49 protein-coding genes (1 of these 49 running past the window's edge) are annotated in these 57,671 nt (G+C 75.4%); 24 read left to right on the plus strand and 25 right to left on the minus strand.

Annotated elements, in window-relative coordinates:
* Together LG632_RS03040 and LG632_RS03045 are read left to right on the plus strand one after the other, a co-directional pair.
* Nucleotides 1–103 (plus strand): DUF6153 family protein (locus tag LG632_RS03040; protein WP_264201344.1); only part of this gene is annotated, 103 nt, incomplete at its 5' end.
* A 132-nt stretch (nt 104–235) separates the two neighbouring features.
* Nucleotides 236–883: a DUF305 domain-containing protein gene (locus tag LG632_RS03045; protein WP_226724867.1), complete on the plus strand. Its 648-nt coding sequence runs from the start codon at nt 236–238 to the stop codon at nt 881–883.
* 79 nt (nt 884–962) lie between these two features.
* Here LG632_RS03045 and LG632_RS03050 read toward each other — a convergent pair whose 3' ends face one another.
* From LG632_RS03050 to LG632_RS03070, 5 genes are all read right to left on the minus strand, one after another.
* Nucleotides 963–2,126, minus strand: a complete 1,164-nt coding sequence (locus LG632_RS03050; RefSeq protein WP_226724869.1) for a substrate-binding domain-containing protein — start codon at nt 2,124–2,126, stop codon at nt 963–965.
* 8 nt (nt 2,127–2,134) lie between these two features.
* Nucleotides 2,135–3,232 (minus strand): ABC transporter permease, encoded by a 1,098-nt coding sequence (locus LG632_RS03055; RefSeq protein ID WP_374203386.1) that lies wholly within the window; start codon nt 3,230–3,232, stop codon nt 2,135–2,137.
* Nucleotides 3,229–4,788, minus strand: coding sequence for a sugar ABC transporter ATP-binding protein (locus tag LG632_RS03060; RefSeq protein ID WP_226724873.1), 1,560 nt, complete (start codon nt 4,786–4,788; stop codon nt 3,229–3,231). Before LG632_RS03060 ends, LG632_RS03055 begins: the two co-directional genes overlap by 4 nt.
* A gap of 156 nt (nt 4,789–4,944) precedes the next feature.
* A complete protein-coding gene (locus LG632_RS03065; protein ID WP_226724994.1) occupies nt 4,945–7,752 on the minus strand; it encodes a SpoIIE family protein phosphatase in 2,808 nt (935 codons plus the stop codon).
* 150 nt (nt 7,753–7,902) lie between these two features.
* Complete coding sequence (locus tag LG632_RS03070; RefSeq protein WP_226724875.1) at nt 7,903–8,853, minus strand: cyclase family protein; 951 nt, start codon at nt 8,851–8,853, stop codon at nt 7,903–7,905.
* A 190-nt stretch (nt 8,854–9,043) separates the two neighbouring features.
* Between LG632_RS03070 and LG632_RS03075 the strand changes: the two genes are divergently transcribed.
* Entirely contained in the window at nt 9,044–10,201 is a 1,158-nt protein-coding gene (locus LG632_RS03075; protein ID WP_226724877.1) for a PP2C family protein-serine/threonine phosphatase, read from the plus strand.
* A gap of 21 nt (nt 10,202–10,222) precedes the next feature.
* On the opposite strand, the gene LG632_RS03080 is transcribed toward LG632_RS03075, so the two are convergent.
* The 4 genes from LG632_RS03080 to LG632_RS03095 are packed head-to-tail and all read right to left on the minus strand — an operon-like array spanning nt 10,223 to nt 15,056.
* Nucleotides 10,223–11,011: a class I SAM-dependent methyltransferase gene (locus LG632_RS03080; protein WP_374203387.1), complete on the minus strand. Its 789-nt coding sequence runs from the start codon at nt 11,009–11,011 to the stop codon at nt 10,223–10,225.
* An 8-nt stretch (nt 11,012–11,019) separates the two neighbouring features.
* Nucleotides 11,020–12,222 carry an aminotransferase class V-fold PLP-dependent enzyme gene (locus LG632_RS03085; RefSeq protein WP_226724881.1) on the minus strand — a complete coding sequence of 401 codons (1,203 nt, stop codon included), beginning with the start codon at nt 12,220–12,222 and terminating at the stop codon, nt 11,020–11,022.
* A complete protein-coding gene (locus LG632_RS03090) occupies nt 12,219–13,544 on the minus strand; it encodes a pyridoxal-phosphate dependent enzyme (protein ID WP_226724882.1) in 1,326 nt (441 codons plus the stop codon). Before LG632_RS03090 ends, LG632_RS03085 begins: the two co-directional genes overlap by 4 nt.
* A gap of 3 nt (nt 13,545–13,547) precedes the next feature.
* Nucleotides 13,548–15,056 (minus strand): type III PLP-dependent enzyme domain-containing protein, encoded by a 1,509-nt coding sequence (locus tag LG632_RS03095; RefSeq protein WP_226724883.1) that lies wholly within the window; start codon nt 15,054–15,056, stop codon nt 13,548–13,550.
* 268 nt (nt 15,057–15,324) lie between these two features.
* Here LG632_RS03095 and LG632_RS03100 point away from each other — a divergent pair, with 268 nt between their 5' ends.
* The 5 genes from LG632_RS03100 to LG632_RS03120 all read left to right on the plus strand — a co-directional run bounded on the left by LG632_RS03100 (nt 15,325) and on the right by LG632_RS03120 (nt 20,023).
* Complete coding sequence (locus tag LG632_RS03100) at nt 15,325–15,756, plus strand: VOC family protein (protein ID WP_226724885.1); 432 nt, start codon at nt 15,325–15,327, stop codon at nt 15,754–15,756.
* 105 nt (nt 15,757–15,861) lie between these two features.
* Entirely contained in the window at nt 15,862–17,127 is a 1,266-nt protein-coding gene (locus LG632_RS03105) for a Rossmann-fold NAD(P)-binding domain-containing protein (RefSeq protein ID WP_226724887.1), read from the plus strand.
* Nucleotides 17,128–17,155: 28 nt separating this feature from the next.
* Nucleotides 17,156–17,566, plus strand: coding sequence for a DnaJ family domain-containing protein (locus tag LG632_RS03110; RefSeq protein ID WP_226724889.1), 411 nt, complete (start codon nt 17,156–17,158; stop codon nt 17,564–17,566).
* 105 nt (nt 17,567–17,671) lie between these two features.
* Nucleotides 17,672–18,241: a PadR family transcriptional regulator gene (locus LG632_RS03115; RefSeq protein ID WP_226724891.1), complete on the plus strand. Its 570-nt coding sequence runs from the start codon at nt 17,672–17,674 to the stop codon at nt 18,239–18,241.
* Between the two features lie 57 nt (nt 18,242–18,298).
* Nucleotides 18,299–20,023 carry an acyl-CoA dehydrogenase family protein gene (locus tag LG632_RS03120; RefSeq protein ID WP_226724894.1) on the plus strand — a complete coding sequence of 575 codons (1,725 nt, stop codon included), beginning with the start codon at nt 18,299–18,301 and terminating at the stop codon, nt 20,021–20,023.
* On the opposite strand, the gene galK is transcribed toward LG632_RS03120, so the two are convergent.
* Together galK and galT are read right to left on the minus strand one after the other, a co-directional pair.
* Nucleotides 19,999–21,291 (minus strand): galactokinase, encoded by a 1,293-nt coding sequence (gene galK / locus LG632_RS03125; protein ID WP_226724896.1) that lies wholly within the window; start codon nt 21,289–21,291, stop codon nt 19,999–20,001. The genes LG632_RS03120 and galK overlap by 25 nt on opposite strands.
* On the minus strand, nt 21,288–22,316 hold the full coding sequence (gene galT, locus LG632_RS03130; RefSeq protein WP_226724898.1) for a galactose-1-phosphate uridylyltransferase: 1,029 nt from the start codon (nt 22,314–22,316) through the stop codon (nt 21,288–21,290). Before galT ends, galK begins: the two co-directional genes overlap by 4 nt.
* Nucleotides 22,317–22,561: 245 nt before the next feature.
* Between galT and LG632_RS03135 the strand changes: the two genes are divergently transcribed.
* Both LG632_RS03135 and LG632_RS03140 read left to right on the plus strand, forming a co-directional pair.
* Nucleotides 22,562–22,765, plus strand: coding sequence for a hypothetical protein (locus LG632_RS03135; protein WP_226724900.1), 204 nt, complete (start codon nt 22,562–22,564; stop codon nt 22,763–22,765).
* A complete protein-coding gene (locus LG632_RS03140) occupies nt 22,762–23,121 on the plus strand; it encodes a hypothetical protein (protein WP_226724903.1) in 360 nt (119 codons plus the stop codon). The genes LG632_RS03135 and LG632_RS03140 overlap by 4 nt, the downstream gene beginning before the upstream one ends.
* Nucleotides 23,122–23,222: 101 nt before the next feature.
* Here LG632_RS03140 and LG632_RS03145 read toward each other — a convergent pair whose 3' ends face one another.
* The 7 genes from LG632_RS03145 to LG632_RS03175 form a co-directional block, all read right to left on the minus strand.
* On the minus strand, nt 23,223–24,203 hold the full coding sequence (locus tag LG632_RS03145; protein ID WP_226724906.1) for a helix-turn-helix transcriptional regulator: 981 nt from the start codon (nt 24,201–24,203) through the stop codon (nt 23,223–23,225).
* Between the two features lie 106 nt (nt 24,204–24,309).
* Nucleotides 24,310–25,251, minus strand: a complete 942-nt coding sequence (locus tag LG632_RS03150; RefSeq protein WP_226724908.1) for a hydroxyacid dehydrogenase — start codon at nt 25,249–25,251, stop codon at nt 24,310–24,312.
* Complete coding sequence (locus LG632_RS03155) at nt 25,251–25,553, minus strand: phosphopantetheine-binding protein (RefSeq protein ID WP_226724910.1); 303 nt, start codon at nt 25,551–25,553, stop codon at nt 25,251–25,253. Before LG632_RS03155 ends, LG632_RS03150 begins: the two co-directional genes overlap by 1 nt.
* Before the next feature lie 155 nt (nt 25,554–25,708).
* Nucleotides 25,709–26,971 (minus strand): MFS transporter, encoded by a 1,263-nt coding sequence (locus LG632_RS03160; RefSeq protein ID WP_226724912.1) that lies wholly within the window; start codon nt 26,969–26,971, stop codon nt 25,709–25,711.
* Nucleotides 26,968–30,951 (minus strand): non-ribosomal peptide synthetase, encoded by a 3,984-nt coding sequence (locus LG632_RS03165; protein WP_226724914.1) that lies wholly within the window; start codon nt 30,949–30,951, stop codon nt 26,968–26,970. The genes LG632_RS03160 and LG632_RS03165 overlap by 4 nt, the downstream gene beginning before the upstream one ends.
* A 60-nt stretch (nt 30,952–31,011) precedes the next feature.
* Nucleotides 31,012–32,631: a class-II fumarase/aspartase family protein gene (locus LG632_RS03170; RefSeq protein ID WP_226724917.1), complete on the minus strand. Its 1,620-nt coding sequence runs from the start codon at nt 32,629–32,631 to the stop codon at nt 31,012–31,014.
* Entirely contained in the window at nt 32,628–33,869 is a 1,242-nt protein-coding gene (locus LG632_RS03175) for a Glu/Leu/Phe/Val dehydrogenase dimerization domain-containing protein (RefSeq protein WP_226724919.1), read from the minus strand. The genes LG632_RS03170 and LG632_RS03175 overlap by 4 nt, the downstream gene beginning before the upstream one ends.
* Nucleotides 33,870–34,220: 351 nt before the next feature.
* Here LG632_RS03175 and proB point away from each other — a divergent pair, with 351 nt between their 5' ends.
* From proB to LG632_RS03200, 5 genes are all read left to right on the plus strand, one after another.
* The gene (proB, locus tag LG632_RS30450) at nt 34,221–35,486 is read left to right on the plus strand and encodes a glutamate 5-kinase (protein WP_226724997.1); all 1,266 of its coding nucleotides are present in this window, start codon (nt 34,221–34,223) and stop codon (nt 35,484–35,486) included.
* Nucleotides 35,476–37,077, plus strand: a complete 1,602-nt coding sequence (locus LG632_RS03185; RefSeq protein ID WP_226724921.1) for an AMP-binding protein — start codon at nt 35,476–35,478, stop codon at nt 37,075–37,077. Before proB ends, LG632_RS03185 begins: the two co-directional genes overlap by 11 nt.
* Nucleotides 37,074–41,945 (plus strand): non-ribosomal peptide synthetase, encoded by a 4,872-nt coding sequence (locus LG632_RS03190; protein ID WP_226724923.1) that lies wholly within the window; start codon nt 37,074–37,076, stop codon nt 41,943–41,945. Before LG632_RS03185 ends, LG632_RS03190 begins: the two co-directional genes overlap by 4 nt.
* 241 nt (nt 41,946–42,186) lie before the next feature.
* Complete coding sequence (locus tag LG632_RS03195; RefSeq protein WP_226724925.1) at nt 42,187–43,557, plus strand: MBL fold metallo-hydrolase; 1,371 nt, start codon at nt 42,187–42,189, stop codon at nt 43,555–43,557.
* Nucleotides 43,554–44,867 carry an MFS transporter gene (locus LG632_RS03200; RefSeq protein WP_226724927.1) on the plus strand — a complete coding sequence of 438 codons (1,314 nt, stop codon included), beginning with the start codon at nt 43,554–43,556 and terminating at the stop codon, nt 44,865–44,867. The genes LG632_RS03195 and LG632_RS03200 overlap by 4 nt, the downstream gene beginning before the upstream one ends.
* Nucleotides 44,868–44,969: 102 nt before the next feature.
* Here the strand turns inward: LG632_RS03200 and LG632_RS03205 are convergent, their stop codons facing one another.
* Nucleotides 44,970–45,329 (minus strand): zinc ribbon domain-containing protein YjdM, encoded by a 360-nt coding sequence (locus LG632_RS03205; protein ID WP_226724929.1) that lies wholly within the window; start codon nt 45,327–45,329, stop codon nt 44,970–44,972.
* Between the two features lie 208 nt (nt 45,330–45,537).
* Between LG632_RS03205 and LG632_RS03210 the strand changes: the two genes are divergently transcribed.
* The 5 genes from LG632_RS03210 to LG632_RS03230 all read left to right on the plus strand — a co-directional run bounded on the left by LG632_RS03210 (nt 45,538) and on the right by LG632_RS03230 (nt 48,910).
* On the plus strand, nt 45,538–45,879 hold the full coding sequence (locus LG632_RS03210) for an ArsR/SmtB family transcription factor (protein WP_226724931.1): 342 nt from the start codon (nt 45,538–45,540) through the stop codon (nt 45,877–45,879).
* 26 nt (nt 45,880–45,905) lie between these two features.
* Nucleotides 45,906–47,609, plus strand: a complete 1,704-nt coding sequence (locus LG632_RS03215) for a SulP family inorganic anion transporter (RefSeq protein WP_226724999.1) — start codon at nt 45,906–45,908, stop codon at nt 47,607–47,609.
* Entirely contained in the window at nt 47,606–48,028 is a 423-nt protein-coding gene (locus LG632_RS03220) for a pyridoxamine 5'-phosphate oxidase family protein (RefSeq protein ID WP_226724934.1), read from the plus strand. The genes LG632_RS03215 and LG632_RS03220 overlap by 4 nt, the downstream gene beginning before the upstream one ends.
* Nucleotides 48,025–48,450 carry an ATP-binding protein gene (locus LG632_RS03225; RefSeq protein WP_226724936.1) on the plus strand — a complete coding sequence of 142 codons (426 nt, stop codon included), beginning with the start codon at nt 48,025–48,027 and terminating at the stop codon, nt 48,448–48,450. The genes LG632_RS03220 and LG632_RS03225 overlap by 4 nt, the downstream gene beginning before the upstream one ends.
* 124 nt (nt 48,451–48,574) lie before the next feature.
* A complete protein-coding gene (locus LG632_RS03230; RefSeq protein ID WP_226724938.1) occupies nt 48,575–48,910 on the plus strand; it encodes an ArsR/SmtB family transcription factor in 336 nt (111 codons plus the stop codon).
* Nucleotides 48,911–49,306: 396 nt separating this feature from the next.
* On the opposite strand, the gene LG632_RS03235 is transcribed toward LG632_RS03230, so the two are convergent.
* The 4 genes from LG632_RS03235 to LG632_RS03250 all read right to left on the minus strand — a co-directional run bounded on the left by LG632_RS03235 (nt 49,307) and on the right by LG632_RS03250 (nt 53,407).
* Nucleotides 49,307–49,483 carry a hypothetical protein gene (locus LG632_RS03235; RefSeq protein ID WP_226724940.1) on the minus strand — a complete coding sequence of 59 codons (177 nt, stop codon included), beginning with the start codon at nt 49,481–49,483 and terminating at the stop codon, nt 49,307–49,309.
* 98 nt (nt 49,484–49,581) lie between these two features.
* Entirely contained in the window at nt 49,582–50,325 is a 744-nt protein-coding gene (locus tag LG632_RS03240; RefSeq protein WP_226724942.1) for a carbonic anhydrase, read from the minus strand.
* A 111-nt stretch (nt 50,326–50,436) separates the two neighbouring features.
* Nucleotides 50,437–51,960, minus strand: coding sequence for an acetaldehyde dehydrogenase ExaC (gene exaC / locus LG632_RS03245; protein ID WP_226724943.1), 1,524 nt, complete (start codon nt 51,958–51,960; stop codon nt 50,437–50,439).
* A gap of 151 nt (nt 51,961–52,111) precedes the next feature.
* Nucleotides 52,112–53,407, minus strand: a complete 1,296-nt coding sequence (locus LG632_RS03250) for a GAF domain-containing protein (RefSeq protein WP_226724945.1) — start codon at nt 53,405–53,407, stop codon at nt 52,112–52,114.
* A gap of 164 nt (nt 53,408–53,571) precedes the next feature.
* Between LG632_RS03250 and LG632_RS03255 the strand changes: the two genes are divergently transcribed.
* Both LG632_RS03255 and LG632_RS03260 read left to right on the plus strand, forming a co-directional pair.
* Nucleotides 53,572–53,754: a tail-anchor membrane protein gene (locus LG632_RS03255; RefSeq protein ID WP_226724948.1), complete on the plus strand. Its 183-nt coding sequence runs from the start codon at nt 53,572–53,574 to the stop codon at nt 53,752–53,754.
* 282 nt (nt 53,755–54,036) lie between these two features.
* Nucleotides 54,037–54,564, plus strand: coding sequence for an MOSC domain-containing protein (locus LG632_RS03260; RefSeq protein ID WP_226725001.1), 528 nt, complete (start codon nt 54,037–54,039; stop codon nt 54,562–54,564).
* 189 nt (nt 54,565–54,753) lie between these two features.
* Here LG632_RS03260 and LG632_RS03265 read toward each other — a convergent pair whose 3' ends face one another.
* Complete coding sequence (locus tag LG632_RS03265; protein WP_226724950.1) at nt 54,754–55,641, minus strand: hypothetical protein; 888 nt, start codon at nt 55,639–55,641, stop codon at nt 54,754–54,756.
* Between the two features lie 155 nt (nt 55,642–55,796).
* Between LG632_RS03265 and LG632_RS03270 the strand changes: the two genes are divergently transcribed.
* Nucleotides 55,797–56,705, plus strand: a complete 909-nt coding sequence (locus LG632_RS03270; RefSeq protein WP_226724952.1) for an oxygenase MpaB family protein — start codon at nt 55,797–55,799, stop codon at nt 56,703–56,705.
* Nucleotides 56,706–56,900: 195 nt separating this feature from the next.
* On the opposite strand, the gene LG632_RS03275 is transcribed toward LG632_RS03270, so the two are convergent.
* Nucleotides 56,901–57,503, minus strand: coding sequence for a class I SAM-dependent methyltransferase (locus LG632_RS03275; RefSeq protein WP_226724953.1), 603 nt, complete (start codon nt 57,501–57,503; stop codon nt 56,901–56,903).
* 163 nt (nt 57,504–57,666) lie between these two features.
* On the opposite strand from LG632_RS03275, the gene LG632_RS03280 reads away from it, so the two are divergent.
* A protein-coding gene (locus LG632_RS03280; RefSeq protein ID WP_226724954.1) for an MHYT domain-containing protein crosses the window boundary here: on the plus strand, nt 57,667–57,671 show its 5' end (the start). Its footprint extends 784 nt past the window's final position; the window shows 5 of its 789 coding nt (coding positions 1–5); its start codon is at nt 57,667–57,669; its stop codon lies beyond the right edge, outside the window.

Genomic DNA, 57,671 nt, shown 5'->3' on the forward strand with positions numbered 1-57,671 from the left:
CGGCGTCACCGCCGGGCCGGCGGCCGCCGGTGCCGTGGCGGTCGGGACCTCGGCGGGGCGCGCCCCGCCCGACCTGGCCGAACTCCAGCTCCTGCGGATATAGGACCGCCCGCGCGGTGCCCCCCGCCCCGGACGTGGGCGGTGGCGGGACCGTGCTCCGGGCCCTTCCCTTCATCCGTACCGAGCGCGGCCCCGCCTCCTCGCGCAGGCCGCGCGGTCAGGAGTTCCTCCCACCATGAGCACCAAGCGTTCCCTCGTCCGCCGTACCGCCCTCGTCGCCGCCACCGCAGCGGCCGCCCTGGTCCTCACGGCCTGCGGCAGCGGCGCCGACGCCGACAGGCCGGCGGGCCACGGGTCCCACAGCGCCACCACCCCGGCGCCGTCCGCGTCCGGGTCGGCTTCCTCCTCCGCCGCCCACAACGCGGCGGACACCGCCTTCGCGCAGGGGATGATCCCCCACCACCGGCAGGCGGTCGAGATGGCCGACCTGGCTCCGTCGCGCGCCGCCTCCTCCGAGGTCAAGGAGCTCGCCGCGGCCATCAAGAAGGCCCAGGACCCCGAGATCAAGACCCTCACCGGCTGGCTGACGGCCTGGGGCGCGCCCGTGCCCGCCGAGGGCGCCGCGGACCACTCCGCGCACGGCGCGGGCGGCGCCGGCATGATGACCGCGGCGGAGCTGGAGAAGCTCAAGGCCGCGACCGGCAAGGAGTTCGACACCGCCTTCATGGAGCTGATGATCAAGCACCACGAGGGCGCCGTGGCCATGGCGCGCACGGAGAAGGCCGAGGGCGCCCACGCGGACGCCAAGGCCATGGCGGAGGCGATCATCACCTCCCAGTCCGCCGAGATCGACCACATGAAGAAGCTCCTCGGCAAGAGCTGACCCCGGCACCGGCCCGGGACCGGCCCGGGACCGGCCCGGCCGGCGGACCCCTGCGGGTGCCCGCCGGCCGGGCCACCGGTCAGCCGCGCCAGATCCTCTCGTAGGCCTCCCGGTACCCGGGCGGGTCCCAGGAGGTGGCGCCGCCGCTGTTGCCCGCCGTCACCACGTGGACGGGCGCGACGTAGCCGCTCGGCCGCTCGCCGGCGAAGGCCCGGTTGAACTCGTCGACGATCTGCCAGCCCTGCTGCGCCAGCGGCTCCGGCACGGTGGCCGACTGGAACTGCCGGCTGTTGATCCGCTGGAAGGCCGACGGGTCGCCGTCGCCCGCGCCGATGTTGAACGGCGGCCCGGCGCCGGGCCGCCCCGCGGCGCGCAGGGCCGGGGCGGCGTCGGCGAAGTACAGGTCGTTGACGGCCACCGAGTCGGTCCATTCGTCCCCGAAGCGGGCCAGCAGGGAGGAGACCTCCTGGGGCGTGCGCCGCGTGGCGTCCCGGATGGGGATGTTCGCCGTCGCCAGCAGCCGTACGCCCGCGCAGCCGGCCAGTTCCTCCTTGATCAGCTCCGACTTCGTCCGGGCGAACGGGATCGAGTCGTCGGTGAGGACCACGACCCCGGCCCCGCCGCCGGACCGGGCGATGACCCAGTCGGCGCTGACCCGGGCCACGTCCGCCACCTCGGTGGTGATGTTGGTGAACAGCTTCGGCCGCGCGCTCGGCCCCGGCGAGCTGACCGCGTGCCAGCCGATCAGCGGGATCCCCGCCGCCTCGGCCCGGGCCAGCTGCTGCGACGTCGGCCGGGGGTCGAAGCCGCCGACGACGATGCCGTCGGGCCGGAGGGTGACCGCCTGGCTGAGGGCGGCCTGGATGCCGGCCGGGGTGCCCTCCCCGTCGATCACCCGCACGTCCCAGCCGATGCGCGCCGCCGCCTCCCGCACGCCCCGGGCGACCCCGGCGACCCCCGGATTGGTCATGGTCTGGGCGACGTAGACGAGGCTCTTGCCGTCGGCCGCCCGCGGCCCGGTCGTGGGACCGTTCCAGGCGGTGCCGGTGCGCTCGGCCCGCTGGACCGCCGCCTTCGCCTTCGCCAGGGCCTCCGGGCAGCCCCCGCCGGAGGCCGTGCCCGGGCCCGTACCGGTGGGGGAGCCGCCCGAGCAGCCGGTGCCGACGAGGACCGCCGCCGCCCACAGCAGGGCGACGGCGGCCCGGGCGGGGTGCGGCGGTCGGGACGGGTACGTCGGGTGCACGGTGCTCCTCACACGGTCTCGCGCGGGGACGGACGGAGGTCCTCCGCGGCCCGGGTCCGCAGCCTGCGGCGGGCAGCCCAGCCGGCCAGCCCGACCGCCATCAGCAGCGCGCACCCGTTGAACAGCGGCGTGGCCCAGAACTCGGCGCCGAGCTGGCCGATCCCCGCCAGGCCCACGGCCAGCAGGGCCACGGCCACCAGCGTGCCCAGGGCGTTCGCGCGGCCCGGCCTGACGGTGGTCGAGCCGAGCAGCGCCCCCACGAAGGCGGGCAGCAGGTACTCCAGGCCGACGCTGGGGTTGCCGATCTGCTGCTGGGCGGCGAGCAGCACCCCGGCGATCCCCACGATCAGACCCGACCCGGCGAAGGCGTACACGCACGAGCGGTGGGTGGGGATGCCGAGCAGCGTGGCGGCCCGCGGGTTGGACCCGATGACGTACAGGTGGCGCCCGAGCGGCAGCCGCTCCAGGACGACCCACAGGGCGACCACCACGGCGAGGACGTAGAACGCGGGCACCGGCAGCCCCAGGAACCGGGCGTCGTAGAGGGCGGTGAAGCCGGGCGGCAGGCCCTGCGGGCCGGGGACGATCCGGCTGCCGTCGGTGAGCAGGCCGGTGACCGCGTACATGATGCTGCCCGTGCCGAGGGTGGCGATGAAGGAGTCGATCCGGGCGAACTCGACGACCACGCCGTTCACCACCCCCGCCACCAGCCCGCCCGCCACGACCACCAGGGCCGCCGTCGGCCACGGCCAGCCCTCGACCACGATCAGGTGCATCACCGTCACGTGCGCGAGGCCCAGTCCGTAGCCGAGGGACAGATCGAACTTGCCGCTGGTGACCGGGATCGTCGCGCCGAGCGCGAGGAGTGCCGGGATCGACTGGTTGGACAGGACGGAGGAGACGTTGTCCAGGGTGGGGAAGGTCCGGGGCAGGACCAGGGAGAAGACGAGGAAGACCAGGACGGTCAGGGCCAGCAGTCCGTAGGTCCCCACGAGGTGCCCGTGCGACCGGTGCGGGGCGCGGGTCGCGGACCGCTTCCCACCGGACGGCGACGGGGACGGGGGCGAGGACGGTGGCGGAGGCCCCTGGGGCGGTGGCGGTGTCACCGGCTCTGCGGGCTTCCGGTGATCGCCGGCATGGCCGAGGCGGTGCGGGTCAGCGCGGCGACCGTCAGGGCCTCCCCCGCCAGTTCGGCCGCCACCCGCCCGCGCACGAACACCAGCGCCCGGTGGCACAGGTCGGCGACCTCCTCGAAGTCGGTGGACAGCAGCAGCACCGCCGGGCCGGCGGCCAGCGCCCGGTCCAGCAGCCGGTGGAGGGCGGCCTTGGCCCCCACGTCCACGCTCGCGGTCGGCTCCTCCAGGATCAGCAGCCGCGGCCGCCCCCGCAGCCGGCGCCCGAGGACGACCTTCTGCTGGTTGCCGCCGGACAGCGTCGCGATGGGCACCTCGCTGTCGCGCGGACGCACCGCGAAGCGCTCGATCAGGGCGGCGGCCTCGGCGCGTTCGCGCCGGGGACCGGTCCAGTACCAGGCCGGGGCCCCGGCCGCGCGCGGGTCGGCGAGGAAGTTCTCGCGCACCGTCAGCTCGGCGGCGCAGCCCTCCTCCTGACGGTCGCCCGGCACCAGGCCCACCCCCCGGCCGACGGCCTCGGCCACCGAACGCGGGTGGTACGGGCGCCCGTCCAGCAGCGCCCGCCCGCCCAGGCCCGGCAGGGCGCCGGCCAGCGCCCGGCCCAGCTGCTCGTGCCCGGCGCCGGTCAGGCCCACCAGCCCGACGATCTCGCCCGCGCGCACGTCCAGGCTGACCGGGGCGGTGCGTGCGGTGGTCACCGCGTCGAGGCTCAGCACGGGCGGACCGCTCGCGGGTACCGGCGCGGGGGCGCCCCGGCCGCGCCGGGCCAGGTGCGCGCCCGCGATGTCGTGGACCAGGCGGGCGGGGGCGTAGCCCGCCAGCGGGCCCTGGCTGACCAGGCGGCCGTCGCGCAGGACGACGAAGGAGTCCGCCACCCGGTAGACCTCGTCCAGCCGGTGGCTGACGTAGAGGATCCCGTGGCCCCGGTCGCGCAGCGCGTGCAGGACGTCGAAGAGGCGGGCGGCGTCGGCGGCCGGGAGGGTGGCGGTGGGCTCGTCCAGCACGAGCACCCTGGCCCGGCGGGCCAGAGCCCGGGCGATGGCCACGAGGGACCGTTCGGCGGGGGCGAGATCGGCGACCGGGGTCCGCGGGTCGAGGTGCCCGGCGACGAGGTCCAGGGCCTCGGCGCCGTGCTCCCGGGTCCGCCGCCACGAGATCAGGCCGTGGCGGCGCGGGTAACCGGTGCCCAGAGCGATGTTCTCGGCGACCGTCATCCACCCGACGAGTCCGAGGTCCTGGTGGATGAAGGACATCGCGCCGGAGGCGGCCTCGGAGCCGAGCGGGTGCCCGGCGACCGTCACCTCGCCGGCGTCGGCGGGGTGGACCCCGGCGAGCACCTTGATCAGGGTGGACTTCCCGGCCCCGTTGGGCCCGAGCAGGGCCAGGACGCTGCCGCCGGCGAGGTCGAAGCTGACGGAGTCCAGGGCGACCGTCCCGCCGAATCGTTTGGCCAGATCCCGGACGCGCACGAGCGGCTGCGCGCCCGGGCCGCCGGTCGGGCTCGTCGAAGGGGCGGAAGTGTCATGCACGGACGTCTCCGGGGCCGGCCGGGGAGGGGTACCCGCACGGAACGGGGGCGGTGCGACTGCTGCTGAGGATGCTACGGGAGCCGCACCAGCATTCAGCGATATTCCTGACATGTCGGCATGCTGGGGCGTCCGTTCCCGGCGGTGCGCCGGCGCGCCTCACGCCGCGTCCAGCGCGCACTCGGCCCAGATCACCTTGCCGCGCGGGGTGTAGCGGGTGCCCCAGGACTGGGCCAGTTGGGCGACGAGGAACAGCCCGCGCCCGCCCTCGTCCTCGCTGGCCGCCCGCCGCAGGTGCGGGGCGGTGCTGCTGCCGTCGGCCACCTCGCAGATCAGCGCGCGGTCGTGGATCAACCGCACCTGGATGGGCTCGCCGCCGTAGCGGACGGCGTTGGTGACCAGCTCGCTCAGCATCAGCTCGGCGGCGAAGGCGAGTTCGTCCAGCCCCCACTCGGCCAGTTGCCGGGTGACGGCGGCCCGGACGCCGGCCACCCGGGCCGGGTCGGCGGGCAGCTCCCAGGTGGCGATCCGCTCGGCGGGGTGGCCGTGGGTCCGGGCCACCAGCAGGGCGATGTCGTCGGAGGGGTGCGCGGGGGCCATCGCCTCGATGACCGCCTGGCAGGTGTCCTCGGGGGTCCGGCCGGCCCGGGCCAGCGCGTGCTGGAGCTCGTCGAGCGCCGCCTCGATGTCGCGCTCGCGGTCCTCGACCAGTCCGTCCGTGTACAGCACCAGGGTGCTGTCCTCGGGCAGCACGACCTCGGCCGTCTCGAACGGCAGCCCGCCCAGGCCCAGCGGTGGACCGGCCGGCAGGTCGAGCAGGCTGACCGAGCCGTCGGGCCGGACCAGCGCGGGCGGCGGGTGACCGGCCCGGGCCATGGTGCACTGCCGGGTCGTCGGGTCGTAGACCGCGTACAGGCAGGTGGCCCCGACGATCCCGGAGCTGCCCTCGGCGTCGCCGCTCTCCTCGCGGTCCAGCCGCACCAGCAGGTTGTCCAGGTGGGTGAGCAGCTCGTCCGGGGCGAGTTCCAGCTCGGCGAAGTTGCGGGCGGCCGTGCGCAGCCGGCCCATGGTGGCGGCGGCGAGCAGGCCGTGGCCGACGACGTCCCCGACGACCAGGGCGACCCGGGTGCCGGACAGCGGGATGACGTCGAACCAGTCGCCCCCGACCCCGGACTCGGCGGGCAGGTACCGGTGCGCGACCTCCACGGCCGCCAGCTCGGGCAGGCCGCGCGGGAGCAGGCTGCGCTGCAGCGACAGGGCGAGGGTGTGCTCGCGGGTGTACTGGCGGGCGTTGTCGATGCACAGCGCGGCCCGCGCGGCGAGCTCCTGCGCGAGCCGGCTGTCGTCCTCCCCGAACGGCTCGGGGTCCTCGGAGCGGTAGAACGTGGCGATGCCCAGCAGGACGCCCCGGGCGAGCAGCGGCACGCAGATCAGGGAGTGCACCTGGTGGGCCAGGATCCGGCGGGCGTGGTCGGGGCCCTGGGCGATCCAGCCGGTGGCCGAGGTGAGATCGGTCTCCAGCACCGCCTCGCCGCTGGTCAGGGAGCGCATGTGGGGGGTCTCGGGGCGCAGTTCCACGCGCTGTCCGACCGGGTAGAAGGGGCAGTCGTCGCGGATCCCGTGGACCACCGTGCGGTACAGGCCGGCCGTGGGGTCGGCGGCCTCCTCGCCGCGCAGCACCGCCTCCGGGAGGTCGATGGTGACGTAGTCGGCGACCCGGGGGACCGCCACCTCGGCCAGTTCCCAGGCGGTGCGGCTGACGTCCAGCGTGGTGCCGATCCGGCCGCTCGCCTCCGCCAGCAGCTCCAGGCGGCGGCGTGCCGCCACGGCGTACCGGCCGACCTCGGGCTCGCCCACGAGCACCAGCCCGCGTACGTCGCCGCGCCCGGACCCGCCGCCGGTGGGGGCGGAGCCCGCGGCGGGAGCGGGGGCGGTCGCAGGGGCGGAGGCGGTCGCAGGGGCGGGGGCCGGAGCGGCGGTGGGCTGGGCGGTGGTGGCCGGGCCGGTGGCGAGGGAGTGCGCCGGGGGTGCGGCGTCGCCGGTCAGCACGGCCTCCACGACCACGCCCGCCACCCCGGCCGGGCTGGTGACGGCATGGCTGAGCAGGGTGGCGCCCCGGCCGTGCGGGAGGACCACCTCCAGGGTGGACCGCTGGGGCGAGCCGATCAGTTCGGCGGCCTTCTCCTTGAGGATCGTCTCGTCGTGCGGGTCCAGCGGGCGCCCGGCCAGGAGGCCGCCCGCCAACTCGTCCAGGCCGACGGGCCCGGGCCGTCCGTTCACACCGGCCGGGCCCCCGGCCCGGGCCCGCCGCGCGGCGTCCAGATACGTGCGCAGCAGCGCGCGCTCGCGCGCCGAGCTCTGCTCCATCAGCCGCCGCTCGATGGCCTCGGCCGCCCGGCGGACCTGGACCGCGAGGGCCGGATCGTCGTCGTCGCGCGGGTAGCCGAAGCACAGCACGCCCAGGATCCGGCCGCTGAGCTGGTCGCGGACCGGGGTGGCGGCGCAGGCGTTGGCCTGGGAGCGCTCGGCGAAGTGCTCGGCGCCGTGGACCCGGATCAGCTGGCGCTCGGCCAGCGCCAGGCCGATGCCGTTGGTCCCGGCGACCCGTTCGGCGAAGACGAAGCCCGGCACGGTCTGGATGGGGGGCAGGCTCCGGGCGAGCGACGGCTCGCCGAAGCGGCGCTCCAGGACCGTGCCGTTCGCGTCGGCGAGGCAGATGTTCATCCGGCTGCCGGCGAACCGGTTCGCCAGCCGGTCGAGCACGGGCGTGGCCGCCCGGACGAGCCGGCTGTCCGGGTCGTACTCGTCGGTCCACGGGAGTTCGGACTGGTCGGGGGAGAGCCCGAGCAGCCGGCAGCGCTCCCACGAGTGCAGGATGGCGCCGCGTACGCCCTCCTCGACCGGCTCGCCCAGCAGGAACCGCTCGCGGGAACGGGCGGGGCCGAGCCGCTCTCCCCAGGGCCCCATCTGCATCACTTCCCCTTGCCCGGGCGCGTGGGCCGCGGGCCGCGGGCCGTGCCGGGATGGTGGTGAGCTGAATCAGTTCATTCGAGTATATTCCGGGCGATTCACCCTGTTGGGTGCGCGCGATCCCTACGAGCCACCGGCGCCGAGGGCTCACAGCACGGCGACCGGGACCACCGGCGAACCCGTACCGCCCGGCACGGCCAGGGGGGAGACGACGAGCAGGAACGCGTGGCGTCCCGCCTGCGCGCACGCCGCCGACAGCGCCTCCAGCTCCAGGTTGTCCAGCAGCGGCACGCCCAGGGCGGCGACGGCCAGGGCGTGCACGGGGGAGTGCACCCCCTCGACCGGCGAGGGCCGCACGTCGCTGTCCCCGTCCGCCCCCAGCAGGCTGATCCCGCGCTCGGCCAGCAGCGGCAGCGCGTCCAGGTGGAACCCGGCACTGGCGCGGTCCACGTCCCAGGGACCGAGCTCGGCGCGGCGCCGGAAGCGGCCCGTGCGCAGCAGCACCGCGCTGCCCTCCTCCACCTCGACCCCGAGGGCCCGCTCCGCCGCCCGTACGTCCGCGGCCCGCACCGCGTGCCCGGGCTCCAGCCAGTCGACGCCGAGGACGGCGGGCAGGTCCAGGAGCACCCCACGGGTGACCAGCGGGCCGAGGGCCGCCACCGCGCCGAACCGGGCGCCGCCGGCACCCGTGAGCTCCCCGGCGGCCCGGCCGTCGTAGAGCCGCCCGCGGTACGCGACGTGCGCCAGCGCGTCGAGATGGGTCACGCCCTTGCCGTGGTAGTCCGCGCCGAGGAAGTCCTTGTACGTCGCCGGCTCGGGCGGCTCCACGTCGCCGAGGTCGGTCATGTGGTGCAGGGCGGGCCGGGCGTTGTCGGGCGCCGGCCGGGTGTTCCAGGGCAGGCCGAGGGGGACGGTCGTCCCGGTGCGCACGAGTGCGGCGGCCCGCCGTACGTGCTCGGGGGTGACGCGGTTCCAGGCCCCCCGGTCGGCGGGGGTCCAGCGTCCCCAGGTGCGCAGCCGCTCGAAGAGCGCGTCGAACTCCTGGCGGGAGACGGCCGCCGGGCGCGCCGCCGGCTCCTGCGGGGGGTGCGGGGTCACGGCAAGCGCATGCCCCCGTGCGCCGGACGCCACGCGCGGTCCGCTCCGGATCCGCCCGTCCGGCGCCCGTCCGGCGCCCGTCCGGCGCCTGCCTCGCACGGGCGCGGCCGCCGCGGCCGTACCGGGTGCGACGGCCGCGGCCGACCCCCGGGGGCTGGCAGCCGGGCAGCGGGCAGGGCAGTCTGGTTCCATGCGGGCGTCCTCGCGCACGCCCTCCCGGCCCGGGGACGGCGGGCACCACCAGGTCCTGTTCGCGCTCGCGGAGGCCGTGCCCTTCGCGATCGCGTTGCTGGTGGTGGCCATCGAGCTCACGCCCGCGCACGTCGTCTACACCGGCCCGCTGCTGGTGGCCACGCCCGCGCTGGCCGCGCTGACCACCGGGCCGAGGGGCGTCGTCGCCGCCACCGTGCTGGCCGTGGCCGTCAGCATCGTCACCGCCACCTGGAACGCGGCCTGGGGCGGCCAGCAGGTGTGGACGAACCTGCTGGCCCTGTCCCTGGTGTCGCTGGCCAGCTTCGTGATGAGCCGGGCCGTGCGCACCCGCCGGGAGACCGAACTGCGCCAGGTCCGCCGGATCGCCGAGGCCGCCCAGGAGGTGCTGCTGCGCCCGGTGCCCTCGCGGCTGGGCCCGGTCCGCGCGGCCAGCATGTACCTGGCGGCGGAGAAGGGGGCGCAGATCGGCGGCGACCTGTACGAGGCGGTCCAGACCCGGTACGGGGTCCGCATGATCGTCGGGGACGTCCGCGGCAAGGGCCTGCCCGCCGTGCGCGCGGCGGCCGTCGTCCTCGGCGCCTTCCGGGAGGCCGTGCACTACGAGGCCGACCTCGCGGAGGTCGTCGTCCACTGCGGGGAGGCCCTGCGCCGGGACGCCGTCCTGGCGGGCGGGGCAGGCGGCGACGCCCTGCTGGAGGGCTTCGTCACGGCGGTCGTGGTGCAGGTCCCGGACGCGCACACGGTCGAGGTGGTCAACCGCGGCCACCCGGCTCCCCTGCTGCTGCGCGACGGCCGCGTGCAGGACCTCACGCCCGGGCACCCGCTGCCACCGCTGGGACTGGAGGAGTTCCTCGCCGGCCCCGCCGCCGCGCCCGACCGGTACGCGTTCGAGCCGGGGGACCGGCTCCTGCTGCACACCGACGGCGTCATCGAGGCCCGCGACCAGGACAAGGCGTTCTTCGAGCTGCCCGAAGCCATCGCGGCGATGGCCGACCGGCCCCGGGAGGAGTTCCTGGAGGGACTGCGCCGGCGGCTGCTGGCGCACACCGGGGGCCGGCTCGTGGACGACGTGGCCGTCATCGTCGCCGACCGCGTGGACCGCCACAACCGGCTCGGGGGCCACCCCCTCACCTGACGGCGCCGCCCGGGGGCGCGCTCAGCGCACGGCGACCAGCACCCGGCTGTTGCCGTGCTGCCAGACGGTGCCGACGTGCGCGAACCCCGCCTCGCGCAGCAGCGCCACATGGCCGGACACCGGCAGGTCCGCGTCCGCGCAGGGCGGGTGGCCGGGGCCGCCGGAACGGGCGAGGAAGGGTGCCAGCTCGGGGTCCTCGGCCGCGCCGGACCACCAGGACTCCCAGTCCTCGTGCAGCAGGCCCATGGTGCGCTCGGCGTGCCGGCGGGCCAGGTCCAGCGCGAGATCGGCGATCGCCGGGGAGTCGGGCCCGATGTGGTCGCCGTTGACGAACACGCCCCCCGGCCGCAGGACCCCGGCCAGGTCCCGGTACACCGCGCACAGCGCGTCCCGGCCCAGGTAGTGCAGGGCGGTGGTGGAGACGGCCGCGTCCACCGGCCGGTCCAGGCCCAGCGCGTCGACCCAGTCCGGCGCCCCGATCAGCGCGCGGACGAACCGCAGGTCCTCGTCGCCGTAGTGGGCCCGGCCCAGTTCCAGCAGCAGCGGATCGGCGTCCACGGCCAGCACCTCGGCCCCCGGCAGGCGGGCGGCCAGCCGCGCCGCCAGGGCGCCCGGCCCGCTGCCCAGGTCCAGGACCAGCTGACCGGGCCGGCCCCGGCCGGCGTGCTCGACCACGTCGGCGATCACCGTGCAGCGCTCCTCGCGGTCGACCGCGTACCGCTGCTGCTGGCACTCCCAGCGTTCCACCCAGCGCGCGGCCGTCGTGGCGCTCACGGCGGCGCGCACCGGACTCGAAGCCCCTGAACCCATAGTGAAAATCATTGCAGCTTGGCGAGCGCGGTCAGCAACCCCTGCATCTCTTCGGGTGTGTTGTAGACGTGCAGGCTGACCCGCACGGAGGAGTCCCGTACACTCCGCCCCGCCTGGCACTGGTCGTCCGCGCGCACCATGAACCCCTCGCTGAACAGGACGAACCCCAGGTCCTGCGCACTGATCCCGCGGTGGCGGAACGTGACGATGCTGCCGCGCCGCTGCACCGGGGAGTCCGCCGCCAGGCTCGTCGCGCACCCCAGCACCTCGTACGCCGGCATCCGGGCGAGCCCGTCCGTCAGCACGGCCGCCAGCGCCCGGGTCCAGCGGTGGATCCGCTCCACCCCCGCCGCGTCCAGCCAGTCGAGGGCGGCCGCCAGGCTCGCCACTCCCACCGTGTTCGGCGTGCCCTGCCAGCCGCCGGGCACGAAGGCCGGACCGCGCCGGCCCCGGGCCCACACGGCGCCGGTGCCCGGCAGCGCGAGCGCCTTGTGGCCGGAGAACACCAGCAGGTCCACGTCCAGCTCGGCCACCGACACGGGCTGGTGGCCCACGCTCTGGGCGGCGTCGAGGCAGATCACCACGTCGGGGCCGACCACCTCGCGGATCCGGTGCACGTTCATGTCGGCGCCGTAGACGTGGTGGACGTGCGTCGCCGCCACGAACCGGGTCCGCGGGCCGACGATCCGGGCCAGCGCCCCCGGGTCGTAGTCGCCGGAGCCCGCCTGGCACGGCAGCTCCCGCACGGTGATCCGCACGCCCTGCCGGGCGAGCAGGTCCCGGGCCTCCCACCACGGCAGCAGATTGGCCTGGTGGTCGCCGAACGGGACCACGATCTCGTCCCCGTCGGCCAGCAGGGCGGGCAGCCAGTCCCGGGCCACCGTCCGCAGGCCCTCCGAGGCGCCGCTGGTGAAGTGCACCGAGGACCGCTCCGGCCGCGGGTCGCCCAGGAACCGTTTGACCCGCTCCCGGGTGCCCTCCACCAGCGCGGTGGTCGCGTTCGCCCACGGGTACGAGCCCCGGCCCGCGTTGGCGTTGGTGGTGGTCAGGTAGGCCCGCACGGCGTCCAGCACCGCCCACGGCTTCTGCGCGGTCGCCGCGCTGTCCAGGTAGGCCGGCTCAAGGCGGTCGGCCACGATGGGGAACTGGGCGCGCAGCGGCCGCTGCCACGCGGCCAGGTCCCGCAGTTCCGCCCAGGGGTCGGTGGTCATCGGTCACGCACCAGCGGCGCGCCCGCGTCCCGCCAGGCGATGATCCCGCCCGCCAGGCTCCGTACGTCCGGATGGCCCATCCGGGTGAGCAGGGCCGCGTACCGCAGGGACTTCTCCCCGACCGGGCATGCCAGCAGCACCGGCCGGCTGGTGCTGAACGGCAGACCGCCCCGGACGAGTTCCTCGAAGAGCTCGTCCACGATGTTGACCGAACCGTCGATGTGCAGCGCGGCGTACGCGAAGGGACCGCGCAGGTCGACCACCAGCGGCTGACCCGTCTCGATCCACTTGCGGGCCTCGTCCACCTCCACGGTCCGCGCGGCCGCCAGCTCGTCCTCGCCCACGGTGGTCACGGCGTTGGGCGCGGCCGGCCGGCCCAGCAGCTCGGGCCGGCGCAGCCGCACGTACCCGAGATAGCTCTCCACCCGGTCGCAGACGATGAACACGGCCGTCCGGCGCTCCGTCAAGCTCGCGTCGACCTCGCGCAGGTGCCGTACGGCGCCGTAGTACGCCGCCCCGCCCGTGGGCCCGGACAGCAGGGCGCAGCGGCGCAGCAGGACCAGCATCCCGTCGAGGGCCTGGGCGGAGCTCACCACCTCGACCGTGTCGTACGCCGCCGGGTCGAACAGGCCCACCTCCTGCACCTCGTCGGCCGTCCGGATGCCGGGGACGAAGTCCGCCTTCGCGCCGACCAGGCCGATCAGCCGGACCGCCGGGTCGTGGGCGCGCAGGGCCCGGGCGACACCGGTGGACGAACCGGCGGTGCCGACGCAGGCGATGAAGTAGTCGGGTGCGCGCCCGTCCAGGTCGGCGATGATCTCCGGGCCGGTGCCCCGGGCGTGGGCGTCGGCGTTCAGCGGGTTGAAGTACTGGTCGGTGTGCAGGTGCGCGCCGCTGCCGGGGGCGCTCAGCCGCTGGTGGAAGACCGTCAGCGGATCGGAGGTGTCGGTCGGGTCCAGGCACTCGCTCTGCCCGGGCAGCTCCTCGATCTCGGCGCCCAGCAGCAGGAGCAGGTCCTTGATCTCGGGGACCCGCATCCGGTTGGTGACGCTCTTGAACGGCAGCCCGTGCAGGCCGGCGATCAGCGCCAGGGCCTTGGCGGTGTTCCCGCTGGACAGCTCGACCACCGTCTCGCCGCGCTCGGCCGCGCCGGTCAGCCGGTCGCGGACCATGTTCCAGGCCGCCCGGTCCTTGAGCGAGCCGAAGGGGTTGAGCATCTCCAGCTTCGCGTAGAGATCGATGTTCCGCAGCCCGTGCACCTGAGGATCGATGCGCACCAGTGGGGTGTTGCCGATGGCCTCGGTGATGCTGTCGTACCTCATGCTTCACGTTCCCCCGTCTGAAGTGACCGGCCAGTACTGCTCGTCGAGGCACCAGCGCCAGGTTCCGCCCTCCTCTCCGGCGGCGATCTTGCGGGCGACGGGCTGCCGTTGGGCCCGGGTGGCGGTGAAGTCCATGCAGTACCCGGCGGTGTTGGGGAAGGCCAGCAGATCGCCCGGTTGCGGCAGCCGGGGCAGCCAGACGATCCGGCGGGTGATCAGGTCGGCCTCCAGGCAGAGGTTGCCCATCAGGTACACGCCTACGGGACCGCGGTCCGGGCCGGGGTCGGCCCCGCGGCCGGGGCCGGGGTGCGGGCCGGTGCCCGCGCCGCGGGGCAGCAGCAGCGGATCGACCAGGACGCCGTGGTCCTCCAGCCCCACGTCACCGGCGTTCAGGGCGAGCCGGACCTGCGGCGGGCCCCCCGCCCCGTCGGCCCGGACCTCCAGCACCCGGCCCAGGGTCAGGCCGCACTGGTCCAGCAGGGCCCGGCCCGGCTCCGCGTACAGGTCGCACAGGCTCTCCAGCAGCAGCGTGCCCAGCGGGCGGCCGAGGGAGGGGGCGGGCCGCAGCAGCAGTTCGTCGAGGTACGCGGCGCCCGCGACCGGGCGGTGCGCGGGGTACAGGGCGAGCGCGCCCTTCAGGGTGCCGTGCTCCACGCGCAGCCCGTAGCCGTGCCCGCCCCACGTCAGCGGCTCCCGGCGGCCCAGCACGGCCTGGGTGAGGGCGCTCGTCCAGTGCTCCCACTGGGCGGCGTGGGCGAGGTAGCTGACGCCGAAGCCGCCTCCGACGTCGATCGCGCGCGGGGCGAAGCCCCGTAACCGCAGCTCCTCCACGGCCCGCAAGCAGCCCTCCAGGGCCACGGCCTTCTCGTCGGCGCTGGTGGTGTCCAGGTGGTAGCCGACGCCGACCGGCTCCAGGGCGTCCGGGTACCGGTCGAGCAGGTCCAGCAGCGGACCGAGCTCCTTGACGGAGGTGCCGAAGCGGCTGCGGCGGGAGAGGGTGCGGGGGCCGGTCGTGCCGAACTCCGACAGACGCAGGACCACCGGCAGCCGCGGCAGCCCGTACCGGCGCACCAGCCGGGCCGCAGCCTGGAGTTCGGCCGGGCCGTCGACGTTGACGGTGACCCCGCACCGGGCGGCCAGCCAGAGGAACGCCGGGTCCTTCGGCCCGGTCGCCATCACCCGGCCGGGTACGAAACCGGCGCCGAGGGCGTGCTGCAACTCGCCGAGGGAGGCCACGTCGATCCCGGCGCCGGTGGCGGCCAGGTGCCGGACCAGGGCGCTGGAGCCGGTGGCCTTGTGGGCGAGGTAGATCCGGCCGGAGAGGTGGTGGCGGCGCAGCACGGCGCCGAACTCCGCGAGGTTGTGCTCGACCTGCCCGGGCAGGACCACGTTCAGCGGGGAGCCCAGCGCGTCCACGAGCGCGTGCAGGGACGGCCCGGAACGCAGCAGGGCCGCGGGTCCCGCGGCGAGCCGGGGCTCCAGGTACAAGGGTGCGTCGATGGCATCGCTCATGTCCGGCCGTCCCTCCCCGAAGGAATGCGGACCCGACTCCGCGATCATTCGTACGGCTGTGCCCATCATCGCTCCCCCGCTGCCGGATCTCCAGGGGGCGTGGGGGCACGGGGGGCGTACGCGCCGTCACGGGCGGCGTGTCGGCGTTTCGGCGTGCGCGGCGTTGCGGCGGGTGCGGCGTTGCGGCGTGCGCGGCGGGGCCCGGGTGCGGGACGGTGGACGGGCCGGCCCGGCCCCCGGCCACCGGCCCGTCCCCGAGGAGGCCGTCATGAACTGGACGCTCGAAGTCGTCACGCTCCCCGTCACCGACGTGGACCGGGCGAAGGAGTTCTACGTCGACCGGGTCGGCTTCGGTGTCGACACCGACACCGAGATCGCCCCGGGCATGCGGGTCGTGCAGCTCACCCCGCCCGGATCCCGCTGCTCCGTGACGATGCTGTCCGGGATGCCGCCGAGCCCCGGCGCGAAGACGATGGCCCCCGGCACGCTCCACGGACTCCAGCTGTGCGTCACCGACATCGAGGCGGCCCGCGCCGAGCTGGTCGGCCGGGGCGTGGACGTCTCGCCGGTGCGGCACATGGGGGCCGGCGGCTGGGAGGACGGCAAAGGCGACACCTGGAACTCGTTCATGACCTTCGAGGACCCGGACGGCAACAGCTGGGTGGTCCAGGAGGCCCCCTCGGAGCTGTCGGAGCGCTGACGCCGAGCGCCGACCGCCCCGAACCGGCCAGTGGGCGAGGGGGGTTCGCGGCCCGGTCGGGCATGCTGGAAGACGGCGGTGGTGGTGCGGGGGAGAGGAGCGGGCGTGCGGGGCGGAGCGGTGGGGGTCGTCGGGGGGAGCATCGCCGGGTGCGCGTTCGCCTCGGCCGCCGTGCGGGGCGGGGCGGACGAGGTCGTGGTGCTGGAGCGGACGGCCGGCCGGCTGGCCGACCGGGGCGTCGGGCTGTGCATCCACGACGACCGCGCCGCCGAGCTCGCGGCGGTCGGGACGCTGCCCGACGGGATCGCCGCCCACCGGCTGACCCGGCGCCGCTGGGTCTGCCGGGACGGCGCGAGCCCGGCCGGGCGGCTGTTCTGGGAGCAGCCGTTCCCCTTCCACTCGTACCACTGGGGACTGCTCTGGCAGGGCCTGCGCGCGGCGACGCCCGCGGCGGTGCGCTACCGCCAGGGCGTGGCGGTCATGGCCGTCCGCGGGGACGGCGACGGCCGGGAGCCGGCCGAGGTGACCCTCGCGGACGGCAGCACCGACCGCTACGACCTGGTCGTTGGCGCCGACGGCTACCGGTCCGTCGTCCGCGAGGCGCTCAGCCCCGGCTCCCGCCCCCGCTACGCCGGTTACGTCTGCTGGCGCGGCAACTTCGACGCCCGGCTCCTGGACGGCCTCCCCGACGGCGGCGCCGGCCGCCCCGAGCAGGTCTGGCCCTCCGACGCCGTCACCACCGTCTGCTTCCCCGGCGGCAGCTGCGTCGTCTACCGCATCCCCGGCCCGGACGGCACCCGCGTGAACTGGGTGCTCTACGCCGCACCCCCGCACGGCGGCGGCCTGCGCTTCGACGACCCGACGAGCTTCCCGCCCGGCTCGCTCGGCCCGGAGCTCGCCGCCCGCCTCGCCGGGCTGCTCGCACGGGAGTTCCCGCCGTACTGGGCGCGGGTGCTCGGGCTCACGCCCCCCGAGGACACCTTCGTCCAGCCGATCTACGACCTGGAGGTCTCCCGTACCGCCGGCGGCCGGCTGCTGCTCGCGGGCGACGCCGCCACCGTGGTCCGCCCGCACAACACCGCCGGCGCCGCCAAGGCCCTGCAGGACGCCGGCGCCTTCGAGGCGGCCTGGCGCGGCGCCGGCTCCTGGGCCGGGCTGACGGCCGCCTACCGGGCCGCGCGCGGCCCCGTAGGCCGGGACATGGTCGCCCTGGCCCGCCGGCTCGGCCGGGCCCAGGTCGAGCGGACGCCCGACTGGGCCGCGCTGGACCCCCGCGCCGCCGCGTCCTGGTGGCAGGACCAGCTCGGGGGCGCCGCGGGCATCGGCGGCCAGGCGATGGGCCCCGGCGGCCGGCCGGCGGCCCGGCCCTGACCGGCGCCCGCCTCGGTAGCCTGGAGGCATGACCGAGCGCAAACCCCCGGGCGTCAGCTTCGAGTCATTCGTGGAGAAGCAGATCCGCGAGGCCGAGGAGCGCGGCGACTTCCGCAACCTGCCGGGCTTCGGCAAGCCCCTCCCCGACGACACCGCCCCCTACGACGACCTGTGGTGGGTCAGGGGCAAGCTGCACCGGGAGGGCGTCTCGGTCCTGCCGCCCGCGCTCGCGCTGCGCAAGGAGGCCGAGGACGCGGTCGAGGCGGTGGCGCACGCCCGGACCGAGGCCCGGGTCCGGGAGATCCTCGCCGAGGTCAACGAGAAGATCGCCGCCGCGCTCCGCCGCCCGCCCCCGGGCCCGCCGCTGAGGCTCGCGCCGTTCGACGTGGAGGCCAGGGTCCGGGCCTGGCGCGCCGCCCGCACCTCGCCGCCGGCGTGAGCGGACCGACCCGCCCGCGCGGTGCCGCCGCCACCCGGGTGAGCCGTGTCTCACCGGGGCGCGGGCGCTTGTCTATGCAACGAGTTGCATAGCAGGATCGGGGGCATGGCGCTCGACCACGCGATCCTCGTGTCCCTGCTGGAGCAGCCCGGCTCCGGCTACGAGCTGGCCCGGCGGTTCGAGCGGTCCATCGGCTACTTCTGGACCGCCACCCACCAGCAGATCTACCGGGTGCTGGCGCGCATGGAGCGCGACGGCCTGCTCGCCGTCCGCGCCGTGCCCCAGCAGGGCCGCCCGGACAAGAAGGAGTACTCCGTCGCCGCACCCGGCCGCGCCGCCCTCGCCCGGTGGCTGCACGAGCCGGTCGAGCCGGAGAGCCTGCGCCACGACCTGGCCGTCAAGATCCGCGGGGCGGCGTTCGACGACCCGGCCGCGCTGATCGGCGAGGTCGAGCGGCACCGCCAGGTGCACAGCGACCGCCTGGCCCACTACCTCGCCGGCGAACACCGCGACTTCACCGGCCCCGACGCCCCGGCCCCCCTCGACGCCGGTCAGGAGCTCCAGCACGCGGTGCTGCGCGGCGGCATCGCGTACGAGCGGATGACCGTCGCCTGGCTCGACGACGTCCTCGCCACCCTGCGCCGGATCGGCGGCCCGTCCGCACCGGACGCCTGACCGCCCCCTGCGCGGCACCCCTGCCCACCCCTCTACCTGCGAAAAGGCGGACCTCCCATGGCCGACCCCCTCCTGTTCAACCCGCACACCTACGACCCGGCGCACTTCGACGCGGAGACCCGCCGGCTGCTGCGCGCCACCGTCGACTGGTTCGAGGCGCGCGGCAAGCGCCGGCTGATCGAGGACTACCGCTCCCGCGCCTGGCTGGCCGACTTCCTCGCCTTCGCCGCCGAGGAGCGCCTGTTCGCCACCTTCCTCACCCCGGCCTCCGCCGCGCGCGAGAAGGACCAGCGCTGGGACACCGCCCGGATCGCCGCCCTCAACGAGATATTCGGCTTCTACGGCCTGGACTACTGGTACGCCTGGCAGGTGACGATCCTCGGCCTCGGCCCGGTCTGGCAGAGCGGCAACGCCGCCGCCCGCGAGCGCGCCGCCGAACTCCTGTCCCAGGGCGAGGTGTTCGCCTTCGGCCTGTCCGAGAAGACCCACGGCGCCGACATCTACTCCACCGACATGCTGCTGGAGCCCGACGGCGACGGCGGCTTCCGCGCCACCGGCTCCAAGTACTACATCGGCAACGGCAACGCGGCCGGTCTGGTCTCCGTCTTCGGCCGCCGCACCGACATGGAGGGCCCGGACGCGTACGTCTTCTTCGCCGCCGACAGCCGCCACCCGGACTACCACCTCGTCAAGAACGTCGTGGACTCCTCCAAGTACGTCAGCGAGTTCCGGCTGGAGAACTACCCGGTCGCCGCCGAGGACGTCCTGCACACCGGCCGCGCCGCCTTCGACGCCGCCCTGAACACCGTCAACGTCGGCAAGTTCAACCTGTGCACCGCGTCCATCGGCATCTGCGAGCACGCGATGTACGAGGCCGTCACCCACGCCCACAACCGCGTCCTCTACGGCCGCCCGGTCACGGCCTTCCCGCACGTGCGCCGGGAGCTGGCCGACGCCTACGTCCGGCTGGTCGGCATGAAGCTCTTCAGCGACCGCGCCGTGGACTACTTCCGCTCGGCCGGCCCCGACGACCGCCGCTACCTGCTCTTCAACCCGATGACGAAGATGAAGGTGACCACCGAGGGCGAGAAGGTCATCGACCTCATGTGGGACGTCATCGCCGCCAAGGGCTTCGAGAAGGACAACTACTTCGCCCAGGCGGCCGTCGAGATCCGCGGCCTGCCCAAGCTGGAGGGCACCGTCCACGTCAACCTGGCGCTGATCCTCAAGTTCATGCGCAACCACCTGCTGGAGCCGGTCGAGTACCCGGCCGTGCCCAGCCGGCTGGACGCGGCCGACGACGACTTCCTCTTCCGCCAGGGCCCGGCCCGCGGCCTCGGCTCGGTCCGCTTCCACGACTGGCGCCCCGCCTTCGACGCGTACGCCGCCGTGCCGAACGTGGCCCGGTTCCGTGAGCAGGCCGACGCCCTGTGCGCCTTCGTCACCACCATGGCGCCCGACGAGGCGCAGAGCCGCGACCTGGACTTCCTGCTCTCCGTCGGCCAGCTGTTCGCCCTCGTGGTGCACGCCCAGCTGATCCTGGAGCAGGCCCGCCTGACGGACCTCGACCAGGACGTCCTCGACGAGCTGTTCGCCGTCCTCGTCCGCGACTTCTCCGGGCACGCCGTCGAACTGCACGGCAAGGACTCCGCCACCGAGGACCAGCAGCGCTGGGCCCTCGGCGCGGTCCGCCGCCCGGTCGTCGACGAGGCGCGCTCGGCGCGGGTGTGGGCCCGCGTCGAGGCGCTGTCCGGTGCCTACGAGATGGCGCCCGGCAACTGATCCGAGGGGCCGGGCCGGGTTCCCCCGACGGGACCCGGCCCGGCTCGGTCCAGGCGGCCCGCACCCGCCGAGGGGACGGCCTCCAGCACGGCGGGCGCGGCGAAACCGGCCGCCGCGAACGCCTCCGCGACGGCCGCCGCCACCGCCGGGGCGGCCGCCGCCGGGACCAGGGCGATCACCGAGCCGCCGAAGCCGCCGCCCGTCATCCGGGCGCCCAGGGCGCCCGCGGCCACGGCCGTGTCCACCGCGAGGTCGGTCTCCGGGCACGAGACCCGGTAGTCGTCGCGCAGCGAGGCGTGCCCGGCGGTCAGCACCGGGCCCAGGGCCTCCGGTTCGCCCGCCGCGAGGCGGGCGACGGCCTGCTCCACCCGGGCGTTCTCGGTGACCACGTGCCGCACCAGCGGGACCAGCTCGGCCGGGAGCGCGGCCAGGGCGGCGGGGAGCTCCGGCTCCGTCAGGTCCCGCAGGGCCCCGAGCCCCAGCAGCTTCGCCGCGCGTTCGCAGCCCGCGCGCAGGGCGGCGTACGCCCCGTCGGCCAGGTCGTGCTGGACCCGGGTGTCGAGCACCAGCAGCCGCAGCCCGTGGCCGGTGAGGTCGAACGGGACCTGGCGGACCTCCAGGCTGCGGCTGTCGAGGTGCAGGGCGTGGCCCTCGGCGCTGCAGACCGAGGCCATCTGGTCCATGACGCCGCACGGCACCCCGGCGAAGGCGTTCTCCGCGTACTGGGCCACCCGCGCCAGCTCCGGCCGCTCCAGGCCCAGCCCGTACAGCTCGTCGTAGGCGACGGCCACCGCGCACTCCAGGGCCGCCGAGGACGAGAGGCCGGCCCCGGTGGGGACCGTGCTGTCCAGGTACAGGTCGGCGCCGCCGACCGGCAGCCCCCGCTCGCGCAGCGCCCACACCACGCCCGCCGGGTAGCGGGCCCAGCCGGGCACCGCACCCGGGGCGAGCTCCGCCACCCGCAGCTGGGTGGTCCGGCCGTCGCCCTGGGCGCTGTGCAGCCGCAGCAGGCCGTCGGCGCGGCGGCGGGCCGCCAGCACCGTGCGCTGCGGCAGGGCCATGGGCAGGGCGAAGCCGTCGTTGTAGTCGGTGTGCTCGCCGATCAGGTTGACCCGGCCCGGCGCGGCCCAGACGCCGTGGGGGGCCCGGCCGTGGATCCGTTCGAACTCCCGGCGGACGGCGGTGGTGTCGGGCGCCGCCGGCTGCCGGGGCGCGGGGTCCGAGTGGCGGGAGGGACGCGAGGGGTGCGAGGGGGCGGCCGGGGTCATCGGACCTCCCGCAGGCGCTGCGCGGCCGCCTCCGGGGCCACGTCGTTCATGAACGCGTCCATGCCGGACTCCGTCCCGGCCAGGTACTTGAGCTTGTCGGCGGTCCGCCGGACGGTGAACAGCTCCAGGTGCAGCGCCAGTTCCTCGCCGCCGGTCACCGGGGCCTGGTGCCAGGCGGAGATGTACGGGGTGGGGTCCGCCAGCCCGAAGAGCCGGTCGAAGCGGCGCACCAGCTCCAGGTAGAGGCCCGGGAACTCGGCCCGTTCCGCCTCGTCCAGCGCGGTCAGGTCCGGGACCCGGCGGTGCGGGTAGAGGTGCACCTCGTACGGCCAGCGGGCGGCGTACGGCACGAACGCGGTCCAGTGCTCCCCGGCCAGGACCACGCGCGCGGTGGCGGCGCGGGCCTCGGCGAGCAGGTCCTCGAAGAGGTTCCGGCCGGTCGCGGCGCGGTGCCCGGCCGCCGCCGCGAGGTGCTTGGCGGTGCGCGGGGTGACGGTGGAGAAGGCGTAGATCTGCCCGTGCGGGTGGGGCTGGGTCACGCCGATCTCGCTGCCGCGGTTCTCGAAGACGTAGACCTGCCGCACCCCGGGCCGGGCGGAGAGTTCCGCGGTGCGGTCGGTCCAGGCGTCCAGGACCAGCCGGGCCCGCTCCGGGCCGAGGTCGGCGAAGCCCGCGCCGTGCTCGGGGGTGAAGCACACGACCTCGCAGCGGCCGGCAGCGCCGGAGAGGGAGGGGAAACGGTTCTCGAAGACCGCCACCTCGTAGTCGGCCGCCGGGATCTCGGTCGGCCGGCCCGCCCGGGACGGGCACAGCGGGCAGTCGTCCGCGGGCGGGTGGTAGGTCCGGGTCTGCCGGTGGGCGGCGATCGTCACCCAGTCCCCGGTGGCCGGGTCGCGGCGCAGCTCGGGCAGGCTCTCGACGCGGTCGAGCGGCCGCTCGTCCTTGGCCTCGCGGTCCCGGCCGGGGGCGCTGTCGTAGTAGATGAGCTCGCGGCCGTCCGCGAGCTCGGTGACGGTCCGGTGCACGGCAGTCCTCGCCTGGGTGAGTCGTGGAGTTCGCTGGCCGCGGCCCAGGATACGGCCGTCGGGGCCGCGGCCCACCTGCCGGGCCGGGGCGGCACCTGCCGCGGACCACCTCCCCGCCGCCGGGGCGTGGCAGCAAACTGCACGGGCCGGGCAGCTAGCTGGCATCGGCAGCCATTGGTGCGCGCCCGTCCGGCTGGCAGATTTCTGTCTGTCACCGCAAGCGCCCACCACTTCGGAGGAAACCGATGAACGCCCAGCTCAGCGCCCGCGCCAAGGCCGCCGCCACGCTGTTCGGCCTGTGTACGGCAGCCGCCCTCGCGGTGGCCGGGGCCGAGCGGGCCGGCGTACAGGCCGACAACGGTTGGCAGAACGCCCCGGCCACCGTCGTCCTCGCCGACAACGGCTGGCAGTCCGCCACGCTGGACGAGACCGAGAACGGCTGGCAGTGACCGCCGGCCTGGATCACCGCGCGTCCGTGGAGGCCCGGCAGATCGAGCTGGTGGCGCGCGCGGGTTCGCCGGAGGCCGCCGAGGGCGCCCTGCTGAGCGCCGTACGCTGGTTGGCGCTGCTGCCGGCGCAGTGGCGGGCGGAGTTGCACGGGCTCGCCGACGACGGCCTGTCGATCGCGCTGCGCTTCTCGCGGGAGCGGGAGGTGCCGGTCGCCCGCGCGTGCGCGGACGCCCGGCGGGCGCTGGACGATCCGGCGCTGGACGGCTGGGAACTCGTGGCCTGCCGCGAGGTCGGCGCCGGGGGCGCCCGCGGCGACCATGTCCGCGACGGCGGCGCCCGCGACGACGGCGCGTGACCGCGCACGCGGCGCCGGTGAACGGAACAGGGCCTGACCCACTGGGTGACAGTGGTCAGGCCCTCTTTGTCGTGTGCGCGCGGTGCGGGAGCCGGATCCGGCTACATCCAGCCGCGCTCCTTGGCGAGGACGGCGGCCTGGAAGCGGTTCGACGCCCCGAGCCGGAGCAGCAGTTCGGCGACGTGCCGGCGGAAGGTGCGGATGGAGATGCCCATTTCCCGGGCGGCGATCTCGTCCTTGTCGAACAGGGTCAGCAGGGTCAGGACCTCGCGTTCGGTGTCGGTGATGCCGTCCGCGGTGTCCTGCGCGTCGCGGCCCGGGAGCGGTTCGGCCGAGGCCCACACCTTCTCGAACAGGGCGACCATGTTGGAGACGAGCCCGCTCTGCCGGACCAGCAGCGCCCCGCGGGCGCTGTCCGAGGGGTCCAGGGGCACCACGGCGGTGGCCCGGTCGTAGATGACCATGCGGTCCATGACCTTCTCCACCGTGCGGAACTCCGCCCCCAGTTCGGCCATTTCGTGCAGATAGGCGCGCGTGGCCGGATCCTCCAGGGCTGTGCGCAGGACCACCGTCCGCAGGGTGATCCCGCGCCTGATACATCGAAGGTCGAGCGGGCGGGCCGCCTCGATGAAGGCGGGGGTGAGGGGCCCGTCGGGCTGGAGGGCGAACATCTCCTTGCGGGCGAAGAAGGCCAGGTCGTCCAGGCGGGCCCGGATCTCGTCCAGCCCGTCGATCCGTTCGATCCCGCTGGGCGGGGTGTCGGCGGGGGCGTCCCCGGCCCGGGCCTGCTCCACGAGCTCGGGGATCACCGAGCGCACCGAGGCGACCTGCCGGAGCTGCTCGTTGAGCTCCTCCAGCCGTTGCTCGATCAGGCGCTCGATCCCCAGCACCGGGTCGATCGGCACCACCCGGCCCTCCGCCGCCACCCGGAGCAGCTTGTACCGGCACAGGCTGCGCAGGGCCTCGTCCGCCTCCTCCCGGCTGATGCCGAGGCGCTGACCGAGCGTTTCCGGACGTCCGCGCGGGCTGCGCAGGAAGTGCCGGTAGACGGTTTCCTCCCTCGGGCTCAGGCCCAGGCTCATCAAACTCACGGTGTGCTCTCCCCCTGACACGACGCCGTTGATGCGGCGTCATGCTACCCGAAGGAGGCGATTTTCGGATATCTGTTTCCGCATCGTGGAATTCGAGTCAGGCGGTGAGCCGGAGCCGGTCCACCGGGGCGAGCACCTGGTCGAGCAGTTCGACCACCCGCTCCCCGATGCGCCGTTGCGCCTCCCGGGTCAGGGCCCCGATGTGCGGGGTCAGCACGACGTTGTCCAGCGCGGCCAGCTCCGTCGGCGCCCCCTCCCGGGCCAGCACGTCGGTGGCCGCGCCCGCGAGCTCGCCCCGGCGCAGCGCGGCCAGCAGCGCCTCCTCGTCCACCGTGCCGCCCCGCGAGACGTTCACCAGGTACGCCTGCGGCTTCATCAGGGCCAGCTCCCGCCGGCCGATCAGGTTCCGGGTGCCCGCCGTCAGGGGTACGGAGAGGCAGACGACGTCGGCCGCCGGGAGCAGCTCCGCCAGTGGCACCAGCCGGATGCCCCGCGCGGCCAGCTGCCGGGCGCGGTCCTCCCCGGGACGGGCGACCGCGACGACGACGTCCATGCCGAACCCCTGGGCCAGGGAGGCGATCCGCGAACCGATCCCGCCGAAGCCGACCAGCCCCAGGGTCTTCCCGCGCAGCTCGCAGCCCAGCAGGCCCTGCTTGTGCCACACGGTGGACCGGGTGTGCCGGTCGCCCACGACGATCCGCCGGCACACCGCCAGCATCAGCCCGAGCGCGAGCTCGGCCACCGCGTCGCTCGACCCGCCCGGCACGTTACGGACCTCCACCCCGGCCCGGGCGGCCGCGGCCAGGTCGATGTTGTCCAGCCCCACCCCGGCCCGGATCACCGCGCGCAGCCGCGGGGCCGCCGCGATCACCTCCTCGGTGACCCGGACACCGGCCCGCAGCACCAGCGCGTCGGCGGTCCGGGCCAGCCGGACCAGCTGCTCGGGCGCGGGCCTGGGGCTCAGCTCGACCTGGTAGCGGCGGCGCAGGTCGGCCAGTGCCTCGGGGTGGATCGGGTCCACCATCAGGACGCGGGCCATCAGGCGGCCCGTACCAGGGCGGGGGCCGCGACCGGGGCGGCGGCGCGGACCAGCGCGGCGAACTCGGCCAGCGTGTCGGTGTCGAAGACCTGGTCGGCGGTCGGCCGGAAGCCGAGGAGCCGCTCCACCCCGCCGCAGATCCGGACGGCGAGCATCGACGTGCCGCCCATCTCGAAGAAGTTGTCGTCGCGGCCGAGCGGGCGCACCTGGAGGGCCTCCTCCCACAGCCGGACCACGGCGGCCTCGGTCTCGTCGAGGGCGGGCACGGCGGGCGCGTCGGTGAACAGCGAACGGTCGTCCATGAGGTGCTCCAGAGTGTCGTAGGGCGAAGGAAGGAGAGGAAGGGGCGGGAGAGCGAGAAGGGAGGAGAGAGCGGGAGAAGCGGGAGAAGCAGGAGATGTGGGAGAAGCGGGAGATTCAGTGGAGCCAGGGGTGTGCGGGCCGGTCGCCAGGCCGGTCAGGAGGCGGGTGCGGTCAGCGGCCAGGCCAGTCGTCTGACGTCCGGCACCAGGACGGTGGCCGCGCTGACCAGCAGGGCCACGACCGCGGCCGTCAGCAGCACCGTGGTGGCCGTCGCGTACGCCAGCAGCTGCGGTACGACCACCAGCGCGAGCGGCGAGACCCCCAGGGACACCAGCCAGTCGACGCTGGACACCCGGCCGATCAGCTCGCCGGGCACCCGGCTCTGCAGCGTCGCCGCCCAGGCCACGGTCGCGGCGGACAGCACCGCCCCCACGGCCACGGCCACCGCCACCGAGGCGACCACGGCGGAGGACACGGCCAGGACGGCGAAGCCGCCGCAGACCAGCGTCATCCCGCCGAAGACCAGCACGCCGGGCGGGATCCGCCGCAGCCTGGCCACCAGCAGTCCGCCGAGCAGCGCCCCGGCGGCCTGGCTGCCGACGAGCAGGCTGTACGTGCCCGCACCGCCGCCCAGGACATCGGCGGAGGCCAGCGGCAGCAGGGCCTTGGCCGGGGCCACCACCAGCGCCACGCTGACGCCGAAGCTGGCGATCGACACCCACAGCCAGCGGTTCGCGCACGCGTACCGGATGCCGCCGGTGGCCTCCTTGAGCAGGCCCTCGCCGGAGGCGGGCCGGTCCGGCACCGGCCAGCGGCCGGCGACCAGGACCAGGGCCAGGGCCAGGGCGAAACCGGCCGTCCCCAGCGCGAGGGACCCACCGGCCCCGACCGCGGCGAGCAGCGCCCCGCCCAGCGCGGCCCCGGCGATACCGGCGGTGCGCAGGGCGATGGACTGCAGGGCGTTGGCCGCCAGCAGCTCGGCCTTGGGCAGCAGTTCGGTGAAGGCCAGCGTGAACGCCGGCTCGAACGCCCCGTCCCCCAGCCCCAGCAGCAGCCCGCAGGCCGCGACCGCCCAGACCTCGTGACCACCCGCCGCCACCTGGACCGCGACCCCGGCCGTGGCCAGCACCCGGGCCAGATCGGCCCCGAGCATCACCCGGCGGGCCCCGAACCGGTCGGCCAGAGCGCCGCCCACCAGCAGCATCAGCACCGTGCCGGTCGCCTGTCCGAACAGGGTGTAGGCCAGCAGCGCGGGACTGCCCGCCGTGACGGCGTACCCGGCCAGCGAGACCTGGAAGACGAAGTCCCCGGTACGGGACAGGCACTGGCCGGCGTACAGCAGCCGGAACCGGCGTCGGCGCAAGGGGGCTCGCAGCCCGTCCGCGCCCCGCTCCCGTTGTGCGGTCCCGGCGCTCATCCGCGGGCCTCCAGCTCGGCGTTCACCAGGGCGCACAGGGTCTCCAGCGGGCCGCCGGCGTCCAGCATCGTGAAGTGGGTGCCGGGGGTGTCCCGGACCGTGAGGCCGCCGCACCGCTCGCCCCAGCCCAGGTCGTACGGCTCCTCGACCACGTCCGCGCTGCGGTCCTGGGCCCGGAAGAGCACGGCCTCGCCGTCGAAGGGCGCGATGGTGTGCCGTTCGAGCGCGCTGCCGTTGTGGCGGTAGGCGTGCAGCATCCGGGTCAGCCGGTCCTCGTCGTAGTCCGGCGGCAGCGCGCCCGAGGCGATGCCCTGCTCCAGCAGCAGCTGGATCCGCCGGGGTTCCGGCAGGGCGGCCAGCGCGGCGAGGTCCAGGTCGAGCTTGAGGCCCATCGTGACCAGGATCCGGGTGGCGTAGTCCTCCGCCGGGTCGAGGTCCATGCGCGGGTTGGTGTCCAGCAGGGCCACCAGGCCGACCTGTTCGCCGGCCTCCTTGAGCTGGCGGGCCGCCTCGAAGGCGATCACACCGCCCATCGAGTAGCCGCCCACGTGCCAGGGGCCGCCCGGGTGCACCTTGCGCATGTGCTCGACGTACACGCGGGCCATGTCGGAGATCGTCGCGCAGGCCTCCTCGCCGGGCTGCAGGCCGGGCGACTGGAGCCCGTACACGGTCCGGCCGCTGCCCAGGGCGCGGGCGAACGGCGCGTAGCGGACGACGGTCCCGGCGAGCGGCGGGAAGAGGTACAGCGGCGCCGTGCCGTCACCGGCCTGGAGCCGGACCAGCGGGCCGGTGGCCTCGCCGTCCCCGCCGTCGCGGACCCGGCGCGCCAGCGCGGCCACCGTGGGGGCCCGGAACAGCTCGTCGAGCTGGAGGTCCGTGCCGAAGTGGGCGCGGACCGAGGCCATCAGGCGGACCGCCGTCAGGGAGTCCCCGCCGAGCTCGAAGAAGTCCTCGTCGATGCCGACCGAGGCGCGGCCGAGGGCCTTGGCCCACAGGTCGCACATCTCGAACTCCACCCCGTCGCGCGCCGCCGCCGCACCGGCGGTGCCGGCCGAGCCGGGCAGCGGGCGGGCCGCGAGCGTCTTGCGGTCCACCTTGCCGCTCGGGGTCAGCGGGAAGGCGTCGGCCCGGACGTACGCGGACGGCAGCATGTGGTCGGGCAGGACGGCGCGCAGCGCGCGGCGCAGCCGCTGCGGGGCGAAGTCCGCGCCGGGGGCGGGCAGGCAGTGGGCGATGAGCCGCTTGCCGCGGGTGGGGGAGTCGTCGACCACCACGACGGCGTCGGCGATGCCGTCCTGCCGGCGGACCTGGGCCTCGATCTCGCCGAGCTCCATCCGGTAGCCGCGGACCTTGACCTGGCCGTCGCGGCGGCCCAGGCACTGGATCCGCCCGTCGGGCAGGACCCGGCCGAAGTCGCCGGTCCGGTACAGCCGCCGGCCGTCGCGGACGACGAACCGTTCGGCGGTCAGGTCGGCCCGGCCCCGGTACCCGTCGGCCAGGGCCGCGCCCGCCACGCAGATCTCGCCGGGCACGCCGGCGGGCAGCGGGAGCTGGCGGTCGTCGAGGACCTCCACGCAGGTGCGGTCGACCGGGCGGCCGATCGGCGGCAGGTCGGGCCAGGTGGCCGGGGCGCCGGTGAGCCGCTCGGCGGTCACCACGTGCGTCTCGGAGGGCCCGTACTGGTTCTCCAGGAAGGCCGGGACCCGGGTGAAGAAGGTCCGCAGGGCGTCCGTCACCTGCAACTGCTCGCCTGCGGTGACCACTTCGCGCAGCGACTGCGGGTAGACGCCGGTCTCGGCGGCGGCGTCCGCGAGCTGCTGGAGCGCGACGAACGGCGCGAACACCCGGTGCACCCGCTGGGCGTCGATGTGGGCCAGCAGCCGGGCCGGGTCGCGGCGCACGTCCTCGTCGACCAGGACGAGGGTGCCTCCGCTCGCCCAGGTGGAGAAGTGCTCCTGGAAGGCGACGTCGAAGCTGAACGCCGCGAACTGCAGGGTGTTCCAGCCCTCGGCGGAGCCGGAGCGGGCCAGCTGCCAGTGGATCAGGTTGGCGAGCGGGGCGTGCGGCATCTCGACGCCCTTGGGCAGGCCGGTGGAGCCGGAGGTGTAGATGACGTAGCCGAGGCCCTCGGGGGTGGCGGCGGGCAGCGGCTGCCGCCGCACGTCCTCGTGCCCGTCCCGCTGCTCCTGCCTCGGTGTCCCGTCGAGGTCCTGCAGGACGTCGTCCAGGGCCAGCACCCGCACGCCCTCGGGGACGGTCAGGCCCTCGGCCGCGTCGGAGTGCACCAGCAGCAGACCCGCCCCGCTGTCGGCGAGCATGTGGTCGAGGCGCTCACGCGGGTACGCCGGGTCGAGCGGCACGTAACCGGCGCCGCTCTTGAGCACGGCGAGCAGCGCGACGGCGAGCTCCGGCGAGCGGTGCGCGCACAGGGCCACGGCGTGGTGCCCGGCGATCCGGCGGGCCAGCCGGTCCGCGGCGTGACGCAGCCGGGCGTAGCTGAGTTCGCCGCCGTCCCAGCGCAGCGCGGGCGCGTCCGGGATCCGGGCCGCCGTCAGGTCGAACAGCTCGTGCGCCAAGGGCTGCCGGGCCTCCTCGGCGGCGGCCGGGGCCGCGCCGGGGACGGGCGCCGGGGGAGCGGTCAGCGGGAGCCGCCCGACCGGGGCCGCGGGGTCGGCGGCCGCCCCGCGCAGCAGGGTGACCAGGCAGCGCCCGATCTCCTCGGCGGTCGCGGCCGTGTAGACGTCGGTGGCGTACTCCAGCGTGCCGCGGTAGCCGTCGCCGTGCGGGGCCAGGGTGAGGGTCAGGTCGAACTTGGCCGTGCCCGTGTGCAGTTCGACCGGCCGGCCGACGGCCGGACCCAGCCGCAGCTCCTGCGCGGGCGCGTCCTCGACCACGAGCATCACCTGGAACAGCGGGGAGCGGCCGGGCGCGCGGCCCGGGGCGAGCTCGCTGACGAGGGTGGGGAAGGGCAGGGCGGAGCGGCCGAGATCGGCGCGCAGCTCCCGGCCGGTCCGCCCGACCAGGTCGGCGAAGGACTCCTCCCACGCGATCCGGCGGCGCAGGACGACGGTGTTGGCGAGGTAGCCGATGAGCTGCTCGGCGGCGGCGCCCTCGCGCCGGGCCACGGGCGTGCCGATGGCCACGTCCACCGTGTGCTCCTCGGCGTCGGTGTCCTGGGCGACCCGGGCGAGGAGGAGCTGCACGGCGGCCGTGAACAGCGCGAACGGGGTGGTCCGCCGGGTCCGGGCCAGTCGGCGCAGGGCGCCGGCGAGTTCGCCGGGGATGTCGAAGGCGGTCACCTCGCCGCGCTGGGTGGGCCGCTCGGGACGGTTCAGGTCGTGCGGCCAGGTGCTCTCGGCCGGGCTGCCGGCGAGCCGCTCGCGCCAGAACTCCAGCTCGGCGGCGTGCTCGTCCGCCCCGGCGCCCGGGACGGGGGCGCGGTGGGCGGCGTACGCCGGGAGGTCCTCGGCCGGCAGCGGACGGCCGGTGAGGGCGGCCTCGTACCCGGCGGTCAGTTCGCCGCGCAGCACCTCGACGGACCAGCTGTCGAAACAGCCGTGGTGCACGACCAGCACCAGCAGCGCCTCGTCGTCACCGGTCCGCAGCAGCAGGGCCCGCAGCAGCGGCAGCCGGGACAGCGACAGCGGCTCGGCGGCGAACACCCGGGCGGCGGCGCGCGCCCGCTCCCGGGCCTGCCCGGCCGGAAGCTCCCGCAAGTCGCGGACCTCCAGCGGTACCTCGGCCGCGTCGGCGGCCGCCGTACACAGGCCCGGCCGGCCCTCGCTCACGCCGACGGTGCCGCGCAGCGACGGGTGGCGGGCGACCAGCGAGGCCAGGGCCTGGGCCAGGGCGGTGGTGTCGAGCGCGCCGTGGATCTCGTAGGCGACGGGGACGTTGTAGACGGCGGACTCGCCGCGCAGCGACTCGTCGAGCCACAGGGCCTGCTGGCCGGCGGTCAGGGGGACGGAGGCGGAGGTCATCGTTCGGTCCTCATACGGGGCGGTGGAAGGGGGAGTGCGGGGCCAGGCGTCGGGCCGGGGCTACGGGGTCGGCCGGGCGGCCAGCCAGGCGCGGGCCCGGTCCGTGACGCGGCGGGTGAGCAGGGCCGAGTCGCCCAGGTAGCGGGCCGGGTCGAAGAGCCGGTCCAGCTCGTCCCGGCCCAGGACCCCGCCGAGCTGCTCGTCGGCCTCGATCAGCTCGCGCAGCGACCGGCGTTCACTGATGCCGCGCTGGATCAGCTGGTAGACCCGCTCGTGGGCGCTCTGCTTGCCCAGGTGCGCGGCGAAGGCCAGCATCAGGCCCTCGGTGGCGACCTGGTCGCGCACCTCCAGCACGTTGGCCAGCGCCCGGTCCGTGCGGACGGTCAGCCCGTTCAGCACGCGCGTCATGATCTCGCAGGCGGTCAGCGTGTAGTGGGAGACGTCGGGCACGCACACCCACTCCATGCGCAGCGTGCGCCCGTCCCGTTCGTGGTCGCCGCCCATCGCGGCGAGGGCCGGAGCGGCCTGCGCGGCGGCGAGCCGGGCCATCACCACGATCTGCTCGCAGCCCTCGGGGTTGCGCTTGTGCGGCATGGTGGAACTGCCCACCTTGCCCAGGTACCACGCCTCCTGGACCTCGGCGATCTCGGGCCGGCCCAGGGTGCGGATCTCGTCGGCGATCCGGCCCAGGGTGCCCGCCGCCATGGCCAGGGTCGAGACGTACTCGGCCATCCGGTCCCGGGCGGCGTGCCAGCCGGTGACCGGCACGGCCAGCCCGAGCCGGTCGGCGAGCCGCTCCAGCAGCTCCGGGCCGCGGCCGTCGAAACCGGCCATGGAGCCGGCCCCGCCGAACAGCTGGAGGACCAGCACGCGCGGCCGCAGGGCCTCGATGCGCTCGTCGTGGCGCAGCAGTTCGTCGATCCAGCCGGCCGCCTTGAGGCCGAAGCCGATCGGCAGGGCCGGCTGGGCGTGCGTACGGCCGAGCACCACGGTCGTGGCGTGCTCGTCGCAGATCTCCACGAGCCGGCGCACCATGCCGGCGATCAGCCCCTGGAGGCTGTCCAGCACCCGCTTCATGGCGAGGACCTGGCCGGTGTCCTGGATGTCCTGGGTGGTGGTGCCGTAGTGGATGTACTCGCCGGCCTCCGGGCCGCACACGGCCTGGAAGGCGCGCAGCAGCCCCACCAGGGAGTGCGCGGTGCGGCGGATCTCGGCCCGCACGCCGTCCAGGTCCAGCAGGTGCACCTGGGCCCGCTCGGCGATCCGGTCGGCCGCCCACTGCGGGATCATGCCGAGCTCGGCCTGCGCGAGGGCGAGTTGTGCCTCGATGTCGAGCCAGCTCTGGAAGCGGCAGATGTCGCAGAAGACCGCCCGGCTGGTCTCGGTGGCGTAGATGTGGCCGTAGAAACGGGAGTCGGTGATGTGACCGCGCTCGTGCCCGCACTCGGGGGCGGCGTCCGGGGCGGGTGCGGTGTCCGGGGCGGTCAGGGCGTCCGCCGTGGCGGTCGGGGTGTGCGTGGCGGTCGGGGCGTGCGGTGCCCGGGAGGCGAGCGAGGCGTGGGCGGCGTGCGTGGGGTGCATGGTGTCCGTCGGGTCCTGGGCGTACGAGGTGTACGAGGCGTACGAGCTGGGGATGGGCGCGGAGGCGGGAGCCCCGGGCAGGGCGGTGCGGCTGGTCACCGGGCGTCCCCGGAGGGGGCGGCGGCCGGCGCCGGAGCCGTGGTGGCGGCGGCGCGGCGGGCGCGCTGCGCGCGGCGCAGGGCGGACCGGGCGTACGGGCCGGTGCCGTAGGGGCGCTGCCCGCGCTTGTCCACGGCCACGGCGGCGAAGTCGAGGGCTGCCTGCCGCGGGGTGGTGCCGAGGTTGCGGGCGCGGCTGAGGAGGTCGTCCAGCAGGTCGTCCATCATCGCGGCGACCCCGTCCAGGACCTGCTGCGGATCGGGTGCGGCGGTCGGCCCGAACAGGGCGTCGATCGAGGCGGAACCGCCGATCCCGCCGATGAAGTCCGGTACGACCAGCACCCCGTGGTCGGCGAGGCACTGCTCGGCCGCGGCGCTCAGCCCGTGGTTGGAGCCGACCACGACCACCGGGCACGGCAGCACCCGGGCCTGCTCCTGCGTGACGGCGTCCTCCCCGGCCGCCAGGACCAGCACGTCGGCGGGCAGGTCCAGCAGCGTCTCGCGGGGCAGCCGCAGCGCACCCGGGGCGATCGAGTCCACGGCCCGGCTCTGCTCGGTCTCCAGCATGCGGGCGATGTCCAGGCCGCGCGGGTCCACGACACAGGCGTGGGCGTCGGCCACGGCGGTGATCCGTACGCCGTGCTCCAGCAGCGAGTAGGCGGCGGCCCGGCCCATGTTGCCGAAGCCCTGCAAGGAGCAGGTGAGCGACTCGGGCCGGCGGCCCTGCTGCCGGGCCGCGGCCAGCGCGGCGTGGGCCAGGGCGTGACCGGCCCGGCGCTGACCGAGGGTCAGCGCGCCGACGGGCGCGTCCAAGGTGCGCAGCCGGCCGAAGAAGTCCTGGTCACTGATGCCCTGGGCGCGCTTCACCACGTACTTGATGGAGGGGATGCCCTCCAGGGCGGCGAGCTCCTCCAGTTCGTGCCAGCGGGTGCCCATGTCGCAGCCCATGCTGAACCGGCCCGCGAGCTCCTCGCGCAGGAAGGCCAGGAAGCGGCGCACCGCGGCGGCCTTCCCCGGCGCGGCCGGGTCGTAGTCGATGCCGGCCTTGGCGCCGTCGACCCCGAGGCCGAGGACCCGCTGCTTGAGCGTCATCCGGGCGGCGAGCGAGGCCACGAGTTCCTCGGTGACTCCCGGCTGCACCCGGAAACCGCCGGCCGCGATGTCCGCGGTGCGGCCGTCGTAGACGAGCCAGCCCTCGAATCCCTCGACGGGGTCCTCGTAATGAATGGTGGTGGTCACGACTTCCTCTTTTCTCCGCACCGGAACGTGGCGGCCGCTGGAGGCGACGCAAGAAATCTCGCACCGGCGGCGGGACGTCACCAGTGGGGTCCGGATCAGGAAGCTGCACCCCCACCGGCAGTTTCCTGTCAGCCGTCCGCCGGGCCCCGCGGCGGCCCGCTGATAGAAAGAAACACGCCGGTGATCACCGGCCAACTCCAATGGGAAACACGCCTCGTGAGGGGGGAATCGGTCGTGCACACACGTGAGCGGACGACGCCGTGGGAGCAGGGCGCGGGGACGGTCGGGACACCGGACGCCGCCGACCGGGCCGGTGCCGGTGCGGACGCCGCCGGCCGGAGCGTCGTCAAGGTGGGCTCGTCCTCGCTGACCACGGCCTCCGGCGGCCTCGACGCCGAGCGGCTGGACGCGCTGGTCGACGCGCTGGCGGCGGCCCGCGCCCGGGGCGAGCAGCTGGTGCTGGTCTCCTCGGGCGCCATCGCGGCGGGCCTGGCCCCGCTGGGCCTGGCCGCCCGCCCCGAGGACCTCGCCCACCAGCAGGCGGCGGCCAGCGTCGGCCAGGGCCTGCTGATCGCCCGGTACACCGCCTCCTTCGCCCGCTACGGGATCCGGGTCGGCCAAGTGCTGCTCACCAACGACGACATGGCCCAGGACGACCGGTACGGCAACGCCCGCCGCACCCTGGACGCGCTGCTGGCGCTCGGCGTGCTGCCGGTCGTCAACGAGAACGACACCACCGCGACCGACGAGATCCGCTTCGGCGACAACGACCGGCTCGCCGCACTGGTGGCCGGGCTGGTCCGGGCCGACCGGCTGGTGCTGCTCTCGGACGTCGACGGGGTGTACGACGCCGACCCCCGGCTGCCCGGCAGCCGGCGCATCCCGGAGGTGCGCACCGGCCGCGAACTGGACGGCCTGGACCTGTCCTTCCCCGGCTCGGGCCTCGGCTCCGGCGGCATGGCCACCAAGGTGGCCGCCGCCCGGACGGCGACCGGGGCCGGGATCACCGTACGGCTCACCGCGGCGTCCCGGGTGGCCGACGCCCTGGCCGGCCGGCCGTGCGGCACCCTGTTCCACGCCGCAGCGGTCGAGCGGGGCGCCGGTGCGGGGGACCCGGCCGCCGGTGCCGGCGGGCGGGTCACGGGGGCGGAGTTCCTCGCCGTCGTGGCGGACGTGACGGGCCGGTCCGGGCTCTCCCTCGCCGACGCCTTCCACGACATCGGCGGAACGTCACTCCAGGCCATGCGCATCTGCGCGCGCCTGCGCAGGCGGACGGGCGTTCCCCTGCTGCCGCAGGCCCTTTTCGAAAGCGCGACCCTCGGTGAATTCCTCGGCGGCCTCTTCGGCCGTGAATTCGGCGGCGGCGAATCCGGTGGCGGCGTCCACGGTGAAATCGGCGACGAATTCGGCGGCGAGCACACCGCCGAATACCGCGGTGCGGACGACGGCGCACACGAGGGCGGACACGACGGCGCACATGAGGGCGGACACGACGGTGCAAACGGCCTCGGACGCGGCCGCCCGTACGAGGTCCTCCCCGAGGGCGAACTCCGCGGCCGGACGCCCGCCCCGGACAGTACCGCCGGCCTGTGCGGAGGTGTGCGCCGTGCCGCCTGAGAACGACCCGGCGGCGGGGGCCCGCCTGCTGCACACCGCGGTCACCCGGCAGGCCCGGATCCGGCCGCACGCCCCGGCCCTCGTCGACGGCGCCGAACGTGTCGACTACCGCACCCTGGACCACGCGGCCGACACCTACGCGACCGCCCTGCGCGCGCTCGGCGTAGGCCCCGGCGACCTGGTTCCCGTCGGCCTGCCGCGCGGCGCCCGGCTGATCGCCGTCCTGCTGGCCGTCCTCAAGTGCGGCGCCGGGTACGCCGCGCTCGACCCGGCGCAGCCGGGCCACCGCCTGCGGGAGAGCGTCAGCAGGCTCGGCGGTCCGGTCCTCGTCGCCTCGGGCGCCCTGGCCGAGACCGCGGGCGCCGGGGCCGGCCGGGCCCGCTGGGCGCCGCCGCAGGAGACCCTCGCCGAGGCGGCCCGGCGCCGTACCGGCCCGGTCCGCACCGAGGTGCCCGCCACCTCCGTCGCCTCCGTCTTCTTCACCTCCGGCACGACCGGCCGGCCCAAGGGCGTGCTCTCCCCGCACGCCGCCACCCTGCGGCTGTTCGGCGACCGCCCGATCGCCGGACTCGGCCCCGGCCGGGTCATGGCCCAGGCCGCGCCCACCGCCTGGGACGCGTTCTCCCTGGAGGTGTGGGGCCCGCTGACCACCGGCGGGACCTGCGTCCTGGCCGGGACCGACCGGTTGCTGCCCGACGACCTCCGGCGGCTGCGCGGCCACCACGGCGTGGACACGCTCTGGCTGACGTCCGCGCTGTTCAACCTGTTCGTGGACGAGGACGTCGACTCCTTCCGCGGCCTGCGGACGGTGCTGACCGGCGGGGAGGCGCTCTCCCCGGCGCACGTGCGCGCCTTCCTCGCCCGCCACCCGGACACGGTCCTCGTCAACGGCTACGGCCCGGTGGAGAGCTGCGTCTTCGCCACCACGCACACCGTCCGGCCGGAGGACTGCGACCTGCCGCACGGGATCCCCATCGGCCGGCCCGTCCCCGGGACCCGGACCCACCTGGTCGACGGCGAGATCTGGCTGACCGGCGACGGGCTGGCCGAGGGCTACCTCGCCGACCCGCTCGCCACCCGCGCGGCGTTCACCGCCCTCACCGAGGACGGCGTCCGCCGGCGCGCCTACCGGACCGGCGACCGGGGAGCGTACGACCGGGGCGGCGTCCTGCACTTCCTCGGCCGTTCCGACCGGCAGGTCAAGATCGCGGGGCACCGGCTGGAGCCCGCCGGCATCGAACGCGTGGCCGCCACCGTGCCCGGCATCCGGCACTGCCACGTCCTGCCGGTCCCCGGCAGCGGACCGGCCGCGGCCCCCGACCACCTCGCGCTCTTCTACACCTCCTGGTCCCAGGACCTGACCGCCGCCGACATCCGCCGCGCGCTGGCCGAGCGGCTGCCCCACTACAGCGTCCCCGCCGCCGTCTACCGGGTCCCCTACCTCCCGGTCACCCCCCACGGCAAGGTCGACCCGGCCGCCCTCCTGTCGTCGCTCTCGTCCTTGTCCGCTCCCTCCCCTTCGGCCTCCCCTTCAGCCGCGCCCTCGGCCGCCTCCTCCGCCCCGCCCACCGCCGCCCGGAGCACCGCGTGAACCCCTCCGCCACTCCCACCACCCCCACGAGCCCCACCCCGGCCGCGCCGCAGGCGCACCCGATGACGTACGAGCAGGAGTCGATCTGGCTCAACGACCAGCTCCACGACGGGACGTCGCGCTACACCGAGTCCTGGAACCACCGCCTGCGCGGCCCCGTCGACCACCGCGCCGTCGAGACCGCCCTGACCGGCATCGTCGCCCGGCACGCCACGCTCCGCTCCCGCCTCGCCCTGGTGGACGGCCGGGCCGTGCAGTACGTCGGCCCGCCCTGCCCGGTCGCGGTCGAGCAGCGCACCGTGGACCCCCGGGACCTGGACCGGGCGCTGACGGAGACGGTCTCGCGCCCCCTGGACCTGACCCGCCCGCCGCTGCTGCGGGCCACCCTGCTGCACCTCGGCCCGGACGACGCGGTGCTGGCCGTCACCTTGCACCACGCGCTCGTCGACGGCTGGTGCTTCCGCCTGCTGGACCTGGAGTTCACCGCCCGCTACCGGGCCGCACTGGTCGGCACGGACCCGCAACTGCCCCCGCTGGAACTGGACTTCACCGACTACGCCCGTGACCGGCGCTCCCGCCCGGCGGCCGAGCTCGACGCCCTGCTGGAGCACTGGCGCCCGCTGCTGGCCGACGCGCCCGCCGAGTCGACCGTCCCCCCGCTGCACCCCCGCCCGGCGACCCAGGGTCACCGCGGCGGCCAGGTCCGGTTCCGCATCGGCGCCGCGACGGGCCGGCGCATCCGCGCGCTGGCCCGGCACCACCGCACCAGCACCTTCTGCGTCATCGCCGCCGCCCTGACGACCCTCGTCGCGCGGACCGCCGACCAGGACGACCTGGTCATCGGCACCCCCGTCTCCCGGCGCGACGACCCGGCCCTGGAGCCGCTGCTGGCCTGCCTCACCGACGTCCTGCCCCTGCGCCAGCGCCTCGACCGCGACCGCCCGTTCACCGACCTGCTGCACTCCACGAAGAACACGCTCTGGTCCGCGGTCGCCCACCGCGACATCCCCTTCGGCCACCTCGTCCGCGCGTACGACACCGACCGCAGCGCGGCCCGCTTCCCGTTCTTCCAGGTCGTCCTCACCGTCGACGACGCGGCGGCCCCCGGGCTGGACCTGCCGGGCATCTCCTCGGAGCAGGTGCGCGCCGACCACGGCACGGCCAAGTTCGACCTGTTCTTCCACCTGGTCCCGCAGGACGGCGGCTACCTCGGCATGCTCACGTACGCCGACACGCTCTACGACGAGCCGTACGCGCGGCGCATCGCGGCCTGGTTCACCGCACTCCTGGCGGACGCGGCGGAGCACCCGGAGACGGCACTGCACGACCTGAGGATGCTGTCGGAGGCGGAACGGGCGCAGGCGACCGGCCCGCTCCTCCCGCCGACCGGCGAGACGATGCAGACGGCGCAGACGACGCAGGCGCAGGCGCAGACGCCGACGCAGGCGGTACCGGCGGCGGACCTCCCCTGCGCCGCGGCGGCGTTCGCCGCGCAGGCGGCCCGCACCCCCGACCGCCCGGCCGTCACCGACGGCGCGCGCACCCTGACGTACGCCGAACTGGACGCGGCCTCGCGCGACGTGGCGAGCCGGCTCACCGCGCTGGGCGCCGGCCCCGGCACCCGCGTCGCCGTCCGCCTGGACCGCGACGCCGGCACCGACGTCCCCCTCGCGGTCCTCGCGGTGCTGCGCACCGGCGCGTGCTGCGTCCCCCTGGACCCGTCCCTGCCGCCCGCCCGCACCGCCCTGGTCCTGACCGACAGCGGCGCCGACGTCCTCCTGACCCGCACCGACACCCCGGGCCCGGTCCCGTCCACCGGGACCGCTGTGCGGATCCTCCACCTGGACGAGGCGCCGCCGGCGGAGCCGACGCGGAAGCCGGCGCCGGAGCGGGCGTCGGAGCGGGCGGGGGAGCGGGCGGGGGAGCCGGCGCACCGGGCGGCCGACCGGCCGTCGGCGCCCGACGACCTGGCCTACGTCGTTTACACCTCCGGCTCGACAGGGCGCCCCAAGGGCGTCGCGATGCCCCACCGCGCCCTGGCCAACCTGGTGGACTGGCAGCGCGCCCGCTGGGGCGCCGGGGCCCCGCCCCGCACCCTGAGCTGCACCCCGATCGGCTTCGACGTCTTCTTCCAGGAACTCTTCGCCACCTGGGCGGCCGGCGGCACCCTGGTGGCCGTCCCCGAGGACACCCGCCGCGACCCCGAGCGCCTGCTGACGCGGGCGACCGCGCTGAAGGCCGACCGCGTCTTCCTGCCGTTCGTGGCACTCCAGCAACTGGCCGACTACGCGGCGGCCACGGGACGGCGGTGCCCCTTCGCGGAGGTGGTGACCTCGGGCGAGCAGCTGCACGTGACGTCGGCCGTGCGGGAGTTCTTCTCCGGCACGGGCGCGGTGCTGGACAACCAGTACGGCCCTTCGGAGACCCACGTCGTGACCGCCCACCGCCTGTCGGGCGATCCGGCGGACTGGCCGGCCCGCCCCCCGATCGGCCGCGCGATCCAGAACGCCCGCGTGCAGATCCTGGACCGCTCCGGCCGGCCTGTCCCGCCGGGCGTGCCGGGCGAACTCGTGGTCAGCGGTGTCCCCCTCGCGGCCGGATACCTCGGCCGCCCGGCGGAAACGGCCCGCCGCTTCCGCCCGCTCGCCCTGCTGCCCGGCGAACGCGCCTACCACACCGGCGACAAGGCCCGCCTCGACCGGGACGGCCGGGTGGAGTTCCTGGGCCGCGACGACGACCAGGTCAAGATCCGCGGCCACCGCGTCGAACCGGCCGAGATCGAAGCCGCGCTGCGCGCCCTCCCGGGCGTCACCCAAGCCGCGGTGACCGTGCTCCCCACCCCCACGGGGCCCCGCCTCCACGCCCACGTGGTCCCCTCCCGGGCCCCGGCCGCTGCCGCGGGCTCAGGCCCGGCCCCGGACTCAGGCCCGGCCCCGGACTCAGGCCCGGCCTCAGGCTCGGGCCCGGCCCCGGCCGGGGACGCCGCGTGCGGGCCCTCGCCGCAGGAGATCCGCCGCGCACTGGCCGCCGTACTGCCGGCGCCGTGCGTGCCGTCGCTGGTGGTGCTGCACGAGGACTTCCCGCGTACGGCCACCGGCAAGCTGGACCGCCTGGCCCTGGACGCCCGGCGCACCGCCGCCGACGACGCCGACACCGCCGACGACGCCGCTGACGACCGCGACGCCGACGCCGCCGACGGCCCGGCCGGCGGGGCGATCGCCGCGGCGTGGACGGAGGTGCTGGGCCGACGGCCCGCCCACGCCGACGAGAACTTCTTCGACGCGGGCGGCGACTCGCTGCTCGCCGTCCGCCTCGTCCTCACCCTCCGCGCGGCCACCGCCCTGCCCGTCCCGCCGCACGCCGTCTTCAGCGCCCCGACGGTGTCGGCCCTGACCTCCCACCTGGCGGAACTGGCCCGGGACGGGGCAGACCGGCGGCCCACCGGCCCGGAGGAACACCCGGCCGCCGTCGCTCCGGGCGCGGACCCCGGAGCCACGGGCGGCCGTACCGCCCCCCTCGGGGAGGCCCGCCCGGGGAAGGCCCGCCCCGGGGAGGCCCCCGCCGGGGACCTCCCCCCGTCCCTCCTCCGGGACGCCGTCCTGCCCGACGACATCCGCCCGGCGGCGACGACCGAGCCGTGGGTCGCGGCCCCGCGGCACCTGCTCCTGACCGGGGCCACCGGCTTCCTCGGCGTGCACCTGCTGTACGAGCTCCTCGTGCGCACCGACGCCCGCGTCCACTGCCTCGTGCGGGCCGCGGACGCCCCCGCGGCCCAAGCCCGCCTGGTCTGCGCGCTGCGCGCGCACGCGCTGTGGCGGCCCGGCTTCGCCGAGCGGATCGAGGCCGTGCCCGCCGACCTGGCCGCGCCCCGCCTGGGGCTGACCGAGGACCGCTACGACGCCCTCGCCCGCCTCGCCGACGCCGTCCACCACTGCGCGGCCGCCGTCAACCTGGCCCACCCGTACGCCCGCCTGAAGCCGGTCAACGTCGACGCGACGACCGAGCTGCTGCGCCTGGCGGCCCGCCACCGCACCGTCGCCTTCCACCACGTCTCCACGGTCGGTGTCCTCGCCCCGCAACCGCGCGACGGGGACGGCGGCGACGGCGGTGACGGTGGTGACGATGGCGGCCGCGCCCCGTCCACCGTGCGTCCCGACGCGCCCCTGCCCGCCCCGGACCGGCTCCGCCACGGCTACGCCCAGAGCAAGTGGGTCGCCGAGGCCCTCGTCGCCGAGGCCGCTGCCCGCGGGCTGCCGGTCACGGTCCACCGGCCCACCCGGATCTCCGCCGACACCACCACCGGCATCTGCCCCCGCACGGACTTCTTCTGGCTGCTGCTGGCCGCCTGCGTCGAGGCCGGACTGGCGCCCACCGTGGACGGACCCGACTTCGACCTCGTCCCGGTCGACCACGTCCGCGAGGCGTTCGTGGCCCTCACCCGCCGCCCGGACACCGTCGGCCGCACCTTCCACATCGCCGCCGACGCGCGTCTGCCGCTCGCCACCGCCATCGGCTGGCTGCGCGACCTGGGCCATCCCATCGGCGACGCCACCGCCGCCGCCTGGCGCGCCCGCGTCGAGGACGGCCGACTGCCGGCCGGGCTCACCCTCCTCGGCGCCCTCCGCGGCGGCCCCGGCGAGGCCGCCCTGCGCTACGACACCGCCCCGACCCGGGCCCTGCTCCCCACCACCCGCCCGACCCCGCTGGACCGGACGCTGTTCACCACGACCCTGGACCGGTTCGTGCGCGCGGGCAGCTTTCCCGCACCCCCGCGGGCGGGCGGCCCGCAGGCCCCCGGCACGCTCACACCCGGTCCGCCGTCTCGACCGGCAGCTCGGACAGGCGCCACTCCAGCATCCCGTCGGTGAGGCGGACCGCCCGGCGGCCCAGGCCGGTCAGCAGCCGCACCGCGTCGTGGGGCCACCTCCAGCCGCCTCCCGCCGGCCGGCGCACTGCCGCGCCGGCCGCGGAGGCGTCGTGGACCGGCGCGGGCGCCTGGCGGCATCCCGCATTGCTTCCTCCATGAATCCATGGATGGTGGTAACTGAGGCAACCGCGGCCGGGCCGGCCGCGCCTGCCGCCCGACCCTCCCCAGGGGAAGGACATGCGATGGGCTTCGCCGACGACCACCTCGTGCCGCTGGTCGACCCCGGTCTGGGCAACAGCGCCTACCTCGTCGACCTGGGTGACGGCCGCGCCCTGGCCGTCGACGCCGGCCGTGATCTGCGCGCCCTCGACGCGGCGGCGCGGCGGCGCGGCCTCACGGTCGCCTTCGCGGCCGACACGCACCTGCACGCCGACTTCCTCTCCGGCGCCGTCCAGCTCGCCCATGACACCGGCGCCACGATCCTGGCCTCCGCCGCCGGGAACCGGGCGTTCGACCATCACGGCCTCGCCGACGGCGACGAGATCGACCTCGGCGGACCGACCCTGCGGGCGCTGGCGACCCCCGGCCACACCGACGAGCACCTGTCCTTCCTCCTGCTGGACGGCGCCCGCGAGCTCGGCGTGTTCACCGGCGGGTCGCTGATCGTCGGCTCGGCGGCCCGCACCGACCTCCTGGGAGCGGCCCGCGCGGAGGAACTCGCCCGCGCCCAGCACCGTTCGCTGCGGCGGCTCGCCACGCTGCCCGACGACACGGCGGTATGGCCCACCCACGGCGCCGGCTCCTTCTGCTCCGCCCCGCCCGGTGCCGAGCGCACCACCACCATCGGTGCCCAGAAGCGGGCCAACCCGCTGCTCGGCGCACCCGACGAGGACACCTTCGTGGCCCGGCTCCTCGCGAGTACGGGCAGCTACCCCGCGTACTTCGACCGGCTGGCAGAGGCCAACCGCCGCGGACCGGCCGTGCTGACCGCGCAGCCGCTGCTGCCCGACCTGTCCGCTCGGCAGGTCCGGGACCTGCTGGCCGACGGCGGTCAGGTCGTCGACGTGCGCCCGGCCGCCGACTTCGCCGCCGGACACGTCCCCGGCTCCCTGTCGATCGCGCTGCGCGGCCAGTTCGCCACCTGGCTGGGCTGGCTCCTGCCCGACACCGTGCCCCTCGCCTTCGTCGTGAACGACGACCAGGACGCGGACGAGATCGTCTGGCAGGCGTACAAGATCGGCTACGAGCGCCTCGCCGGCCGTCTCGCGGGAGGGACGGCCGCCTGGCTCGCGGACGGCAATCCGCAGACCACCACCGCGTTCGTCACCGCCGACCGCACCGGCGGCCGCCCCTACCTCGACGTCCGGCAGGAAGCGGAGTTCGCCGCCGGGCACGTCCCGGGCGCCGTGCACATCGAACTGGGCGCCCTCGCCGCCGTGGCCGCCGACGCCCCGCGGGGCGCGGTCGTGGGCTGCGGCCACGGCGAGCGCGCCATGACCGCGGCCAGCCTCCTCGAACGCGCCGGCCACCACGACCTCACCGTCCTCGACGGCGGACCGGCCGACTACGCCGCCGCCCACGACACGCCCCTCACCGAGGGCGCCCACCGGTGAACACCCCCACCCCACCGGCCGCCCCAGCCGGACGGCCCGTACGGCTGGGGCTGCGGCAGAACCGGCTCCAGTTCACCCTGCTGGTCGTCGTGAACCTCTGCGTCGGCGGCCTGGTCGGCCTCGAACGCACCACCGTCCCGCTCATCGGCACCGAGACGTTCGGCCTGACCAGCGACCTGGCCGTCTTCTCGTTCATCATCGCCTTCGGCCTCACCAAGGCGTTCACCAACCTCGCCGCCGGCGCCCTGACCGCCCGCTTCCGCCGCAAGCAGCTGCTGGTGGCCGGCTGGCTGATCGGCGTCCCCGTCCCGTTCGCGCTCGCGTACGCCCCCTCGTGGGGCTGGATCGTCGCCGCCAACGTCCTGCTCGGCCTGAACCAGGGCCTGACCTGGTCGATGACGGTCAACATGAAGATCGACCTCGTCGGCCCCTCCCGCCGAGGGCTCGCCACGGGCCTGAACGAGGCGGCCGGCTACACCGCCGTCGGCGTCACCGCCCTGCTCACCGGCTACCTCGCCACCAGCCACGGCCTGCGGCCGGTTCCGGAACTCGTCGGGGTCGTCTTCGTGGCCGCGGGCCTCGCCCTCGCCCTGGTCGTGCGCGACACCGCCGCCCACGTCGCCCTCGAACTGGCCCAGCACCCCCAGCCCCTGCCCGCCGACCAGGACGCCGGCCTCAAGGCCACGTTCGCCCGCACCTCCTGGCACGACCGCTCGCTGCGCGGCGCCAGCCAGGCCGGCCTGGTCAACAACCTCAACGACGGCCTGGCCTGGGGCGTCTTTCCGCTGCTCTTCACCGACCACGGCCTCGGGCTCGCCGCCGTCGGCCTGATCAAGGGCCTCTACCCCGTCCTGTGGGGCCTCGGCCAGATCCCCACCGGCCACCTCGCCGACCGCATCGGCCGCAAGCCGCTGATCGTCCACGGCATGCTCGTCCAAGCGGTCGGCTTCCTCCTCGCGCTCGCCCTGCTCGACCGGCCGCTGCTCGCCGGAACCCTGTCCGCCGTCGCACTCGGGCTGGGCACGGCCATGGTCTACCCGGCGCTCATCGCGTCCGTCTCCGACCACGCCCACCCCGCCTGGAGGGTGAACGCCCTGGCCGCCTACCGCTTCTGGCGGGACATCGGCTACGCGGCCGGCGCCCTCGTCGCCGGCGTCCTCGCCGACGCCTTCGGCCTCGACGCCACGGTCGTCGCCGCCGCCGTCCTGACCGCCGCCTCGGGACTCCTCGCCGCCCACTGGATCACCGACCACCGAACCCGCGCCCCTCGGCAGCCGGCCGGCGTCCGGCGCCTTTCCCCGGGCCCCTAGGGGAAGCCGAGGTGCTCGTCACCAGGCCCGCCGAGGGGGCGGGGAAGCGCGTTCTGTGCTCCAGGCGGCCGAGACGGCCATCGGGCGTGCGCGATCCGCGGGTCAGGCCTTCTTGACCACGCTCGACTTGAGCTGCATGGCTCCGAAGCCCTCGATCCGGCAGTCGATGTCGTGGCCGTCGACGCCGTCGATCAAGCGGATGTTGCGGACCTTGGTGCCCGCCTTGATGCCCGAGGGGCTGCCCTTGACCTTCAACGCCTTCACGACGGTCACGCTGTCGCCGTCGCGCAGCACGTTGCCGACGGCGTCCTTGACCACGCGCTCCCCGGTGGCCCCGGCGTCGCCCTCGGTGCTCTCGGCAGGTACCCATTCGTGGCCGCACTCCGGGCAGACCACCAGATCGTTCATCGCGTAGGTGTACTCACCGGAGCACTTCGGACACGGAGGCAGGTTGTCGCTCATTCACGCAGGTTTCTGGACGTCGGGAAGCGAGAGCGCCCTGGGGTGGGCCGGCTGGCCGACCGACGGGCACCCGCGCGATGGGTAGCCATAGTAGCAAATTGCAAAATTCTGCAATTTCATAGATGCTGCGTGTGCTGCGTCCGTAGCTGTCCGCGGGCACGGCACCAGGCGTGTGCCCCGTCCGGGGCGGCAAGAAGGGTGCGAGACCGTGCCGGTTCCGCTGTATCAGGCCAAGGCCGAGTTCTTCCGGATGCTCGGACACCCGGTGCGGATAAGGGTCCTGGAGCTGCTGCAGGACGGGCCGATGCCGGTGCGGGACCTGCTGGCCGCGATCGAGGTCGAGCCCTCCGCCCTGTCCCAGCAGCTCGCGGTCCTGCGCCGGTCGGGGATCGTCACCTCGGCCCGTAACGGCGCGACGGTCGTCTACGAGCTGGCGGGCGGGGACGTGGCGCAGCTGATGCTGGCGGCGCGGCGGATCCTGACCGAGGTCCTGGCGGGGCGGAGCGTGCTGCTGGAGGAACTGCGCGAGTCCGAGGTTGCGGCCTCGTGAGCGTGAACACTGCGGTCGCGGCCGGGATGGCCCGGGTTCGCTCCGTCCTGCCCGCCCGGGCGGACTACGCGGTGATGGCCCGCAACCCCCGCCGGGACCTGCTGGCCGGTCTGACCGTGGCGATCGTCGCCCTTCCGCTCGCGCTCGGATTCGGCGTCTCCTCCGGCCTGGGTGCGCAGGCGGGGCTCGCCACGGCCGTGGTCGCGGGCGCGCTCGCCGCCTTGTTCGGCGGGTCGAACCTCCAGGTGTCCGGGCCGACCGGGGCGATGACCGTGGTCCTGGTGCCGATCGTCGCCCGGTACGGACCCGGCGGCGTCCTCACCGTGGGTCTGATGGCCGGTGTCCTTCTGATCGCTCTCGCCCTCCTGCGGGCCGGGCAGTACATGCGGTACGTGCCGGCCCCGGTGGTGGAGGGCTTCACCCTGGGGATCGCGTGCGTGATCGGCCTCCAACAGATACCCAACGCCCTCGGCGTCGAGAAGCCGGACGGGGAGAAGGTCCTGCTGGTGGCATGGCGGGCGCTCGTGGAGTTCACGGCCGTCCCGAACTGGACGGCCGTCGGCCTCTCCGTCGGCGTCGCGGCGGTGATGCTTGCCGGTGCCCGATGGAAGCCTACGGTCCCGTTCTCGATCGTCGCCGTGATCGCCGCGACCGCGGTCACGCAGCTCTTCCGCCTGGACGCCGCGGCCCCGATCGGTGACCTGCCTCCCGGGCTCCCCGCGCCCTCCCTCGCCTTCCTCGACGCCTCCGCGTGGGGCTCGTTGCTCGCCCCGGCGGTCGCGGTCGCGGCGCTCGCCGCGCTGGAGTCCTTGCTGTCGGCGACCGTGGCGGACGGGATGACGGTGGGGCAGCGGCACGACCCGGACAGGGAACTGTTCGGGCAGGGCATCGCCAACCTCGCGGCCCCGCTGTTCGGCGGCGTCCCGGCCACCGCCGCCATCGCCCGCACGGCGGTCAACGTCCGCACCGGCGCCACCTCCCGGCTGGCCGCGCTCACCCACGCCGCCGTGCTCGCGGTGATCGTGTTCGCCGCAGCCCCTCTGGTCTCGAAGATCCCCCTCGCCGCGCTGGCCGGCGTGCTGCTGGCGACGGCGATCCGCATGGTGGAGGTCGGCTCGCTGCGCGCGATGGCGAAGGCGACCCGCTCCGACGCCGCCGTCCTCGTCCTGACCGCCGCCGCCACCCTGCTCCTCGACCTCGTGTACGCCGTGATCATCGGCCTCGTCGTCGCCGGCGCCCTCGCCCTGAAGGCGGTGGCGAGCCAGGCCCGGATGGAACAGGTCGACTTCCGCCCCGACCTGCCCGGCGAGCACAGCGACGAGGAACACGCCCTGCTCGCCGAGCACATCGTGGCCTACCGCATCGACGGCCCCCTCTTCTTCGCCGGCGCGCACCGCTTCCTCCTCGAACTCTCCGAGGTCGCCGACGTGAAGGTGGTCATCCTCCGGATGGCCCGGGTGACCACCCTCGACGCCACCGGCGCCCTCGTCCTGAAGGATGCCGTGGAGAAGCTGAACCGGCGCGGCATCGCCGTCATGACCTCCGGCATCCGGCCCGGCCAGCGCCAGGCCCTGGACGCCGTCGGCGCACTGGAGTTGCTGCGCCTGGAGGGCCGCGAGTACGCCACCACCCCGGAGGCGATCGCCGGGGCCCGCAAGCACCTGGAGCAGGCGGGACTGCTGCCCCGTCCGCATCACCGACCGCACCGCATCCGGAAGGCCGCACCATGACCGTCCCAGCCGACCTCCGCATGATCGAGGTCTCCGGCACCGAAGCCCTGTGGCTCCTGGAAGGATCCGCTCAGGGCCGCCTCGTCTACGTCCAGCGGGAGGTGGCCGTCGTACGGCCCGCCGCGCACGTGATGGAGTACGGGCGCCTCGTCGTCCGAGCCCCCGTGCAGGCCGCCGCGATTCCCGGCCGGGCACTGCTGACCTACCAGGTCGACGAGATCCGCACCCCGGTGGGCACCGGCTGGACGGTCAGCGCCCACGGGCCGGCCGACGTCATCACCGACCCGGACGAGGCCGCCCACTACCGGCGTACCCTGCCCGGCTGGAGTCACGGCCCGCACGACACCCTGCTGCGCCTGCATCCGCAGTCCGTGTCCGGGTTCCGGCTCGCCCGTACGGCGTCGGAGGCCGACCGATGAGTGTTCAGGTCGAGGCGATGCCCTACCGGCACGTGCTGGACGTGCCGGCCGTGGGCTCCGCCGTGCGGATCGCCCGGGAGACCACCGAGCTGGTCCTCGTGGAATGCGGGGTGGGCCTTCGCCATCCGAGCGTGGGACCGGCCCTGCTGATCGTGGCCGAGCTGGTCACCAACGCCGTCCGGCACGCCGCGGCGGCCTCACCGATGATCACCGTGACCTACGCCCACGGACCCGGCGCCTTTGCGTTCGCCGTCCACGACCGTCACCCCTGCCGGCCCGCCCTGTTCGGTGCGCTCGCCACCGCGCCGGGCAGCGGCCTGGCCATGGTGGTGGAGATGACGATGGAGCTCGGCGGCACCGCTGTCGTGCGGGCGGATGCGGACGGGCGTGGCAAGGCCATCTGGATCACCCTGCCCTTGTGAAGCAATGACTTGCAGGGATCTGCAAGGGTGGAGGTCGCAAGGTGTGACCAGGGGCGAACGGACGCCTCTGGCGCGGGAACGGTTCCGGGTGGACGAGATGGGCAATCAGGGCAGAGGTATCCAGGTGAGTACGCCGCTGTACCAGCTGAAGGCGGAGTTCTTCAAGACGCTGGGGCACCCGGTGCGCATCCGCGTCCTGGAGCTCCTGTCCCAGCGCGAGCACGCGGTCGCCGAGATGCTGCCCGAGGTCGGGGTGGAGGCCGCCAGCCTCTCCCAGCAGCTGGCCGTCCTGCGCAAGGCCAACCTGGTGGTCACCCGCCGGGAGGGCTCGAACGTGTTCTACAGCCTCACCCACCCGCAGATCGCCGAGCTCCTGCGGGTCGCCCGCGGCATCCTCTCCGGCGTCCTGGAAGGCCAGGCCGAACTCCTGGCCGACCTCAAGGCCGGCCGCCACACCTGACTGCACCCCACGCACCTGGAGCCGGCCCTACGGGGCCCGCACCCCCCGTGCGGCGGCCGTCTTCCGGCAGGATGAGGCGGACGACGACCGTCTTGCCGCACCCACCGGAGAAGCGCTCGACACGGACGTCACCGCCGAACACCGGACGACGCCGGTCACGAGCTCGCCGACCACCGAGAGCACGGCTCCGAAGAGCGCCGAGGAGCCCTCCAGCCCGAAGAGGACCGGAGAGCGTTCGCCGCGCTCACGTGCGACCTGCGCGCGACCCGCGCGCGGCCCGCCCGCGGCCCGGCACCAGCGGCACCGTCCCCACGTGCTGGCGTCTCGCGGCGGCCGCCTGCCCGCCGGTGCCCGGCCGTCACCGACATCCCGGACCCGCCGAGGGCACCCCGAGGTTCATCGGGTGTCCCCGGTGCCGGTGGCCACGCCGTGATCGTGGGCCACGCGCAGCGCGTCCTCCAACTCCTCCGCGGCCTGCGCCTCGTCGAAGGCATCGCCAGCCTCCTGCGCAGCCTGGAGGCGAGCCCGCGCCGCACGGACCCGTTCCAGCGCCGCTTCCTCGAACCCGGCCACACCGCACCCCCGTCCGCCACATCCGCAACTAATAAATTGCATAACTCTGCAAGTCTAGCCGGTGAGGGTCCGTCGGGAAGTTCACCGACCAGGGGAGATCAGGGCACCTTGCGCACGAGCTGGCTGGTCAGGTCGTAGCGTGCGCCGACAATGGCCAGGCGACCGTCGGCGATCCGGGCGGCGAGGTCCGGCTCGGCGGTCAGGCGCGCCCGGACGCGGCGCACGTTCTCGGTGACCGCCGCGTCGATCCGGGCCTCGCCCTCGAGCGCGTGATCGATCGCCGGCCGGATCCGCTCCGCCAAGTAGCGGATGTGTGCCGGGAGCGCGCCGCCGGCCTCGGAGTGCACGGCGGCGGCGACCGCTCCGCACCCCTGATGACCCAGGACGACGATCAGCGGGACGCCCAGTTCCAGCACCCCGTACGCGATGCTGCCCAGGACCGCTTCGTCCAGGACCTCGCCCGCCGACCGCACGGTGAGCAGATCACCCAGGCCCTGGTCGAAGACCAGCTCCGGCGGCACCCGCGAGTCCACGCACCCCAGGACCACCGCGAACGGGTGCTGCCCGCCCACCAGCGCCCGGCGGACACTCCGGGCACGGTCCGGACGGCTCTCGTGAAACGTTCGCCACCGCCGGTTCCCCGCCATCAGCTCACGCCACGCAGGCCCCGGCGCGCACGGCCGCGACCCGCCCACGGCCGCCGCCCCGGCTCGCCCTCCCGAGGCTGCCGAGGCCCCGCACACCAGCCCCGCCCCTAACACCGCGGCCCCGCTCAACCCCGCGCGCACCAGTCGGCGACGCGCGACAGACACCTCTGCCCCACAGCTACGATCGACGCTCATGTCCGGACAAGCTAGACGCCTCCCCTGCCCGGGCGGCGGGCGCGGGCCCGGCCTTGAGCAAGATTTGGCCCACTCCGCCCCGGCTGCCGCACGACACGCCCTCCAAGGCCCTCAGAAGAGCCCGAGCTTCCTCGGCGAGTAGCTGACCAGCAGGTTCTTCGTCTGCTGGTAGTGCTCCAGCATCATCTTGTGCCCCTCGCGGCCGATCCCCGACTGCTTGTAGCCGCCGAAGGCGGCGTGCGCCGGGTAGGCGTGGTACGTGTTCTGCCAGACGCGGCCCGCCTGGAGGGCGCGGCCGGCGCGGTAGGCGGTGTTCACGTCGCGGGTCCACACGCCCGCGCCGAGGCCGTAGGCCGTGTCGTTGGCGATGCGGACCGCGTCGTCGAAGTCCTCGAACGACGTCACCGAGACCACCGGGCCGAAGATCTCCTCCTGGAAGATCCGCATCCGGTTGTCGCCTTCGAAGACGGTCGGCTGGACGTAGTAACCGCCGGCCAGTTCCCCGTCGAGCTCCTGGCGCCGGCCGCCGGTGAGGATCTTCGCGCCCTCCTTCCGGCCGAGTTCCACGTACGACAGGATCTTCTTCAGCTGCTCCTCCGAGGCCTGCGCGCCGATCATCGTGTCCGTGTCCAGCGGATGCCCCGGCACGATCAGCCGCGTACGGGCGACGGCCGCGTCCAGGAAGTCGCCGTAGCGGCCGCGTTCGATCAGGGCGCGCGAGGGGCACGTGCACACCTCGCCCTGGTTGAGGGCGAACATGGCGAAGCCTTCGAGGGCCTTGTCCCGCAGGTCGTCGTCGACGGCCCAGATGTCGTCGAAGAAGAGGTTCGGGCTCTTGCCGCCCAGTTCCAGGGTGACGGGCTTGAGGTTCTCCGCGGCGTACCGCATGATCAGCCGGCCCGTCGACGTCTCCCCGGTGAACGCGATCTTCGCCACCCGCGGGCTGGACGCCAGGGGTTTGCCGGCTTCCTCGCCGAAGCCGTTGACGACGTTCACCACGCCCGGCGGCAGCAGGTCGGCGACCAGGCCCAGCCAGTAGTGCACCGAGGCCGGGGTCTGCTCGGCCGGCTTGAGCACGACCGTGTTGCCGGCCGCCAGCGCCGGTGCCAGCTTCCACGCGGCCATCAGGAGGGGGAAGTTCCACGGGATGATCTGCGCCACCACTCCCAGCGGTTCGTGGAAGTGGTAGGCGACGGTGTCCCCGTCGAGTTCGCTGAGGCTGCCCTCCTGGGCGCGCAACACACCGGCGAAGTACCGGAAGTGGTCGATCGCCAGCGGTAGGTCGGCGGCCAGCGTCTCACGGACCGGCTTGCCGTTCTCCCAGGTCTCCGCGACCGCCAGCGCCTCCAGGTGCTGTTCCGTGCGGTCGGCGATGCGCAGCAGCACCGCGGACCGCTCGGCGGCCGGGGTGCGGCCCCACGCGGGGGCCGCGGCGTGGGCCGCGTCAAGCGCCCGCTCCACGTCCTCCGCCGTGCCGCGTGCCACCTCCGTGAACACCTGGCCGTCGACCGGGGAGGGGTTGGCGAACCAGCGCCCGCGCACCGGGTCCACGTACGCGCCGCCGATGAAGTGCCCGTAGCGGGGCGCGTACGCCATGAGCGCGCCCTCGGTGCCAGGTGCCGCGTACCGGGTCATGCGTCCTCCACCGGCCGTCCGCCGTCCGCCGTCCGCCGTCAGCCGTCCGCCGTCCGCCGTCCGCCCACCGGACAGCGCCGCGGGCGAGCCTAAGGAGCCCCGGGTTGCACCTACGTTGCCTGCACCGCGCCCTGCCCCCGCACGGCGTCGCTCAGCTCCACGCGCCCCGTTCGACGCCCGGTTCCGCGCCCGGTTCCGCGCCCAGTTCCTTGTCCAGGGTGCGGGCGTGGGCCAGGGCGGCCGGGCGGGCGTGCGCGGGGAGGGCCGCGGCCAGGGCCTGCCACGCCGCCGGGTCGTCCTCGCCCCACGGGCTGCACACCCAGTCCGCCAGGAGGCCGCAGTCCGCCCGCGCGATCACGGCGGCGCGCGCGGCGTCCTCGATGCGGCGGCGCAGGCGTACGACGGCCGGCGCGGTGGAGCCGGGCAGCAGGGGGCCCGCGTAGCCGCTGAGCGCCGCAGACACCGCGCCGGTGGCCAGCCGCCGGGTCACCGCGGTGAAGTCCGCCCGCAGCGGTGCCGCCGTGCGGTACGGGCGGGAGAGCAGCACCCCCGGCCCGAGGAGGTTCCGCAGACGGGACATCTCGGCCCGCAGCGTCACCGGGGCGACCGCTTCGTCCTCGTAGAGCGCGATCGCCAGTTCCTCCCCGGACCAGCCCTCGGGCCGGTGCGCCAGCAACGCCATGATCTCGCTGTGCCGCCGCCCGAGCCGCAGCCGCCGGCCGCCCAGCACGAGCAGGGCCTCGTCCCGGCCGAGCGCGCGCAGGGTGCCGTGGGCCGGCGGCGGGGCCGGTTCCAGCAGCGCGAGCTGGGACTCCGCCGCCCGCGCCACGGCCTGGACGAACGCCAGCGAGTGCGGGTGCGCCAGACCGTCGCCGCCGGTGATGTCCACGGCGCCCAGCAGTTCCCCGGTGCGCGGATCGCGCAGCGGGGCCGCGGCGCAGGTCCAGGGGTGCACCTGCCGGCTGAAGTGCTCGGGGCCGAAGACCTGGACGGGCGCGCCGACCGCCATCGCCGTCCCCGGCGCGTTGGTGCCCATCGCGGACTCCGCCCAGCGGGCGCCCGGCACGAAGCCGAGGCCCTCGGCCCGGGTCAGGGTGCCGGTGTCGCCCTCCACCCACAGCAGGCTGCCGCGGGCGTCGCACACCGCCAGCAGGTGCTCCTGGTGGGCGGCGTAGGCCCCGATCAGTTCCCGGAACACCGGCATCACCCGGGCCAGCGGATGCTCCTCCCGGTACTCCCGCAGCTCCGGCCCGGGCAGCTCGACCCGGGCCGTGGACTCCGGGCTGACGCGGGCCCGCGCGCAGCGCCGCCACGACTGCGCGATGACCGTCCGCACCCGGCCCTGGACGCGTCCGTGCCGGGTGAACGCGTCGTGGGCGCCGCGCAGTTCCCGGGTCCGGGCGGCGGGATCCACCCCGTCCGGCAGCGCCACCGACGGACCGGTCATGTCGCCTCCCTGGCATCCGCGGCTCCTGGAGCGCTCATCGTCGTCGCGGCGGGCAGCGACGACAAGCACGCCTTCGGCCGGGAACGGGAGCGGGCGGCCGGGAACGGTCCGCCGGCCGCGCGCGTTGAGGGGGTAGGGCCGGCGCAATGGGAGGTGTCCGTACGATGTCGACGAGCGGGAAGATCGCGGTTGCGGGTGTCGTGGCCGCGGTGGTGCTGTTCTGGACGGTCGGGTTCTGGCCAGGTCTGGCGGTCCTGATCGGCGTGCCGGTGGCCGCGTACCTGCTGCTGGACCGGTCCCAGCGGCGTCGGCTGCGCGGCGCCTCCAGACGACAGCTGGGCCGCTAGGCCGCGGTGCGGCCGGGCGGCATCGCGGGTCGGCGGCGCGGGTCGTCGGCGCGGGGCGGCGGTGCGGAGCGGGAACGAACGGGTGAAGCGGGGGGACGAGCAGGAATGAGCGACGGAGCGGGCCAGATGCCGACCGAGGGAGACCGCACGGCGGCTACGGCGTCTACGGCGTCTACGGCGTCTACGACGGCTACGGCGGACCAGGCACCCACGGCGGTTCCTACGGTCGCCCGGGGAGACCTCTCGGCAGAGGGGAGTCCCGGGGTCGGGGCAGGCCAGGTCCTGGCCGTGAGCAGCAACGCCGCGTACTCCTTCACCAAGCCCAACCGCGAGAGCATCACCCTGCTCGCCGGGCTGGGCGTGGAGGGCGACGTCCACGCGGGCGTCACGGTCAAGCACCGCTCCCGGGTCGCGCAGGACCCCACGAAGCCGAACCTCCGCCAGGTCCACCTGATCCACCAGGAGCTCTTCGACGAGGTCGCCGAGGCCGGCTTCACGGTGGCCCCCGGCCAGCTCGGGGAGAACGTGACCACGGTCGGCATCGACCTGCTGGCGCTGCCGACGGGCACCCTGCTGCGCCTCGGCGAGGAGGCCGTCGTCGAGGTCACGGGCCTGCGGAACCCCTGCGCCCAGATCGACAACTTCCAGGCCGGTCTGCTCAAGCGGGTCGTCGGCCGCGACGACGAGGGCCGGATCGTCCGCAAGGCCGGGATCATGGGCGTGGTCCGCCGGGGCGGCACGGTCCGCCCGGGCGACCCGATCACGCTCACCCTCCCCGCCGAACCCCACGTCCCCCTCGCGAAGGTCTGACCACCCCGGAGCCGCAGCTCCGGCGGGGCGGCTCCCGTCGCGTTCCCGCCGCGCCCGGCGGGGCTCTCGGCGCCGCGCCGGGCGGGCCGGCGGCCCCCGGCCGCAGGGGGGCGGTCCGCTGCGCCGCCGCGGGTCGGCGGCCGCGCCACCGCACCGCCGGGCCCGGCGCCCCCTGGCAGGGGCCTGGCCCTACGCCGGGCGTACCGCCACCGCGTCCAGGGCCGCCAGCAGGCCCGGCAGGTCCGTGTCGCCCTCGCGGGGGACCGGGATGACCGTGCTCGGGGCCTCGTCCAGCAGGACGAAGGCGAGGTCGTCGGTGCGGGCCACCAGGGACCAGCCGGGGCCGTCCGCGCGGAGCAGGCGGGAGTCCTCGCCCGCGAACGACGACCGCACCCGGCCCGGCGGAGGCGGCTCCTGCGCGTAGGCCCGGGCCTCGGCCAGCGCCCGGTGCAGCCCGGCGGGCGCCCCCGCCGGTGTCGCCGCGCCGGCACCCGCCGCCGTCCCTTCCCCGGCCCCGACCGGCGAAGGCACTGCGCCCCCGGCCCCGGCCGAGGTCCCCGCCTCGGCCGCGGCTCCGGCCGCAGCCGCCCCCGCGGCCGCGAACCGCTCCCGCCACTCGCCCCACTGCTGCGCGACCTGGTCCGCGCCGAGCCGCCGCTGCACCGGACCCCAGACGTCCGCCGAAGGCGGCGACAGCGGCACCCGGCCGGTCCCGTCGGCTCCCTGTTCCGGATCGTGCGGGTCCGGAACACCCGGCGCGGACACCGCCAGAGCGAGCGGCCAGCCGCCCAGCGACACCACGATGCTGCGCTCGTCGGGGGAGAGGTCGTACTCCATCCCGCAGTCCCAGGAGGCGATGGCGATCGCCACGAGCGAGACGTCGTCCACGACCACCGTCCAGCGGGCGCCGTCCTCGTCCTGCCCGAGCACCAGCCCGTAGCCGTCCGCCACCGGTTCCACACCGAGCTGGGCGCACGCCTCCGGATAGTCGTCGCCGAGGACGCTCGGGAACTGCGCGGGGGTCAGCAGTACGGCGGACAGCACGTACAGCGAACCGCCGGCCTCGTCATCGGACACGGGACCTCCTGGTGCACTCTCGTCGGCGCACCCTAACCAGCCGGTAACCCGCGCGTCGAGAGGTGGCGGGCGGCGATTTCCAAGCCCGCCGCCTGCACGTAGAGTTGACAGCCCGCCACGGACAGTTGGCAACCCGTCACAGAAAGGGATGCCCGGTGCAGCGTTACGAGCGGCTGAAGGAGATCCTCCGCCTCGATCCGGACCAGGACTTCCTCGCCATCTACCGGCTCACCAGCACCTACGAGTTCCCCTGGGACATCACCCGCGCCCTGGAGCTCGCCCTCTACCGCACGTACGCCGTCCCCGCCATCGGCCGCCTCCTGGCCGAGACCGGCGAGTTCACCGGCCACGCCCAGAAGCGCTACGACGACACCGCCCTGCTGCTCGACGCCGTCGTGGAGCACGGCTTCGACAGCGACGTCGCGCGGACCGCGATCCGCCGCGTCAACCAGATGCACCGCAGCTACGACATCGGCAACGCGGACATGCGCTACGTCCTGTGCACGTTCGTGGTCATTCCCAAGCGCTGGCTGGACGCCTACGGCTGGCGCCCGCTGACCCCCCACGAGCAGCGCGCCGCCGCCCGCTACTACGCGACTCTGGGGCGCCATATGGGCATTCAGGACATCCCGGGCTCCTACGAGGAGTTCGAAGCCACCGTCGATGCCTACGAACGGGAGCATTTCGGCTGGGACGAGGGCGGCAGGAAGGTCGCGGACGCGACCCTCGACCTGATGGCCTCCTGGTACCCCGCCCCGCTCGCCCCGCTCGTGCGCGGCGCCGCCCTCGCCCTGCTGGACCGGCCGCTGCTGGAAGCGCTGCGGTTCGCGCCGCCCGGCCCGTGGGTACGCCGCCTGGTCCGCGGGGCCCTCCGGCTGCGCGGGCGGGCGGTACGGCTGCTGCCGCCGCGGACCGAGCCGCACTACGCCCGCCAGAACCGGGAGATCAAGAGCTACCCCGGCGGCTACGACGTCGGCGAGCTCGGCACCTTCCCGGTCCCGGGCAAGGGCGGCTGCCCCGTGCCGCACCCGCGCAGGGCGGCGGGCGCCGACGCCCAGCAGTAGCCCCCCGCCTACGGTCCTCCGGCCCCTGGCTCCGGCCGGCAGTCGGCCCCTGGCCCTGGCTGTCGGCGCCCGGCTCCGGCTGTCGGCGCCCGGCTCCGGACGTCGGCCCCCGGCCCCGGACGTCGGCCCCTGGCCCCGGCCCTGGCCATGGGCCACCTGGCCCCGGCCGTCGGCCCGGGCCCTGGCGGTCGGCCGTCAGGCCCGGCGGCGTACGGCGAGGGCGAGGAAGCGGGCGTCCTCGTCCACGTACGAGGTCAGCTCCCAGCCCGAACCCTCCAGCAGCGGACGCAAGTTCGGCTCGGCCCGGAGGTCGTCCGGGGTGATCGCCCGGCCGTGGCGCGCCGCCACCGCGGCGCGCCCGATCGGGTGGAACAGCGCCAGCCGCCCGCCGGGGCGGACGACGCGCGCCAACTCCCGCAGGTTCGCGGGCGGGTCGGCCAAGTGGGAGATCAGCCCGGCGCCGAACACCGCGTCCAGGCAGCCGTCGCGCAGCGGCAGCCGACCGACGTCGGCGCGCAGCAGCGCCCCGTCGCGGTCCCGCCCGGCCCGGACCGCCATGGCGAGCATCTCGGGCGTGAGGTCGGCTCCGACGACCGTGCCGCCCGGGCCCACGGCCTCGCGCAGCGGCGGCAGGGCGCGGCCCGTGCCGCAGCCGGCGTCCAGGACCCGGTCGCCGGGGCGCAGGCCCAGGTCCGCGACGGCGGCGGCGTAGGCGGGGCCGTCGTCGGGGAACTTCGTGTCCCAGTCCGCCGCGCGGGGGCCGAAGAACTCCTGCACACGTGTGGGGTCGTCGCTCATGTGCCCATGATCCCGCATCCGCGTCGCGGCCGGGCTTCGGCGTACAACCGGTGCCACGTGTGCGATCGGATGTGTCGCAGTCGAACGTCCTTCTGTCATATTCCAGCAGCTTTCGAAATGCGCCCCTTGTTCGCGCCCTCACCCGGACTAGCGTCCCTGGGCCATGGG

The organism is Streptomyces antimicrobicus (genome assembly GCF_020532625.1).
Classification (GTDB): Bacteria; Actinomycetota; Actinomycetes; order Streptomycetales; family Streptomycetaceae; genus Streptomyces; species Streptomyces antimicrobicus.

Coding starts and splice junctions, on each gene's coding strand:
- LG632_RS03045 (WP_226724867.1), top strand. CDS start 236: ATGAGCACCAAGCGTTCCCTCGTCCGCCGTACCGCCCTCGTCGCCGCC.
- LG632_RS03065 (WP_226724994.1), bottom strand. CDS start 7,752: ATGGGGCCCTGGGGAGAGCGGCTCGGCCCCGCCCGTTCCCGCGAGCGG.
- LG632_RS03075 (WP_226724877.1), top strand. CDS start 9,044: ATGCGGGCGTCCTCGCGCACGCCCTCCCGGCCCGGGGACGGCGGGCAC.
- LG632_RS03080 (WP_374203387.1), bottom strand. CDS start 11,011: ATGGGTTCAGGGGCTTCGAGTCCGGTGCGCGCCGCCGTGAGCGCCACG.
- LG632_RS03085 (WP_226724881.1), bottom strand. CDS start 12,222: ATGACCACCGACCCCTGGGCGGAACTGCGGGACCTGGCCGCGTGGCAG.
- LG632_RS03090 (WP_226724882.1), bottom strand. CDS start 13,544: ATGAGGTACGACAGCATCACCGAGGCCATCGGCAACACCCCACTGGTG.
- LG632_RS03095 (WP_226724883.1), bottom strand. CDS start 15,056: ATGAGCGATGCCATCGACGCACCCTTGTACCTGGAGCCCCGGCTCGCC.
- LG632_RS03100 (WP_226724885.1), top strand. CDS start 15,325: ATGAACTGGACGCTCGAAGTCGTCACGCTCCCCGTCACCGACGTGGAC.
- LG632_RS03110 (WP_226724889.1), top strand. CDS start 17,156: ATGACCGAGCGCAAACCCCCGGGCGTCAGCTTCGAGTCATTCGTGGAG.
- LG632_RS03115 (WP_226724891.1), top strand. CDS start 17,672: ATGGCGCTCGACCACGCGATCCTCGTGTCCCTGCTGGAGCAGCCCGGC.
- LG632_RS03120 (WP_226724894.1), top strand. CDS start 18,299: ATGGCCGACCCCCTCCTGTTCAACCCGCACACCTACGACCCGGCGCAC.
- galK (WP_226724896.1), bottom strand. CDS start 21,291: ATGACCCCGGCCGCCCCCTCGCACCCCTCGCGTCCCTCCCGCCACTCG.
- LG632_RS03135 (WP_226724900.1), top strand. CDS start 22,562: ATGAACGCCCAGCTCAGCGCCCGCGCCAAGGCCGCCGCCACGCTGTTC.
- LG632_RS03145 (WP_226724906.1), bottom strand. CDS start 24,203: ATGAGCCTGGGCCTGAGCCCGAGGGAGGAAACCGTCTACCGGCACTTC.
- LG632_RS03150 (WP_226724908.1), bottom strand. CDS start 25,251: ATGGCCCGCGTCCTGATGGTGGACCCGATCCACCCCGAGGCACTGGCC.
- LG632_RS03155 (WP_226724910.1), bottom strand. CDS start 25,553: ATGGACGACCGTTCGCTGTTCACCGACGCGCCCGCCGTGCCCGCCCTC.
- LG632_RS03160 (WP_226724912.1), bottom strand. CDS start 26,971: ATGAGCGCCGGGACCGCACAACGGGAGCGGGGCGCGGACGGGCTGCGA.
- LG632_RS03165 (WP_226724914.1), bottom strand. CDS start 30,951: ATGACCTCCGCCTCCGTCCCCCTGACCGCCGGCCAGCAGGCCCTGTGG.
- LG632_RS03195 (WP_226724925.1), top strand. CDS start 42,187: ATGGGCTTCGCCGACGACCACCTCGTGCCGCTGGTCGACCCCGGTCTG.
- LG632_RS03205 (WP_226724929.1), bottom strand. CDS start 45,329: ATGAGCGACAACCTGCCTCCGTGTCCGAAGTGCTCCGGTGAGTACACC.
- LG632_RS03215 (WP_226724999.1), top strand. CDS start 45,906: ATGGCCCGGGTTCGCTCCGTCCTGCCCGCCCGGGCGGACTACGCGGTG.
- LG632_RS03220 (WP_226724934.1), top strand. CDS start 47,606: ATGACCGTCCCAGCCGACCTCCGCATGATCGAGGTCTCCGGCACCGAA.
- LG632_RS03225 (WP_226724936.1), top strand. CDS start 48,025: ATGAGTGTTCAGGTCGAGGCGATGCCCTACCGGCACGTGCTGGACGTG.
- LG632_RS03240 (WP_226724942.1), bottom strand. CDS start 50,325: ATGAGCGTCGATCGTAGCTGTGGGGCAGAGGTGTCTGTCGCGCGTCGC.
- exaC (WP_226724943.1), bottom strand. CDS start 51,960: ATGACCCGGTACGCGGCACCTGGCACCGAGGGCGCGCTCATGGCGTAC.
- LG632_RS03250 (WP_226724945.1), bottom strand. CDS start 53,407: ATGACCGGTCCGTCGGTGGCGCTGCCGGACGGGGTGGATCCCGCCGCC.
- LG632_RS03255 (WP_226724948.1), top strand. CDS start 53,572: ATGTCGACGAGCGGGAAGATCGCGGTTGCGGGTGTCGTGGCCGCGGTG.
- LG632_RS03275 (WP_226724953.1), bottom strand. CDS start 57,503: ATGAGCGACGACCCCACACGTGTGCAGGAGTTCTTCGGCCCCCGCGCG.